This is a genomic window from Tistrella sp., assembly GCF_002684955.1.
In the GTDB taxonomy this organism is placed as follows: domain Bacteria; phylum Pseudomonadota; class Alphaproteobacteria; order Tistrellales; family Tistrellaceae; genus Tistrella; species Tistrella mobilis.
On sequence record NZ_NYWI01000030.1, the window covers coordinates 113274 to 168467 of the forward strand.

The following is a 55194-nucleotide window of genomic DNA, read 5'->3' on the forward strand; positions in this document are numbered from 1 at the left end:
AGCTCGGTCGACATCACCATGCGCTTCAATGCGGCGATCGGCGACTACTGGAACCTGCGCTGGGACATGATGAAGCGCGCCAAGCTGGCGGTCGAAGCCGCCGGCTGCAGCATCCCCTTCCCGCAGCGCGACCTGCATCTGATCGCGCCCAAGGGCGTCACCGTGGGGCTTGCCCCGGATGGCGCGCCCGAGACTGCGCGTACGGCCCCGCCGCAGGTCGGCTGATCATCTCAGACGGGCGGTCAGGCGCCGAGGCGCCGGCCGTCCCCGCCGAAGACATGCAGCCGGTCGAGCCGTGCCTGGAGGGCCATATGGGCGCCCGGTGCGGCGTCGACTGCACCGGCGAGACGGGCAGTGACCAGGCCGCGGGCCTCGCCCGCCGCATCGGCGAGCGCCGTGCCGCAGGGCGCGGTCGGCCGGCCGTGGATCAGGGTATCGGCCCCCAGCGGCTCTACCGCCATCACCTCCAGCCCCAGCTCCATGACCGGCGCGCCGGCAAGCGCGCTGGCGCCCGGGCGGTGCAGGTCTTCGGGCCTGAGCCCCAGCACCGCGCCATCCCCGGCTGCGCCATTCCCGGCCGTACCGGTCAGACCCTGAAGGCCCATGGCCGCCGGATCGACCCGGATCGGCCGGTCGCCCTGAACCAGAACCGCATCGGACGACAGGGCTGCGGGCATGAAGTTCATGGCCGGCGAGCCGATGAAGCCGGCGACGAAGCGGGTGGCGGGCCGGAGATAGAGATCGAGTGGCCGGCCGATCTGTTCGGCCCGCCCGCCGTTCATCACCACCAGCCGGTCGGCGAGGGTCATCGCCTCGACCTGATCATGGGTCACATAGAGGCTGGTGACGCCCAGGCGCTGATGCAGGCGCTTGATCTCCAGCCGCATCTGAACCCGAAGCTTGGCATCCAGATTGGACAGCGGCTCGTCGAACAGGAAGAGCTTCGGCTCGCGCACGATGGCGCGGCCCATGGCGACGCGCTGGCGCTGGCCGCCCGACAGGGCCGCCGGCCGGCGGTCGAGCAGGGCCCCCAGGCCCAGCATGGCGGCGGCCTCGTCCACCCGCCGGCGGATCTCGGCCTTGGTCATGCCGCGGATCTTGAGCCCGTAGGCCATGTTCTGAAACACGGTCATATGCGGGTAGAGCGCGTAGTTCTGGAACACCATCGCGATGTCGCGATCCCGGGGTTCCAGCTCGTTCACCACCCGGCCGTCGATCAGGATCCGGCCGGCGCTGACCGTCTCCAGCCCCGCCACCATGCGCAGCAAAGTGGACTTGCCGCAGCCGGACGGCCCGACCAGCACCACGAACTCGCCATCGGCGACATCGAGATCGACACCATGGATGACCGGGGTGTCGGCATAGGATTTGCGCAGATCGGCCAGGGTCAGCGTGCTCATGGGACAGCTCTGCCTTCGGATTAAGACGGGATTCCGCATACGGACGATGGTGGTCAACAGGCCGCCATTGAGGCGGCGGCCAAGGGTGCGGCAGCACCCGCCCGGCGAGGGGCTAAAAGACTCCCGCCATTGAGGCGGCGGCCAAGAGTGCGGCAGCACCCGCTTGGGCCGAGGGTCGTCAAACAGCCGCCATTGAGGCGGCGGCCAAGGGTGCGGCAGCACCCGCCCGGCGAGGGGCTAAAAGACTCCCGCCATTGAGGCGGCGGCCAAGGGTGCGGCAGCACCCGCTTGGGCCGAGGGGCTAAAAGACTCCCCCGCCAGCAATTACTTCTCTGCGTCGACCAGGCCCTTGACGAACCAGCGCTGCATGCCGAGCACGACCGCGAGCGGCGGCAGCAGGGCGAGCAGGCTCATCGCCATCACCAGGTTCCAGGGGGTCAGCTCGTCGCTGCCGGACAGGGCGCGCTGGATGCCGATCAGCATTGTGGTCATCTGCGGATCGGTGGTCACGATCAGCGGCCAGAGATACTGGTTCCAGCCATAGGCGAACATGATCACGAACAGCGCTGCGATGTTGGTGCGCGACAAGGGCAGGATCACGTCGACCAGAAAGCGGATCGGCCCGGCCCCGTCGACGCGCGCGGCTTCGATCAGCTCGTCCGGGATGGTCAGGAAGAACTGCCGGAACAGGAAGGTTGCGGTGGCGGAGGCGAGCAGCGGCACGATCAGCCCGCCGAAACTGTTCAGCAGCCCCAGATCCGATACCACCTGGAAGGTCGGCACGATCCTGACCTCCACCGGCAGCATCAGGGTTGCGAAGATCATCCAGAACCACAGCATCCTGAGCGGGAAGCGGAAGAAGACGATCGCATAGGCCGAGAGCAGCGAGATCACGATCTTGCCGATGGCGATGCCGAGCGCCATGACCAGCGAGTTCAGCATCATGGTCGCCACCGGCAGGTCGCCGAAGGTCGGGATGCCGGTGGCGAGCACGCGGGCATAGGTCGGGATCAGATCGGGGCCGGGCAGGAGCGGGATCACGCCCTGCAGCATGGTCGAGGCCTCGTGGGTCGAGGTCACGAAGGCGATGTAGACCGGAAAGACGATCGCGGCGAGCAGGCCGCAGATCAGGGCATGACGGACGAGACGCGAGCGGGTGCCGCCTTCGACCATGGCCATGGGAGGACTCCTCGCTCAGTAGTGGACCTTGCGCTCGACCCAGCGGAACTGGACCACGGTCATGGCGGCGACCACCACCATCAGGATCACCGACTGTGCCGCCGACCGGCCGAGATCGAGGCCGATGAAGCCGTCGCGAAACACCTTGTAGACCAGGGTTTCGGTGGCATTGCCGGGGCCGCCCTGGGTGACCGCGTGGATCACCGGGAAGGTGTCGAAAAAGGCATAGGTCAGGTTCACCACCATCAGGAAGAAGGCGGTGGGCGAAAGCAGGGGCAGCACGATGCTGACGAAACGCCGCCCGGGCCCGGCCCCGTCGATCGCCGCCGCTTCGATCAGCGAGCGGGGGATGGATTGCAGTCCGGCCAGGAAGAACACGAAATTATAGGCGATCTGCTTCCAGGCGGCGGCGAGGACCACCAGCAGCAGGGCCTGATCGCCGTTGCGGACATGGTTCCAGTCGATGCCGACCAGGCCGAGCCAATGGGTGACGATGCCGACCGTGGGATTGAAGATGAAGAACCAGAGCGCGCCGGCTACCGCCGGGGCAATGGCGTAGGGCGCGACCGAAATCGCCCGGTAGATGGCGCCGACCCGCCGTGAGGTGACCCCGTCGACCAGGGCCGCCAGCAGCAGCCCCAGGCTCAGCGAGACCAGCATCACGCCGATGCTGAACAGCGCCGTGACCGCGATCGCGTTGTGATAGCCGGGATCGGTCAGCACGCTTTCGAAATTCTCGAACCAGACGAATTCCGAGCCGAAGCCGAAGGCGTCCTCGATCAGCATCGACTGTTTCAGCGCCTGGGCCGCAGGCCAGACGAAGAAGACCAGGGTGATGGCGATCTGGGGCGCGACCAGGGCAAGCGGCAGGGCTCTGCCGCGAAAGAGCGAGCGTGTGGCCATGGGGCGGACGGGTTCCGGGCGGATGGGAGGCGAAGCGATGCGGCCCGTGCGGGGGACATGCCCCCGCACGGGCCGGCAGCACGGATCTTCGGGCGATCAGTTGCCGGCGGTGCGCTCGAACCGGCGCAGCAGCTCGTCGCCGCGCGTCTTGGCATCGTCGAGTGCCGCCTTCGCGGTCTTCTTGCCGGCGAAGACCTGCTCCATCTCTTCCTCGATCACGTCGCGGATCTGGACGAAGTTGCCGAGGCGCAGGCCCTTGGAGTTGGCGGTGGGCGGGTTCAGGTTGATCTGATGGATCGCGACCTCGGCCTCAGGGGTCTTGTCGTAGGCACCCTGCTTCTTGGCGTAGTCATAGGCGGCCGTGGTGATCGGCAGATAGCCGGTGAACAGGTGCCAGTCGGCCTGGACCTCAGCCGAGGACAGGTAGCTGAAGAACTTCGCGACACCCTTGTACTCTTCGGCCGACTTGCCGTTCAGCACCCAGAGGCTGGCACCGCCGATGATCGAGTTCTGGGGCTTTTCGACCGCGCTCTTCCAGTAGGGCAGCATGGTCACGCCGAAGGTGAAGTCCTTCACGCCGTTGCGGATGCCGGCGAGCGAGGCGGAGCTGTCGATATAGAGCACGCATTCGCCCGAGATGAACTTCGGGCGGGCATCGCTGCGGCGTCCGCCGTAGTCGAAGGCCTTGGTCTTCTGCCATTCGCCCAGCGTCTCCAGGTGCTTCACCTGCACCGGGCCGTTGAAGGTCAGTTCGGCGTCGAAACCGCCGAAGCCGTTTTCCTTGCTGGCGAAGGGCTGGTTGTGCCAGGCCGAGACGTTTTCGAGCTGGGTCCAGGACGGCCAGCCGGTGGTCAGACCGCAGGTATAGCCGGCGGCCTGCGCCTTCTTGATATAGTCGCCGACCTGTTCCCAGGTCGCGAGATCGGTCTTGTAGTCGATGCCGACCTTCTTCGCCGCCTCGAGGTTCACATACATGACCGGGGTCGAGCTGTTGAACGGCATCGACAGCATGCGGCCGTCGGTGGTGCTGTAATAGCCGGTCACCGCCTGGAGATAGGCCTTGGGATCGAAGGGCTCACCCGCCTCTTCCATCACCTGATAGACCGGCTTCACGGCGCCCTTGGCCGCCATCATGGTGGCGGTGCCGACCTCGAACACCTGCACGATCGCGGGCTGCTGGCCGGCGCGGAAGGCGGCGATCGCACCGGTCATGGTCTCGGCGTAATTGCCCTTGTAGACCGGGACGATTTCGTAGTCGGACTGGCCGGCGTTGAAGTCCTTGGCGATCTGCTCGACCTTCTGGCCAAGCTCGCCGCCCATGGCATGCCACCATTCCACCTTGGTGGCGGCATCGGCGGCACCGGCGAAACCGCCGACGGTAAAGCCGGCGGCCACGGCCGCGGCGACGATCCAGGTCTTGTTCATGACGACGCTCCCTGAGGGTCCGGAGGTGCTGTCTTCCGGTGTCGGTCTTGGGGACAGGTGCGGGTCGACCGGATCGTCTGCGGCAGCGGGCGGGGGTCAGCCTGCCCCGGACAGCATCCGGTCGGGGAAATCGGTGAACACGGCGGTCACGCCAAGGGCGTGCAGACATGCGGCACGGGCGGGGTCGTTGACCGTCCAGGCCCTGACATCCAGGCCGCGCAGGCGCGCCCAGGCGACCAGGTCTTCGTCGATCACCCGTTCCCACAGATGCAGGGCGACGGGGCGCAGCTCGCCGATCAGCGCATCCAGGGTATGGGGGGCGGGCAGGCCTTCGAACAGCAGGGCCCGCGGCAGGTCGGGGGCGACGCTCAGCGCGGTGCGGAGCGAGCCCATCTCGAAGGAGGACAGCAGCGGCGGCCGCTTGCCTGCCGGCCAGAGACGGTGCAGCTCTTCCGCCACGACCGCCGCGGTTTCGGCCTCGCGATGGGGGCAGGGCTTGATCTCGACATTGGCATCGAGACCGGTTTCAGAGAGCAGCGCCACGGTCTCGGCCAGGGTGGGGATGCGGGTCCGGGCGAAAGCGGGGGCGAACCAGGCGCCGGCATCCAGCGCCTTCAGCGCCGCCAGTTCGAAGCCCGCCGCCGGGCCGCGGCCGTCGGTGGTGCGGTCGACCCGGTCGTCATGCAGCAGCACCGGCACGCCGGAGCGGGTGAGCTTCACGTCGAACTCCACCATCGGCGCACCCAGCTCCGCCGCGCGGCGGATCGCCGGCAGCGTGTTCTCGGGCGCATGACCGCTGGCACCGCGATGGCCGATGACGAAGCCGGCGGGCAGGCTGGCGCGTGAAGCAGGACGGGACACGGCGTCGGATGTGCTCATGATGGATCACCGGATCGACGGTTGAGACGAAGGTGCAGAACCGTCGGCTGGTCGCGGTTCTACCGTGGCCTTTTGACGGTTTCGTGGCGGCGATGTTACCGCAGCGTGATATCGCCCGCCGATGGCGTTGCACCACTGCGCAAGGCGGGGACTTTCGCCGCCTGGGGGGCGATGCTATCTAGAAGGCTGGAGAGATGGGGGAAGTCCAGAGCCAGACCGCGCCTTCGGGCGTCGTGGGTGCCCGAGGAGACGACAGTGAACGCGCTCGAAAAGGTGATCGACGGCTTTCGCCGCTTTCGTGACGATGCCCTTCAGACCCGGCCGGAATTCTTTGAAAAACTGGCCCGTCAGCAGACGCCCAAGGTGATGGTGATCGGCTGCTGCGACAGCCGCGTCGATCCGGCGATCATCACCTCCGCCGACCCGGGCGATCTGTTCATCCTGCGCAATGTGGCCAATCTGGTCCCGCCTTTCGAGCCCGACGGCGCCCGCCACGGCACCTCGGCGGCGCTGGAATTCGCGGTCGACGGGCTGAAGGTCGAACATATCGTGGTGATGGGCCATGCCGGCTGCGGCGGCATCCGGGCCCTGCTGCAGCGCGATCCGACCCAGCCCAGCACCGATTTCATCGATGTCTGGATGTCGCAGATCGACGGCGTGCGCGAGCAGGTGCTGCATGATCACGCCCATGTCGATGCCCACGAGCACCAGCATCTCTGCGAACTGGAATCGATCAAGGTGTCGCTGAAGAATCTGGCGACCTTCCCCTGGATCGCCGAGCGGCTGGAGCAGGGAACGCTGCAGCTCCATGGCTGGTACTACGATATCGGCCGCGCCCAGCTGATGGCCTATGACGCTGCGAGCGACGACTTCAAGCCGATGTAAGCCTGTGCCCCGCGGGGCGGCGGATCAGTGGTCGGCGCCGTCATCCTGATGGCGGCCGACCACCAGCGGCAGCAGCTGGGCGTAGCCGTCGGCCCTGAGCTGGCCCAGGCAGGCTTCGGTCTCTTCGGCCGACTGGCCGACGGCGTCGAGGGTTGCGGCGGCGAGCATCAGGCTCGCCTCGATGGTCTCGGGCAGCACGCGATCGGCGCCGGCGACCCGCAGCCGGTCGGCATGGCGGGTATCATGGGCGCGGGCGATGATCTGCACCCCCGGTGCGGCATGGCGGATGGTCCTGACCGCACGCTCGGCCGCACCGGCATTGTCGATGGTCACCACGACCGCCGTGGCGCGTTCGATGCCGGCCGCGCGCAGCACGTCGCGGCGGGCGCCGTTGCCGAAGAAGACGTTGTGGCCCTGGGTGCGGCCCTGGGTCACCCGCTCGCTGTCCAGATCGAGTGCCAGATAGGGGCGGCGGCTGTTTTCCAGCACATGGGCCAAGGTCCGGCCGACCCGGCCGAAGCCCAGCACCAGCACATGTTCTTCAAGATCGGCCGCCTCGTCGCCCAGCGCCGTCTGGGGCGTGGCGACCGGCGGGGTGAGCCGCTGTTCCAGCCGCCGGCCGGCGGCATCCAGAAGCGGCGTCAGCGCCATCGAGAAGGCGACGGCCGCCACGATCGGCGCCGCCTCGGCCGGGGCGATCAGGCCGAAGCTGCCGGCGGTCGCCATCACCACGAAGGCGAACTCGCCGCCCTGGGCGAGCAGCAGGCCCGATCGCACCGACAGAGAGACCGGCAGGGCGAAGCCGCGGGCAAGGCCGCCCAGCACCACCGCCTTGACCAGGATCAGCCCGGCGGTCAGCCCCAGCACCAGCGGCAGTTCGCGCAGGACCAGCGCCAGATCGATGCCCATGCCCACCGACAGGAAGAACACGCCCAGGAACAGGCCGCGCACCGGCTCGATATCGCCTTCGATCTGATGGCGGAAGGCGGTACCGGCCAGCAGGGCGCCGGCCAGGAAGGCCCCCAGCGCCAGCGACATGCCGGCAAGCGCGGTCAGCAGGGCGGTGCCCAGCACCACCAGCAGGGTGGCCCCCATGAAGACATCCGGGTTGCGCAGCGCCGCGATCCGCCGGAAGGCCGGCTGCGACAGATAGCGGCCGGCGAGAGAGATGCCCACCAGCGCCACCGCCGCCTTGGCCACCGCCAGTCCCAGCGCCACCAGCGCATCCTCTCCGGGGGTGCCGAGCAGGGGCAGGGCGGCCAGCATCGGCACCACCGCCAGATCCTGGAACAGCAGCACGGCGATGGCGACCCGGCCGATGCGGGTGACCTGTTCGCCGCGTTCCACCATCAATTGCAGCACCACGGCGGTGGACGAGAGCGCAAGGGCGCAGCCCAGAATGCCCGCGGTCATCGGTGCGAGACCCAGCGCCGTGCCGATCGCCGCAATGACGGCCGCGGTCACCACCACCTGCGCGGCCCCCAGCCCCAGCGCCAGGCGCCGCATGGTCCGGATGCGTTCGAAAGAAAGTTCGAGGCCGATCGAGAACAGCAGGAAGACCACGCCGAATTCGGCAAAGAGATGCAGTGCCGGGCCCTCTTCGACCAGGCCGAAGCCATGGGGGCCGACCGCAAGCCCCGTGGCCAGATAGCCCAGCACCGGAGAGGCGCCGATGCGGATCGACACCGGCACGATGACCACGGCGGCGGCAAGTGCCGTGACGATGTCGACGAGCGGGCCGAGCTGGCTCATGGGCAGGGGCTTCCGGTGGCGGTGGGGTCTTCTGTTCCAGAACAGCAGCCCCGGGTCGACGTCAACCGCAAAATGACGGGGCGGGGCTCTTGTCATGCATCTGACGCCGGCATCGCCTAGACTCGTCCTGTCCGGGCCGATCTCTCCCGGCGGTCGAGGAGCCGGTGCCCTTGTCGATACCCCCTTTCCGTCATGACGCCGCGATCGTCTCGGCCCGGATCGGCCGTCGCGGCCTGATCAGGGCCGGTGCCGCCGGGCTGGTACTGGCCGGCCTGCCGGCGATAGGGCTGCCGGCGGCGCCCGATCCCACGGCGGTGCCGGTCTCACGCGTGGCGCTGATGTCCTGCATCCATCAGGCCCGGCCGGCACCGGCGCTCGACCATGTTCTGGCCTATGACCCCCAGGTCGCGATCTTCGCCGGCGACAATGTCTATGGCGATGTCAGCGGACCCGCGATGTCGGAACTCGCGGCTGCCTATGACCTTGCCGCCGGCCGGCCGGCGCTTGCCGCCCTGCGCCGCAACCGGGCGGTGATGCCGATCTGGGACGATCACGACTACGGCCTGAACGATGGCGGCGCAGATTTTCCGCACAAGGCGGCGGCGAAGGCCCTGTTCCTGAAGTTCTGGGAGGTCGAGGCCGGAGATCCGCGGTCGGCGCGGCCGGGACTCCATCATGCCATGGTCTTTGGCCCGGAGGGTCGCCGGCTGCAGGTGATCCTGATGGATCTGCGCAGTTTCCGCACCGCCCTGCGCCCCGCGCCGCAGGGCACCACCATCCCCGGCGGCGGCCGCTATCTGCCCGCCGGACCCGGCGCCCGGATGCTGGGCGAGGATCAATGGGCCTGGCTGGCCGGATGTCTCCGCCAGCCGGCGGATCTGAGGCTGGTGGTCAGTTCGGTGCAGCTGGTGGCCGACGGCCATGGCTGGGAAGGCTGGTCCCGCATGCCGGACGAGCGGGCCCGGTTCTGGCGCCTGATGCGCGATACCGGTGCCCGCGGCGTGGTGCTGCTGTCGGGCGACCGGCATCTGGGGGCGATCTATCGCCGCGCGGCCGGGCCGGACGGGCCGCCCTATCCGGTGACGGAACTGACGTCGAGCAGCGTCAACCTGCCCAATCTCGCGATCGTCGACGAACCGGGGCCGAACCGGCTGACGCCGATCTGGCCGCTGGAGAACTGGGGCCGGATCGACATCGACTGGTGGGCGGGGCGTGTCGATCTGGCCGTGGTCGATGCCGGCGGCATCCCGCGGCGGCGGGTGAGTGTGGCCATGGGGGACATCGCCTGACCGATCTTTCCGCCCCGCCGGCCCCAGCCCCGCCGGTCTCAACCCCGCCGGGTCTCAGCCCTGCCGGTCTCAACCCAGGGCGATCGGCGGCGCGATGGGCACCGGCGGCACGATGGTCGGCGCGCCCAGCGCGTCCAGCAGGTGGCGGACCATCAGCCGCACCGGCTCTGACGGACGCTCGGCGGTCTTGAGGGCGATATCCACCGTGGGCAAGGCGGGGAAGCCGTCCTGGGGCCCCAGAATCCGCCAGTCCGGCGGCACCGTGCTGCGGGCGAGGGCGGTGAGGGCAAGGCCGCTCGCCACCGCGGACTGGATGCCCGACAGGCTGCCGCTGGTCAGCGCCACCCGCCAGGGCTTCTGCGCCCGGTCGAGCGCCGAGAGCGCATGGGGCCGGAAGGCACAGCCCTCGGGGAAGAGGGCAAGCGGCACGGTTTCTGCCGTCTCGGGCCGGTGATCGGCGGCGGCCGCCCAGACCAGCGGCTCGCGCCGGACCAGGGATCCGCCGCCATGGCCGTCGCGGCGGGTGACCAGGATCAGGTCGTGGCCGCCCTGGGCAAGCTCGGCTTCCAACTCGCGGGAGAGGGCGCAGCGCACCTCGATCTCGACCCTGGGATTGGCGGCCGCGAACCGGGCGATGATCGGCGGCAGAAAGACGCTGGCATAGTCGTCGGGCGCACCGATCCGCACCCGGCCGCGGGCACCGGCATCCAGCAGGCGCAGCACCGCCTCGTCGTTCAGTGCCAGCATGCGCCGGGCATAGCCGATCAGCACCTCGCCATCGGCCGTGGGGCGCACACCCCGCCGGTCGCGCTCCACAAGCCGGCGATCCAACCGGTCTTCCAGCCGCTTCAGCTGCATCGACACGGCAGACTGGGTCAGGTTCAGCCGCTCGGCCGCGGCGGTGAAGCCGCCCTGGTCGATCACCGCCACCAGGGCGCGCAGCAGATCGATATCCAGCGCCGGCAGCACGGGGTCCGGACGGCCGGGCAGGCCGGCACGGGCAAGGGCGAGTTCGGCGGTGCCCATCGGCGTCATCTCCGTTTCAGCATCACGATCCGTGATGCTGTCATCAGAAACATTCACTTTCATCATAGCGGAAGCGACGGCAGAGTGGCCACTGCCGGATTGCGCCGCCCTCCCCCCTCTCCCCCGCAGATCCGCATCCGCCGCCCCGCCCCCGTTCCGGTGGCGGATGCCGGCGCGATCCGGCGCTTCGCACTCCCCCCGCTCCCCCGCACGCGAAGTTCCCCCGCCGATGATCTCCTCCTCCCCCGCCGTTCCCGGCGGCGGGCGCCTTGTCGTCGCCACGGCTGCCGGTACCGGCATGGCCTGGCTGATGATGATCGCGGCCGTCGTCTGCCTCGCCTTCGTTCCCTTCCTGGTCCGCGCTGCCGATGTCGGGCCCGGTGCCGCCGGTTTCTGGCGCATGGTCCTGGCCCTGCCGCTGCTGGCCACCTGGTCGGCCACGATCGATCGGCGGCAGCCGGTTGCGACACCGGCATCCGGCGCCCGCCGGCGTGGTTTTCTTGCCGCGATCGCGGCCGGGCTCGCCTTCACCGGCCGACCTGTTCTTCTTCCATCGCGCCATCGGGACCACCACCGTCGCCAATGCGGCCCTGCTCTGCCAGCTGGCGCCGGTGATGGTGGTGGCAGCCCTGTGGATCTTCGGCGGCGAGCGCCCGGGCCGCGGGCTGATCGCCGGCCTGGGGCTGGCCCTTGCCGGCGCCTGGCTGCTGGTTCGCGACACCGGCGACCGTGCCGGCGCCGACATCATGGGCGACCTGTCGGCCGTGGCGGCTGCGGCCTGCTATGCCGCATATCTGATCGCGATCAAGGCGGCCCGGCGCAGCATCGCCACAGGAACCACCATGCTGGTCACCACGGCGGTCTCGGCGCTGGGGTTGGGCCTGCTGGCGGTGGCATCGGGCGAGGTTCTGATGCCCTCCAGCCTTGCCGGCTGGGCCGCCGTCGCGGCACTGGGCATCCTGGCCCATGCCGGGGGCCAAGGCCTGGCCACAGCGGCACTCGGCCGCCTGCCGGTCGGGGCAGCCTCGCTGCTGCTGCTGATTCAGCCGGTGATCACCGCGGCATTCGGCTGGCCGATCGAAGGCGAGATGCCGAGCCTGGTGCAGGTCGCAGGCGCCATGCTGCTGCTGGAGGCCCTGGCGACGGCAAATCCCGCAGTGCGGCCGGCATGGCGTCGCACTGGACCCGCCCCCCTGGCCGCGCGATAACCGGAAGGTGCAGATAAAGCGCAGGCGGCGACCAGACCGCGCGCCGTACCGGAGGAGACGCACCCCATGACCACACTTGCCGAGACCAGCAACCAGGGCGCGCCTGCCGAGGTCGCCGTCGTGACCGGATCGGGCAGCGGGGTGGGCCGCGCAGTGGCGCTGGCTTTCGCCGCCCGCGGTGCGGCGGTGGTGGTGAATGCCGCGCGCAGCCGCGATGCGGCGGAAGAGACGGCCGGGATGGTGCGGGCCGCCGGCGGCCGGGCGGTGGTGGTGATGGGCGATATCGCCTCCGACGAGGACTGCCGGCGGATCGCCGCCGGAGCCGAAGAGGCCTTCGGACGAATCGACCGGCTGATCAACAATGCCGGCACCACCCGCTTCTGCGACCATGCCGATCTGGACGGGCTCGAGGCGCAGGATTTCCTGGATCTCTATGCCGTCAACGTGGTCGGCGCCTTCCAGATGACCCGGGCCTGTGCGCCGGCGCTGAAGCAGTCGGGCAGCGGCGCCGTGGTCAATGTCTCGTCGATCGCGGGCATTGCGGGTGTCGGCTCGTCGGTCGCCTATGCGGCATCGAAGGGCGCGCTCAACACCATGACCCTGTCGCTGGCCCGGGTGCTGGGCCCCGAGATCCGGGTGAATGCGGTCTGCCCCGGATTCATCGAGGGCCGGTGGCTGCGCGAGGGCATGGGAGCCGACCGCTACGACGCCCAGAAGGCGAAGCTTGAGAAGACCACGCCGCTGCGCCGGGTGGCAGCGCCCGAAGACGTCGCCCGCGCGATCCTGGCGCTGGTCGACACGCCCCATGTCACCGGCGAGACGCTGATGGTCGATGGCGGGGCACATCTGTTCTTCACGCCGCTGGTCGCACGCTGACGTAAGGGGGCCGCGGATGCGGATGTTCCAGGTCGACGCCTTCACCGACCGGCCCTTTGCCGGCAACCCGGCCGCGGTGCTGGTGCTGGACGGGCCGGCGCCGGTTGCGGCGATGCAGGCGCTGGCGGCCGAGAACAACCTGGCCGAGACCGCCTTCACCTGGCCCGAACCGGGCCGGCCGGGGGGGCGGCGGCTGCGCTGGTTCACCCCCGTCGACGAGGCCCCCTTCTGCGGCCATGCCACCCTGGCCACCGCCCATGTCCTGATCGCGGAACTGGGCGAAGCGGGGCCGCTCGCCTTCGAGACCGCGGTCGGGCCGATCCGGGTGGCGGCGACCCCGGCCGGCTATGAACTCGATCTGCCGCGCTTCGACATGACGGCGGCGGCCCTGCCCGAGGCGCTGGCCGGCATCTTCCCCGAGCCGCCGGTCTTCGTGGGTCGCAATTTCGAAAACCTGTTCGTGGTATTGGCCGAGGCCGGCCTGGTGCGGGATTTCGTGCCCGACCAGACGGTGATCGGCCGCATCCATCCCGAGGGGCTGGTGATCACCGCGCCGGCGGAGCCGGGCAGCGGCATCGATTTCGTCTCGCGCTTCTTCTGCCCCGGCTGGGGGATCCCTGAGGATCCGGTGACCGGATCGATCCATGCGACGCTGGCCCCCTGGTGGGCGGAACGTCTGGGCCTGACGGTGCTGCAGGCCGTTCAGGCTTCGCCGCGCGGCGGCCGGCTGGCCTGCACCGTCGCGCCCATGCGGGTGCGGGTGGCGGGCCCGGCGGTCACTGTCTTCGATGCCAGGCTTCACGCCGGGATCGCCGCCCGCTTCAGATCGTCCGCGCCAGCCGGGTGATTTCTGTCCGCAGCCAGCGATGGGCGGGCAGCCCCTCGTCGCGGCGATGGAACATCAGCGCCAGCCGTGCCGGCTGCGGGTTCAGCTCGGCCGGGGGGCGCATGACGGTGAAGCCGCCGCGGCGTGCGATGGTGAAGGCGGTGGGGCCGACCGCGGTCAGCAGGGCCTTTGCGCAGGCCGCGATCTCGGCAGCACCCGGCAGGGTGGAGGCCACGGCGAGCAGCCGGCGTTCCCGCCCCAGATCGGCCAGTGCCCGGTCCATCACCCCCTGCGCGCTGCCGGTGGCGGAAACCAGGACATGCGGGGCTTCGGCGAAGGCGTCGAGGGTGATGAGTGGCAGCACCTCCGGCCCGTCTTCGGGTCCGGTCGGCACGGTGTCGATGTCGAGCCCGTCGGGCACCAGGGTCAGCAGCGGGTCTCGGCGCAGGAAGATCCGGGTGATGCGCGGCGGCGGGTCGGGCAGCATGCCCAGCGCCAGCCAGATCTCGCCGTCATCCAGCGCCCGGGCGGCATCGCGGCGATCGATGTGGTGGAAGCGGGGCGCAAGCCCCGGCGCCTCTGCCTGAAGATGGCGGACGATCGCCGGCCCCATCACCAGTTCCGCAATCTCGGTGACGCCGATGCCGACCTCGCCGGTCACCGTGCAGGGGTCGAAAGGAGTGGCCGGGGTCAGGGCGGCGCGCATCTGGCCGAGGGCGGCGGAAATGCCCGGCCAGATCTCGGCAGCGCGGGTGGTGGGCTCCACCCCCCGGGGCGTGCGCAGGAACAGCTCGTCATCGAAGATCCGCCTCAGCCGACGCAACGCATTCGAGGCCCCGGCCTGGGTCATGCCCAGCCGTTGTGCCGCCCGGCCGACATTGCGTTCGGTCATCACCGCCGCGAAGACCTTGAGCAGGTTGAGATCGATGCGATCCGGATCACGCGCATCCAAGGGCTTGTCTCCCCATCCGTGGGCTTCACCACGATATTCCCATCAGCAATATCGAACCTTCAAGCAGGTGATTTGAGTTATGAGGCGCCCGATGGCAGCTTCATGTCACACCCGGGGCGACGGGAAGACGGAAGCCTGAAGCCATCGTCTCCGCCGCCGCTCGTCTCATGCGTCCTGGAGGTTTCGCCATGTCCCTGCTCAGCGGTTCCAACCCGTCCCAGGCAGCCCTGCTGCTGCGCCTTACCCTCGGCATCGCCGCCATTGCTCACGGCCTGATGAAGGTCTTTATCTTCACCGTGCCGGGTACCGTCGCCTTCTTCGGTTCTTTGGGCTATCCGCCGATCGTCGCCTATCTCACCATGGCGGCTGAAATCGGTGGCGGCCTGCTGCTGATCCTGGGCATCGCGACCCGGCTGGTGGCACTTGGCCAGATCCCGGTTCTGATCGGTGCGGCCCTGGTCCATGCCGGCAATGGCTGGGTGTTCTCGGCGCCCAATGGCGGCTGGGAGTTCCCGGTGTTCTGGATCGCCGCCCTGGGCGTGCAGGTCCTGCTGGGCGACGGCGCCGCGGCGCTGGGCCCGAAGCTCTATGGTCGCGCGACCGGCGGCAGCCGCAGCCCCGTCCGGGCCTGATCACAGCGTCTCTGACCATCCCCTCTCGTCCGTCCGGAGCGCCCCGCCCATGACCGATCGTCGTGCCCCCCGTCAGCGGGTTCTGTTCGTGTCGCATGGTGCTCCGGACATGGTGCTGGGCCGCAGCCCGACCCGGGCCTTCCTCACGGGTCTCGGCGGGCTGCTGCCGGCGGTCCCCCGGGCCATTCTGGTGGTCTCGGCCCATTGGCGGGCCGGGGTGCCGACGGTCGGGACCGCGGCAAGACCCGCGACCATCCACGACTTCTACGGCTTCCCCGAGCCGCTTTACCGCCTGCGCTATCCGGCGCAGGGCGATGCCGCTCTGGCGGCGCGGGTCCGCGACCTTCTGCTGGCCGCGGGCCTGCCCGTCGCCGAAGACGCAGAGCGGGGGCTGGACCACGGGGCCTGGACGCCGCTGATGCTGGCCTGGCCCGCAGCCGATGTGCCGGTGGTCGGCCTGTCGCTGGCCGAGACCGACGCCGCCGGCCATCTTGCGATCGGTGAGGCATTGGCGCCGCTTGCCGACGAGAATGTGCTGGTGCTGGCAAGCGGCAGCCTGACCCACGATCTCCGCGGCTTCTTCCGCAACCGCGCGGCCGGCGGCGGCGAGGCGGATTATGCCGCCGCCTTCGCGGACTGGGTGGCGGAGGTGGTGACGACCGGCGACCTCGACGCCCTCGCAGACTGGCGGCAGCGCGCCCCTCACGGCTCCGACAACCACCCGACCGACGAGCATCTGATGCCGCTGATGGTGGCCGCCGGCGCCGGCGCCGGCCGAAGCCCCCGCCTGCTTCACCGGGCGGTGGAGGGCCGGGTGCTGCGTCTGGACGCCTGGGGCTGGGCGTGAGGCCGGCTCAGTTTCCGATCGTGGCGCGGTAGTCGAAGATTGAGAGATCGCGTCCGTCCAGGCGCCGGATCTGGGTGGGGGCGGCCGGTAGGTCATAGCGGGCGCGGAGCGCGAGGTCGCGGCCGGTGAAGGTGAGCCGGCCGGTGGCGGCGATCCGGCGCTTGCGGTCGCCGAAGGTGGAGCTGCCGATCACGACATCGTCCGTCCCGATCGACAGGCCGCGGGTGAGCAGATTGTCGATCTGGACGATGATGCCCTGGCGGTCGATCAGAAAACCGCCCATCGAGCCGTTGGCGATCAGCCGCCCGTCTTCCAGCACCACCAGATCGTGGCACATCAGCCCCGGGAGCGTGAAGCGCTCCACCTGATTGAACTGCGCATCGAGCCGAAGGACTTCGGATGGCCGCGCCGGCTGAACGCCGGCATGGCTGAGCATGACATAGAGTTCACGGCCGTCGCCGCCGATCCCGTTCATATGGACATAGCCGGTATCGCCCGTGTCGGCATCGGCCTGGCCCGCGGGATAGTGGACGGTGCAGGTCGAGAAATCCTCGCTGAAGACCAACAGTTTCTGGCGGTAGGTATCGACCACCACCAGCTGGCCGCGGACGAAATCGATCTGATGGCAGCCATTGTCGAGCCCGTCGGCGACCACCTCGGCCGGGCCGAAGCCGGCGGTGGCCGGGTCGATTGGCAGGCGCAGGATGCGGCCCCGGCTGGTACGGGCATGGAGATCAGCGTCCAGCGATTCGAACACCCAGGCCGCGCCGTCGCGGATGGTGGCGCCGAAATAGAGCCCGTCCCGGCGGCGCTCGCAGCCGGCGATCCCTGCGACATAGAGCCCCTCGCGAGAGGCGACGAGATGGGTGAAGGCAGCTTCGGGCATGGCATCTCCTCTCTGCGGGGATTGCCGATAGTCTAGCACGCCCGGCGCGCACATCGTGACACGCCATCGGCGCCGCCGCGTCGACAGCGGCCCCTCTTGCGTGTTAAGCCTCTGTCCGGACAAGAACCACGAGCGGGATCCGATGTACCGGTATCGTCACGGCGCCTTCGGGCTGGTCTCGGATCTGGCCCTGCCGGATCTGGTGAGCGATGCCGTCACCCCTGCCGATCCCGCCGGTTTCGACGCGACCGCCGTGAGACTGCGGCTGGAAGCGGTGCCCGAGGCTCTGCCCGACCCCCACAACACCGGCCTGTTGTGGCAGGCATCCGGCGACGAGGTGCTGTTTTCCCTGGGGGAGGCGGGCCGCTATCTGGTCCGCGGCGGGCGGTCGATCGGGGTGGCGCCGGGGCCCGACCACGACAGCCACCCGGATCGACTGCTTAACTGGCTTTACGGCAGCGTCTTCGCCGCCGTCCTGCTGCAGCGCGGGCTGATGCCGCTGCATGTGGCGAGCCTGCGCACGACCTCGGGCCTGCTGGCGATCACCGGTCCGTCGGGGGCCGGCAAGTCGACCATGGCCGGGGCGCTGCTCGCGCGTGGCCACGCCCTGCTCGCCGACGATCTGCTGCAGATCGACGATGTGGCCGGGCTGATACGGACGGGGCCTGCGACCACCGTCGCCGGCTGGCCGGGGGTGCCACGGCTCCGGCTGTCGGACGAGGCGATCGCGGCTTTCGGTCTTGGGCATGGCGACTGGGTGCCGGTGGAAGGACGGAGCAAGAGCGGCGCCCTGCTGCCGCTGGGCGGCAGGGGCAGGCCCGACCGTGCGCCCGGGCCGCTGACTGCGCTGGTGGAGCTGGCTGCGGCCCCCGGTCCCGAGATGCCGGCGCGTCTGGATCGGCTGACCGGGCTGGATGCGATCCGCGCCATCCATGGCGCGCTTTACCGTCCGGGCCTGTCCCAGGCGCTGCTGGGGGTGACGGGGCTCAGGGCCTTCAGCTTCAATCTGGCGGCCCGGCTGCCGGTCTGGCGGCTGACCCGCCCGCTCGGCTTCGACCGGATCGATGCCGGGATCGCGGCCCTGGCGCCACTGCTCGGGCGACAGGCCTGAATATTGGCCTAGGTCAATATTATATTTGGCATGAGGCGAATTCGGGTCGATGATGGCGGCCGGACATGTCCGGCATGTCCGGGCCGGCGCGCCGCTGCGCCGATCAGACGAGGCCTTAGCGATGACCGACACCTCCGTTCTCGACACAGAGACCCGCCACGATCTTCACGACCGCTGGCCGCGCGCTGAATCGGTCGAGGATTTCCGGGAGAATCTGGCGGCGGTGCATGCCCGCATCGCCGCTGCGGCGGCGCGGGTGGGGCGGGATCCGGCGACGGTGCGCCTGCTGCCGGTCAGCAAGACCATGGACGAGGCGCATATCCGTCTGGCCTATGCCGCCGGCTGCCGGCTGCTGGGCGAGAACAAGGTTCAGGAAGCCGCGCGCAAATGGGAGGCGATGGCGGATCTGGCCGATCTTCAATGGTCGGTGATCGGTCATCTGCAGACCAACAAGGCCAAGCTGGTGGCGCGCTTTGCCGCCGAATTCCAGGCGCTGGACAATCTGCGGGCAGCCGAGGCGCTGGATCGCCGCCTGCAGATCGAAGGCCGCAGTCTCGACGTCTTCGTTCAGGTGAACACCTCCGACGAGGTGAGCAAATACGGCCTGCCGCCGGAAGAGGTGGCGGGTTTCCTGAAGGAGCTGCCGGCTTTCAGCGCGCTCAAGGTGCGCGGGTTGATGACGCTCGCCCTGTTCTCGGCCGAGGCCGCCCGGGTGAGGCGCTGCTTCGTGCTGCTCCGCGATCTGCGCGACCGGCTGCGTCAGGACGCCCCGGCCGGGCTGTCCCTCGACGAGCTGTCGATGGGCATGTCGGGCGATTTCGAGATTGCGATCGAAGAGGGTGCGACCGTGGTGCGCGTCGGCCAGGCGATCTTCGGCGCCCGGAAGCTGCCCGACAGCCATTTCTGGCCGGGCTTGGAGGCGTAAAACCGGTCAGGTCAGACCGCCCACTCCGTCACGTCCTCTTCCTGGCCGATCAAGGCGAGGCCGTGGGCGATGGAGGTGAGCTCGTTGCCCGTGGCGATGCGGTCGCGGCCGAAGCGGTCTTCGAACAGCCGGCGGATGGCGGGGATCAGCGACGAGCCGCCGGTGAGAAACACCCGGTCGATGGCGGCGGCCTCCACCGCCGCCTTGGCGAGGGCGGTGTCGACGGTGGCGGCGATGCGGGCGACGTCTTCGGCGATCCAGTCCTCGAACTCGGCGCGGGTGACCCGGGCATTGATGTCGAGCCCGGGGGCGTTGAAGGCGAAATCGGCCTCGGTTTCGGTGGAGAGCGCCCGCTTCACACGGCCGACCGCATCATAGAGCGGGTACCCGAGTTCGTTTTCGATCACCGTGATCATCCGGCCGACCGCCTCGGGGTCCAGCGCCGCCCGGCGCAGGCGCTCCAGCGCATCCATGGTCTTCGGGTTGCGCATCAGGGCGAGCTTCGACCAGTCGCCGAAATCCGAGAAGAAGCTCAAGGGGATGTCGAGCACCTTGTCGAAGGAGCGGTAGCGGCCGCCCTTGCCGAGGAAGGGCAGCACCAGCCGATCGAGGATGCGATAGTCGAACCGGTCGCCGGCGATGCCGATACCGGCCGAGCCGAGCGGCAGGCAGCGCCGCGCGGCACCCGGTTCGGCCACCCGCACGACCGAGAAGTCGCTGGTGCCGCCACCGAAATCGGCCACCAGCAGCGTGGCGGCGTGGTCGAGACCCGCGGCATAGCTGAAGGCGGCGCCCAGCGGCTCGTAGACATAGTGGATGCGGGTGCCGAAGGTCTCGAACATGCGGTCGTACCGCTCGCGGGCGAGGGCGGGGTCGGCGCGGAAGCCGGCGAATTCCACCGGCACGCCGACCACGATCCGCTCCGGCCGCCGGTCGAGCCGGCCGCCGGCATGGGCCGTCAGGCGGCCCAGGAACATCCGGCCCAGCTCTTCGAAGCGGTAGCGCTTGTCGAAAATGGTGGCGTGTTCGAAGAGCGGGGTGGCGGCCACGCTCTTGAACGACTGGATGAAGCGGCTGTCCTGCGGAAAGGCCAGATACTCGGCGATGGCCCAGGGTCCGGCCTCGTGGGCAATGCCGCCCTTCCCCTCGTCGTCCTGCCAATAGCACAGCGCCGAACGAAACACGGCCCCGGTCGCCTTCGCCCCCTGAAACTCGACCAGCTCCGACACCCCGGGCGCGGTGGCCAGTGCCGCCACGCTGTTGGTGGTGCCGAAATCGAGGCCGAGCACCCCGTCCGTGATCTGCCGCATGGTCCTGTCTCCGAGGTCGAAGGGCCCGTTCCGGCATGTCGCCAGAGTGATTTCAGGGAAATCAATGGCTTATGCGGTTTTGGGGGAGGCAAGACTAGGCGCGGGCGGCGGATTGTGCAAGGTGGGAGTTGTTACGGGCGGTGGGGGATTGCCTCTCGTTTTCGCGCGCCGCAGAGACTCAAATCCGTTTGCCTCTCAGATACGAGACACAAACGAGTTTGCCTATCACGGTTGGGAAAATTCGATAGACAACACGTTTTGCTTCTCTCAGAGTCGACGCTAACGCAGTTGTGTCTCGAATAAGCCGAAAAGCGAGAGCCAACATGAATGACGCCCGCTCTCCCGCCGGTTTCGATCCGAGCGATGCCGTTCAGTATCACTATGATCGGTTTCCGCCGCGGATGCTCGATCACGCACGGCTGATCAAGCCCATGTCGGAGGCTGCGGCAGCACTGGCCCGTTACGATCAGATGCTCAAGGGCATGCACAGCAGCGATATTCTGCTGGCGCCCCTCCGCAGCCGCGAGGCTGTGATTTCATCCCGCATGGAAGGGACTGTCAGCACTCTTGATGAAGTTCTGCGCCTGGAAGCGGAGCAGGAGGATGATGGTGACGTCGAGCATACGAACGCCCGCAGCGAAACGATCGAGGTTTTTCTATACGGCCGGGCCATGAAGATGGCGCAGGCTTCCATGAAGGATGGGGCACCCCTGTCAAAGTGGTTGATTCGTTCTGCACATAAGGTTCTGCTCGGTTTTGGCCGAGGGTCGCATCTTTCCCCCGGTGAATTTAAGACAGAGCAGAATTATCTGGCGGATCGGGGGAGCCGGAAGATTCTGTTTGTTCCCATCAGCCCGCAGCGACTGGATGAAGGCCTGGATCGCTTTTTCGATTTTTTGAAGGATGACGACTGCGAAATTCACATCCGCACTGCCATCGCACACCTGGAGTTCGAAGCACTGCATCCTTTCAAGGACGGGAACGGCCGTATCGGCCGCATGCTGATCCCATTGATGCTTTGGAAATCCGGCAAGATTTCCGAGCCGTATTTTTATATCAGTGAATTCTTCGAACAAAATAAAGATGAATATATTGATCGCATGAGATACGTCTCTGCTTCCGGAAAATGGGAAGAGTGGGTCGTATTCTTTTTGACTGCAATCGAGTCCCAGGCGCGGCAGAATCTGGAAAAAGCCGAGCAGATCCGAACGCTCTATGAGGAAATGAAAGGCCACTTTAGGGAAACATTGTCATCAAAGTGGGCCATTACGGCTCTTGATTTTATTTTTACGCGCCCGGTGTTTCGGAACAATACGTTCACCAGTCGGTCCGGCATTCCTGCGCCGACAGCACATAAGTTTACCAAGAATCTGCTTGATGCGGGCCTGTTAAACACGCTGGAACCAGCGGCTGGGCGACGACCGGCGCTTTATGCCTTCGAGCCGTTGATTTCGCTGGTGCGCGGCTGAGGCGCCTGCGACCGGAAAAGCGGGCTATGCCGCCTTGTCCGGTCGTGCGGACCGGCCCCATCCTGGGGCAGTGGGGCCATGGGGGGCCCTGTCAGGAGAAGGGAGGCTGCCTGATGCTCGACATGCGACCCGGCTGCGAGTGCTGCGATGTGGACCTGCCGGCGGATGCGCCGGGGGCTTTCATCTGTTCATTCGAATGCACCTTCTGCGAGAGCTGTGCCGGGGGCCGGCTTGGCGGGGTCTGCCCGAATTGCGGGGGCGGGCTGGTGGCGCGGCCGGTGCGGCCGACGGCGCTGCTCGGCCGCCATCCGGCTTCCACCCGGCGGGTGGTGAAGGAGGCCGGCTGAACCCGCGCATCAGCCCGGACGGATGTCCGGCAGGGCGGGTGAGGGCGGAACATCGGCGGGCGTGGCAGGATTGGCCGGACAAGCCCCGACCACTTCTCTTCCGCGCGCGCCCACGGGATTTCCGTCATGCACAGCCCTGCCTTCTTCGCCTTCGTTCTTCTGGCCGGCGCCACCATCTGGCTGCTGGGCCTGACGGGCAAGCGGATGAAGCGTGTGATTGCCCCGCCATTGCTGGCGCTGGCGGCGGGCGCCCTGCATCGCCTGATCTTCGGGCAGGTGATGCCCCGCGACGAGCTGCTCGGCATGATGGAGACCCTGTGCTGGTTCGCCGTCGGCTTCGGCGTCGCCTCGATCGCCCTCAGGCTGAGGGGGCGGGATATCCGCAGCCTGCTCGGCACCGGCGGCGTTCTGGTGCTGGTGGCCATGGCCGGCATGTGGGTCGTGACCACGATGATCGTCGCCTTGATCTTCGGCCTGCCGCTGCTGGTCGCGGCGGTGATCGGCGCGATCCTGACCCCGACCGACCCGGTGATCGCCTCGTCGATCGTTACCGGCCCCTTCGCCGAACGGCATATCCCGGCGCGGATCCGGCAGATGCTGTCCTTCGAATCGGGCGGCAATGACGGGCTGGCCTTTCTGTTCATGTTTCTGCCGATCCTGCTGCTTCATGATGCGACCGACGGCTGGGGCGACTGGCTGCTGCGGGTCGGGCTCTGGCAGGTGGTGGCCGCCGGGGTGATCGGGCTCGGGCTCGGCCATGGGGCCGGCCGGGCGCTGAAGGCCGCGCGAGCGGCGGGGCAGATCGGCCGCCGGTCGCTGATGCTGGCCAGCCTGACCTTCATGGTCGGGCTGTTGGGCCTGATGAAACTGATCGACACCGACAGCATCTGGGCCGCCTTCCTGGCCGGGCTGGCCCTGGCGACGGCCTTGGGCGACGAGGTGCGCGAGGCGGCGGACCAGTACGAGGAGGGCGGCAACAATCTGGCCATGGTGCCTGCGCTGATGCTGTTCGCGATGGCGGTGCCCTGGGGGGCGTGGGGCGGCATCTGGGGGGCCGGCCTGCTGGCGCTCGGCCTGGTACTGGCCTTCCGGCGGCTGCCGGTGATCTGGCTGCTCTATCTGCTGCTGAAGCCCGGCGCGGGACGGCCGGCACCTTCGGCGGCGGACCAGGCACGCGACGGGGTCGACCCGCGCCCCTTCCGGGCGCCGCACGATGTCTGGTTCTATGGCTGGTTCGGCCCGATCGGCCTGTCGGCGATGTTCTATGCCGGTGCGGCCCATCGCGAACTGGCGGATCCGCGGCTCTGGCCGATCACCAGCTTCCTGATCGCCGGCTCCATTCTTGCCCATGGGCTGACCGCGGCGCCGTTCACCCGGCTCTATGCCAGGGCAGCCCGGGACGATCGGTCCTGAAGACGAAACGGCCCGGCACTTTGCAGCGCCGGGCCGTTCGAAACCGGTCGTCCGTTCACCGCCGGAACCGGCGGGAGCGAATGGCGGAGAGGGTGGGATTCGAACCCACGGTACGCTCGCGCGCACAACGGTTTTCGAGACCGCCCCGATCGACCACTCTGGCACCTCTCCGCTCGGGACGGCGCGGACCTTATCCGAAGAGGGGCAGGGGCGCAAGCCCTGTCTGTGACGGAATGAAAACGGCCGGCCCCGTCGCCAGGGCCGGCCGATTTTTATTGGTCCGAAGGGTGCCTTGCCTTAGCGGCGGGCAATCATCGTCCCGCCTTAGCGGCGGGCAACCATCATCTTCTTGATCTCCGCGATCGCCTTGGCCGGGTTCAGGCCCTTGGGGCAGGTCTTCGCGCAGTTCATGATGGTGTGGCAGCGATACAGGCGGAACGGATCCTCGAGCGTGTCGAGGCGGTCGCCGGTGTCCTCGTCGCGGCTGTCGGCCAGCCAGCGATAGGCCTGAAGCAGGATCGCCGGGCCCAGATAGCGGTCGCTGTTCCACCAGTAGCTGGGGCAGCTGGTCGAGCAGCAGGCGCAGAGAATGCACTCGTAGAGACCGTCGAGCTGCTCGCGCTCTTCGGGGCTCTGCAGGCGTTCACGCGCCGGCGCCGGGCTCTGGCTGCGCAGCCAGGGCTTGATCGACGCATACTGGGCGTAGAAGTTGGTCATGTCGGGAACGAGGTCCTTCACCACCTGCATGTGGGGAAGGGGGTAGATCTTCACCTCGCCCGCCACGTCCTCGATCGGCTTCAGACACGCAAGCGTGTTGCCGCCGTCGATGTTCATGGCGCAGGAGCCGCAGATGCCTTCACGGCACGAACGGCGGAAGGTGAGGGTCGGATCGACCTCGTTCTTGATCTTGATCAGCGCGTCCAGAACCATCGGACCGCAATGATCGAGATCGACCTCGTAGGTGTCCACCGACGGCGTTTCGCCGCTGTCGGGGTTCCAACGGTAGATCTTGAAAACCTTGACGTTCTTCGCGCCGTCCGCCTTGTAGGTCTTGCCCTGGCGGATCTGCGAATTCTTGGGAAGCCGGAACTGGGCCATCGCTCGTCTCGTCCTCGGTCGACGTGGGGTCGTTAAGGCGGCGTCAGTAGACGCGCGCCTTCGGCGGGAACACCTCGACCTCGTTGGTCAGCGTCGTCATATGCACCGGGCGATAGTCGAAGGCGACCTCGCCCTCGTCCGAGCAGTAGGCGACGGTGTGCTTCATCCAGTCCTTGTCGTCGCGGTCCGGATAATCCTCGCGGGCATGGGCGCCCCGGCTTTCCGGCCGGTTTGCGGCACCGGCGATGGTGACCAGCGCCTGACCCAGAAGGTTGTCCAGCTCCAGCGTCTCGACCAGATCCGAGTTCCAGACCAGCGAGCGGTCGGTGACGCGGAGATTGTCGCGCTGGGCGTAGATCTTGTGCATCTCGGCCAGACCCTCTTCCAGCACCTCGCCGGTGCGGAAGACGGCGCAGTTGTTCTGCATGGTGCGCTGCATCTCGTCGCGGAGTTCCGCGGTCGAAACGGTGCCGTTGGCATGGCGCAGCTTGTCGAAGCGGGCGATCGCCCGTTCCGAAGCATCCGCGCTGATTGCCTTGTGCGGCTCACCCGGCTTCACGATCTCGGCGGCGCGGATCGCGGCCGCGCGGCCGAACACCACCAGGTCGAGCAGCGAGTTGGAGCCCAGACGGTTGGCGCCGTGCACCGACACGCAGGCCGCCTCGCCGATCGCCATCAGCCCGGGCACGACCTCGTCCGGATTGCCGGCCGTGGGACGGACGACCTCGGTGCGATGATTGGTCGGGATGCCGCCCATGTTGTAGTGGACGGTCGGCAGCACCGGGATCGGCTCCTTGGTCACGTCGACACCCGCGAACACCTTCGCGGTTTCGGCGATGCCCGGCAGGCGCTGATGGATGATCTCGGGATCGAGATGCTCCAGGTGCAGATGGATGTGGTCGTTGCGCTTGCCGACGCCGCGGCCCTCGCGGATCTCGATGGTCATCGCGCGGCTGACGACGTCGCGCGAGGCAAGATCCTTGGCCGAGGGTGCATAGCGCTCCATGAAGCGCTCACCATTGGAGTTGGTGAGATAGCCGCCCTCGCCGCGCACGCCCTCGGTGATCAGGCAGCCGGCGCCGTAGATGCCGGTCGGGTGGAACTGCACGAACTCCATGTCCTGCAGCGGCAGGCCGGCGCGCAGCACCATCGCATTGCCGTCACCCGTGCAGGTATGGGCCGAGGTGCAGGAGAAATAGGCCCGGCCGTAGCCGCCGGTGGCGATCACGACCAGATGCGAGCGGAAGCGGTGCAGGATGCCGGTCGCCAGATCCCAGCTCATCACGCCGCGGCAGGCACCCTCGTCGTCCATGATCAGGTCGAGCGCGAAATGCTCGATGAAGAACTCGGCGTCGTTCTTCAGGGCCTGCTGGTAGAGGGTGTGCAGGATGGCGTGGCCGGTGCGGTCGGCGGCGGCGCAGGGGCGCTGGGCGCGGCCCTGGCCGAAGCGGGTGGTCATGCCGCCGAAGGGGCGCTGATAGATCTTGCCCTCTTCGGTGCGCGAGAATGGCACGCCGAAATGTTCGAGCTCGATGATCGCCGGGATCGCCTCGCGGCACATGTATTCGATGGCGTCCTGGTCGCCCAGCCAGTCCGACCCTTTGACGGTGTCGTACATGTGCCAGCGCCAGTCGTCCTCGCCCATGTTGCCGAGCGCGGCCGAGATGCCGCCCTGCGCCGCCACGGTGTGGCTGCGGGTGGGGAACACCTTGGTGATGCAGGCGGTCTTCAGACCCTTCGCGGCCATGCCCATGGTCGCACGCAGACCGGCGCCGCCGGCGCCGACGACCACGATGTCGTATTCATGGTCGATGATCTTGTAAGCCGTGGTCATTTCGCGTTCAGCCTCCGAAGGCGAGCTTCAGCACCGAGACGACGCAGGCGATGCCGACGATGACCACGGCGAAGGTCATGGCGGTCAGCGACGCGATCTTGCATGCCTCGTTGTGCACGTAATCCTCGATGACGACCTGCAGGCCCAGTTTCGCATGCCAGAACAGGCTGACCAGGAAAGCGATCATCAGTGCGGCGGAGACCGGCGAGGACATCCAGTCCACCATCTCCAGCCGGCCGGCGCCCAGATGCGCGATCACCGAAATCACGAACCACAGGGTCAACGGCACCATGGCCATGGCGGTCACCCGCTGAAGCCACCAGTGCTGGACACCTTCTTTAGCCGAGCCCAGCCCGCGAACGCGGGCGAGGGGATTGCGCAAGCTCATCTTGATCGTCCTCGAACCAGCCGCAGTTTCTGCAGTCTTTTCTCGCCCATCAGACCGACAGGCCGATGATCCAGGCCAGCAGGGTCAGGCCGCCTGCGGCGACCAGCACGATGCGGCCCATCTTCTCGGCCTGTTTGACGTCGAAGCCGTAGCCTGCATCCCAGACCAGGTGCCGGATGCCGTTCGCCATGTGGTAGAACAGCGCCAGCGTCCAGCCGAACATCAGCAGCATGCCGAACCACGAGCCGAGAAAGCCCTGCACGGTTTCGAAAGACTCAGCGCCCGTCGCAGCGGCGATCAGCCACCAGGCGAGCAGCAGGGTGCCGACGCTCAACGCCACGCCGGTGGCGCGGTGCGAGATCGACATGAGCGCCGTCAGCGGCAGGCGGTAGACCTGCAGATGCGGCGAAAGCGGTCGGTTGTCGGTCTTGGCCATGGGCTTCTAGAACCTGCACTCCAGGGGCTCGTCCCGGCATGGCGAGGGTACCCCGCCGGGCGGCTCAACGTTTACGGCTTGAAAACGCACGCCTTTCGTCACGCCGTACTGAATAGGCCCAGCCGCCGCCCAAGTCAACGAAAGCCCGGCGAAAGTCGCACCCCCCACGCCATGCGCAGGCACAGGGGGCCGGAACCGGGCGCCCGAAGGTTGTGGGCGGCGGCGCTGTTCAGCCGCGGCGCGGCACCAGCACGGTGTAATCTAGGTCGAGAACGACGTCGGCAAGATATTTGCCGTCGGCATCTTTGAGCGGGAAGTCGGCGGCGGCCCGATTCTTGGCGGCAATGAGACGCAGTCGCAATGCACCCAGATCGGTGCGCCCGGGCAGGGCGTCGGCCGAGATCACTTCGGACCAGGCGTGGATGGTGTCGCCGGCGAAGGTGGGGTTGGCATGGGCACCGGCATTGATCGCCGCCACCCGGACGATGTTGGCCAGGCCGTTGAACGACAGCGACCGGGCCAGGCTGATGATGTGACCGCCATAGATCAGCCGCCGGCCGAAGCGGTTGCCATTGGCTTCCAGCTGGTTGAAATGAACCTTGGCGGTGTTCTGATAGAGGCGCGTCGCGATCTGATGCTCGGCCTCTTCGATGGTCATGCCGTCGACATGATCGATGCGCTCGCCGGGGCTGTAGTCCTCGAAGGCGTGCGGCTCCCCTGAGAGGGCGAAATCGAAGCCGCGGGCATCCAGCCCGGTCGGCACCACCAGATCGGCGGCATCGACCGCCCTGGGCAGATCGGCGGGCGGGCAGTCATGGGTGGCGGAGACATCAGTGCCGGGGGCGCGGCGCTTCACCATCACCCAGCGGACGTAGTCCAGCACCATCTCGCCCCGCTGGTTGCGCCCGGTGGAGCGCACCCAGACCACACCGGTCTGGCCGTTGCCGTTGGGCTTGAGGCCGATGACGGTGGAGCGGGTGGAAAGCGTGTCGCCGGCAAAGACCGGCACGCCGAACCGGCCGCCGGCATAGCCCAGATTGGCGACCGCGTTCAGCGAGACGTCGGGGACGGTCTTGCCGAAGACGACGTGGAAGACGAGCAGATCGTCGATCGGCGCGCCGCCGAGACCCAGGCTGCGGGCGAATTCGGCCGAGGAATTCACCGCGAAGCGGGTGCCGTAGAGCGCGGTATACAGCGACTGGTCGCCCTCGGTCACCGTGCGCGGGGTGGCGTGGACGATTTCCTCACCCAGGGTGAAGTCTTCGAAGAAGCGGCCGGGATTGGTCTTCTGTGCCATCGGTGCCGCCTCAGCCCAGGGTCTTGATCTGCTCTGCCATGTCGAGCAGGCGGCGGGCGCCGACCACATGCAGGTTCTCGACCAGCTTGCCGTCGACCACGACCACGCCTTTGCCCTCGGCAACCGCGGCCTGATGGGCGGCAATGATCTTTTCGGCCTTGGCGATATCGGCCTCCGACGGGCCGAAGGCCTCGTTGGCGGCGGCGAGCTGCTTGGGATGGATCAGGGTCTTGCCGTCCATGCCGAGTTCCGCACCCTGGCGGCAGACGCGAGCGAAGCCCTCTTCGTCGTCCAGATCCAGGTGCACGCCGTCCATGACCGCGAGGTCGAAGGCGCGGGCGGCCAGGATGCACAGCGACAGGCTGGCGAGGAAGGGCAGGCGCTCCGGGGTATGGGCGCAGTGGAGATCCTTGGCGAGATCCGAGGTGCCGAGCACCAGACCCGCCAGGCGCGGGGTGGCGCCGGCGACTTCCTCGGCCCTGAGGATGGCGAGCGGGGTTTCCATCATCACCCACAGCTTCAGATCGTCGGGCGCCCCCGCATCGCGCAGCACCGCTTCCGCCTGACGCACGCCTTCGGCACCGTCGACCTTGGGGATCAGCACGCCATCGGCGCCGCTCTTCGCCGCCGCGACCAGATCCGCATGGCCCCAGGGGGTGGTGAGCGCATTCACGCGCATGATCAGCTCGCGATTGCCGTAGCCGCCTTCAGCCAGCGCCGCCACCACATTGGCGCGGGCGGCGTCCTTCGCATCCGGCGCGCAGCTGTCTTCCAGGTCCAGGATCAGCGCGTCGGCCGCGAGGCTCCGGGCCTTGTCGAGGGCGCGGGTATTGGCACCCGGCATATAAAGCATGCTGCGGCGGGGACGATTGGTCTTGGCCATGTCGCGGGCTTCCGTGGCTGGGGTGAATGGCGGAAAGGCGATCCCCGGCCGGACCCCGAGAAGGCCGCACCCGCGGCGCCGGATCCGCGGGCAGGGATCCGTGCGGCGGGACGGGAAGAAGGCCCGGCCGGCTCGCGCGCGACTATAAACCACCTTGTGCCGCTGCGAAAGCGTTGCGCAGATCCGTTCCGCAACGCAACAAAGTTGCCGACCCGGGCCTGCTGCGGCTGCAGGGCCGGGCTGCAGCCGCCGGCGGTGCGCAGGGGTTGAAGCCTCCGGCCCGGCCGTGCAAGCATCCAGGTCCGCGGCGCCTGCGAACACGGGCTGCCGCCGGAAGCCGGTCGCCACCCCCGACTTCCGTCTCCCGCCCCTGATCCCCTCTATGTCCGGTGCAGCCCAGGCGCTGCCGGACCCTGCGTTTTGGGAGTACCGCCGATGACTGTCCTCAGCATCCAGTCACGGGTGAGCTTCGGCCATGTCGGCAACTGCGCCGCCACTCTGCCGCTGGAGCGGCTGGGCCAGGAGGTCTGCCCGATCGACACGGTGCGGTTCAGCAGCAACCCCCGCTATCCCGGCTGGCGAGGCACCGTGGTCGACGAGACCGAGATGCGCGGCATCGTCGAGGGGCTGGACGCCCTGCCCGAAGAGGCGGGCGGCGGGCTCGGTTTCGTGCGGGCGGTGCTGACCGGCTATTTCGGCAGCGCCGGCCAGGTGACCGTGGCGGCGGATGCGGTGGACCGGGTCCGCCGGCGGGTGCCCGGGGCCTTCTATCTGTTCGATCCGGTGATCGGCGACTATCCGGGCGGGCGCTATGTCCAGCCGGGCGTGGCCGAGGCGATGGTCGAACATCTGCTGCCGCGCGCCAATCTGGTGGTGCCCAATCATTTCGAACTCGACCATCTGACGGGCCGCCACACCCGCACCCGCGCCGAGGTGATCGAGGCGCTGGACCGGCTGGCGGCCATGGGGCCCGAGATGGCGGTGGCGACCTCGGTCAAGGTTGCCGAGACGGCGGCGGGGTCGGTGGAGGTGATCGCGGTCGGCCGCGCCGGCCGCTTCCGGATCGAGACCCCGCTGGTGCCGGTCCATTTCTCGGGCACCGGCGACATGTTCTCGGCCGTGCTGCTCGCCGACTGGCTGACCCATCGCGACCTGTCCCGCGCCATCCGCCGGGCCGTCGCCGCCACCTGGGCGGTGGTGGAGGAAAGCCGCAAGCTGGGCGGGCCGGAACTGGCCCTGGTGGCGGCGCAGGAGGCGATGCTGGCCGCCGATTACCGTGCGGTCGGGGTTCATCCGCTCTGACGTCGGCCCGTCCGTATCTCAGCCGGCCCTTGCCTCAGCCGTCGCGCTGCCATCCGTCCAGGATCACCGCGGTCGATACCGACTTGACCGCGGTGTGCCGGGCCAGGTGGTCGCGCAGGCCGTCGAGGGCTGCGACCGAGAGGCAGTGGACGATGATGATCAGGTCGGGCGTGCCGGTCACCGCCCAGGCGGCGCGGCATTCCGGGCGCTGACGGATGGTGGCGAGCAGGCCGCGATGGCTGCCGGTGCGGGCGACGATCGAGAACAGGGCGTCGATGCCGCGATCTGCGGTGGTGGCTGCCGGCAGGGCGGTTTCGACCGTGAAGCGGCGGATAACCCCCTGTGCCTGCAGGCGATCGATCCGGCGGCGGATGGCGGGACGCGAGGTGCCGATCAGGGCGGCCAACGTGCTGATGCTGCGGCGGGCATCCTCGCGCAGCAGGTCGATCAGCTGCAGATCGGTCTCGCTCAGGGACGGCTCCGGCGCGTCGCGGCGCCGGCCGGGTGAGGCCTGGTCCTGAGACATGATCATGGGGTCCGGTGCGGATGCGTGCCCCTGGTTATTGCCCAGGGGTTTCATTATGGTATGAAGTGTTCAATTTGAACTCTGGTCTGGCGAGCAATGCAACGGTTAAGTGTGCGGTGACTGCGGTCGCAACTTGTAGCTTCCAAATCGATGTGGGGACGTCGATTTGCGGGGTCTGCGGCCGCACCCCCGCCATCGCCAGTCATGGGAAGACATCATGTTCGATACGGGACCGATGTCCGCTGCACCCGCGCCCTATCTGTCGCGCGACGATCTTGCCGGCCGGCTGCCTGCGGGCAGCTGGCAGCGGGTGGTGTATGACGAATTCGCCGCCACCATTTCCAGCCCGGTCCGGCCTTTCCCCTGCGTGTTCGGGGTGAAGGGCTTCGAGACCGACCAGCTGCGCTATCTGTTCATCGACGACGAGGCCGCCGATCCCGACGGGCCGGCGGCCGACCGGCTGGCCGCGGCGCTGGGCCGGTTCGTGGCCGAGGCCCGCAGCTTCGGGCCCCATGCCTCTCTGGTCGCCTTCTTCCGCCCTGGTCGGGTGGCTGCGATCGAGGAATACCGGGCGCGGATGTGGGGGCTGCTGGCGGCGCTGGCCCGACGCGATGCGGCGCCCTGGCCGGCGGAGATCCCCGCCGGCACCGATGAAGCGCTCTGGGAGTTCTGCTTCGCGGGAGAGCCGATCTTCGTGGTCTGCAATACCCCCGCCCATATCGCCCGCCAGAGCCGGCGGTCCAGCACCTTCATGCTGACCTTCCAGCCGCGCTGGGTGTTCGACAAAATCCTGGGGACGGAACAGGCCGCCGCGACGTCGTTCGCCAAGGTGCGGCGGCGGCTGGTCGCTTTCGACATGCTGCCGGCCTCGCCCGATCTCGGCCGCTATGGCGCGCCCGAGACCCGCGAGCATCGCCAGTATTTCCTGGACGACGCCAACCGGCCGGCCCCCGCCTGCCCGTTCGCGCGGCTCAGGGATACCGATGCGGAGGTGGTCTGAGCCATGGTCGAGATCCTGACCCGCCACCTGACCCCGCCGGCCCTGCCTCACCTGATCCGGACGCTGATGCCGGAACAGGGTGCGGTCGAGGTGCAGCGCGACCAGCCGGGCAAGGAACATGCCTGGCATGCCCATCCGGTGGACGAGACCCTGGTGATCCTGGAGGGGAGCCTGCGGTTCTATTGGGCGGACGCATCCGGCAACACCGAGACCGTCTGCCGCCGGGGCGATGTGATCCGGCTGCCGGCGGGTATCCGCCACGGTTCGGTGGCGCTGGAGGGGGGCGTGGTCTATCTGATCGCGCCCCGCATCGTGGAGCTGGGAGGAGGAGGGACGGCATGAGCGAGGGCGGCCGCGAACTCGCACGCAATCTGGGCCCGCTCAAAGGGGCGGCGGTGATGCTGAACATCGTGCTGGGGGCGGGGCTGCTGATCCTGCCGGGCCTGGCGGTGCGGCAGGCGGGCGATCATGCCCTGCTGGCCTGGGGCATCTGTGCGCTCGCCGCCCTGCCGCTGCTTGCGGTGTTCGTGATCCTGGGGCGGCGGTTTCCGGATGCAGGCGGCATCGGCCATTTCGCCGCCCGCGCCTTCGGCCCTGCCTGGGCGCCGGCCTCGTCCTTCATCCTGCTGGGGGCGGTGGCGATCGGCCTGCCCTCGATCGCGCTGACCGGCGGGTATTATGCCGCGGGTGCGGTGGGCGGCAGCCCGCATGCCTGGGCGGCGGGGCTGGTGACGGCGGGGTTTGCGGTGAACCTGCTGTCGGCCGCGGGGGCGGCCAGGGTGAACCAGGCGATGGCGGCCGTGCTGCTGGTGCTGCTGGGGGCAATCGCGGTGACCGGCGTGGTGCTGGTGCCGGAAGCCGCCCGCCCCCTGCCGCTGCTGCCCGACCGGATCGACTGGGCCCTGGCGCTGGCACCGTTCATGATGATCTTCTTCGCCTTCACGGGCTGGGAGATCGCGTCCAACCTGTCGGAGGAGTTCCGCGACCCGGCCCGGGATTTCCCGCGGGCGATGGCGCTGTCTTTCGTGGTGGCGGTGGTGCTCTACCTGGTCATGGCCTGGATCGCCCAGACCCGCGATCTGAATGGCCGGTTCGAGACCCCGTTCGCGGCGATCATGGACGGCCGGTTCGGGACTGTCGGCGGCCGGGCGGTGGCGGCGGTCGTGACCGTGATGATCCTGGCCAATCTGGCCGCCGCCATCTGGGGCGTGTCGCGGATGATTTTCGCCCTCGCCCGCGCCGGCACCCTGCCGTCGGCGCTGGCCGGCCTGCGGGGCGACCAGCCGGTCAGGGCGGCCGGTGTGCTGGTCGTGGTGCTGCTGGCGGTGATCGCCGCCGACGCGGCCGGCTTCAGCCGGGTCGATGTCCTGCTCGGCATCGCCGGGCAGAATTTCCTGATTCTGTATGGGGTTGCGGCGGCGGCGCTGTTCCGGCTGTCGGAAGGCCCGGGCACCCGGCTGCTCGCCGCCGCCTGCGTGGTTCTGGTGGCCGGCCTCGCCCTGGCCCAGGGCGGATCGGTGATCTATCCGCTGGTGCTGGCGGCGCTGGGGCTGGCCGTCCATCGCCGCCGGTCGCCGCGCATCGCCTGATCGGCGAGGGCGTCAGACGAAGCCGGGCCCGTGCACCCAGGCCACGAAGCTGTAGCGGCAGCCGCGGGTGACGGGCGTGACCTCGTGGACGACATAGGAGGGAAAGGCGATGGCGGTGCCCCGGCGGCGCGGGCCGGTGATCGGCACGGCCTGGGGTTCCAGGATCAGATCGCCGCCGTCATAGGTCTCGGGCGCCGAGAGCTGGATCGAGATGCCGAGCTTGCGGCGTCGGGCGCGCGGGCCCTCGCCACGGTCGACATGGCGGATATAGCCGCCGGCGATCTCGGCATCGTATCGGGCGATCTGGAAGGCTTCGTCGAAGCCGTCGAGGGCGAAGCCGAAGCGGGTGCGGTTGAGAAGGGCGGTGACCTCGGCCATCCGCCGGTCGACTGCGGCGGTGAGGTCGGGGTCGGGGCTGCTGTCGGCATCGAACCACAGCACGCGCGACCGCCGGATCCCGGCCGACTGCACCCCCTTGACCAGAGAGGCGGTATGGCCGCCCACGGCATCGAAGGCGGCGATCAGCGCATCGCAGAGCGCATCGTCGAAGACGCTGTCGAGGGCCGCGAATCCGGCAGGGCGCAGGCCGCTTGCCGGATAGACCGCCTCGTCGCGGAGCGGGGCCGGGCGGAAGGCCGGCACAGGAAGATCAAGACGGTCGGCCGGCCCCATATGGATCTCCGGATCAGGCCTCGGGTGTGGTCCCGAGGCGGGGGGTGAGGTGGTCGCGGAGCAGGGTCTCCGCAATCTCGACCGCGGTCAGCGCCTGGCCGCGATGCAGGTTGTCGGCGACGATCCAGAGATCGAGCGTGCGCGCGTCGCTCCGGTCCGACAGCAGGCGCGAGACATAGACCGGCGCCTCGCCGACGATCTCGACCGGGGTGGTGGCGGCATCCTGGTCGGCCTCGCCGCCCGGCACCGGGGCGGTGACCGCCAGATCGCGATCGTCATGCAGCGCCGCCCAGGCCGCGGCCGGGTCGATCTCGCGCTCGAAGGTGACGGAGAGCGCGATGCTGTCGCCGATGAACACCGGCACCTGTGCGGTGATGATCCGGGCGGCGATGGCGGGGCCGAGCAGGGCGCCGATGGCACCGGCGATCTCGTGCTCTTCCCGCGTGCGGCCGGTGGCGGCATCGTCGGCCTCGGCGCCGATCACGTTGAAGGCGATCTGCTTCGGAAACTGCTCGGGATCGCGGCGGTTGCCGATGAAGATGTCCTTGGTCTGGTCGAACAGCTCGTCCATCGCCGCCTTGCCGGCGCCCGAAACGGATTGCAGCACGGTGGCGGAGAGGGCGGTCACGGGGACCAGGGCATGCAGCGGCTTCAGCGCCATCGCGATCGCGACGGCGGCCGCCGGCGGGCAGGCGACGGCACGGTGGCGGCTCCAGGCCCTGAGCGCGCGCGGGTTCACCGGCACCAGGGCCTGGGGCACGCCGTCGATGCTGCGATAGGCGCCGGTCATGTCGACCACCACCGCACCCGCGGCGGCGGCGCGGGGGCCGTGCACCCTGGCGATGGCCGGCAGGCCGGCGAAGATCGCGATCGCAACGCCCGCGAAATCGAAATCGGCAAGCTTCACGAGCGGCACTTCGTGGTCGTCGCCATAGGTGAGGGCGTCGCCGCGCTGAACCTCGGTCTCCAGCGCGCGGACCCGTTCGACACCGGTTCCGCGGGCCGCCAGAACCTGCAGCACCTCGCGTCCGGCGGCACCGGCGGCACCGATCACCGCGATCACATCGGCCATGACGTCTTCCTTCGATGTCGTCTGGAAAGGGCGGGTGCGCCGTCCGTTGCCCGGGTCATCCCGACATTGGTGGGAGGGGCCGGAACGGCGTTGCGCCCGCCGGGCACCGGCGAAACTCACCGATGCCTTGCGGGCGCAACATAGGGACGAAGCCCTGTCGATGGAAGGGGCGGGGTGCGCTCAGCCCAGCTTCGCCAGTTCCTCGACGATCGCCTCGCCCATGGCCTGGGTCGAGACCCGGGTCATGCCGGGCTGCATGATGTCGCCGGTGCGCAGGCCGCGCGCCAGGACGTTGCGGACCGACTGCTCGACCTGGTTCGCCGCCTCGTCGAGGTCGAAGGAATAGCGCAGCATCATGGCGAAGCTGAGCACGGTGGCGAGCGGGTTGGCGATGCCCTGGCCGGCGATGTCGGGGGCCGAGCCGTGCACCGGCTCGTAAAGGGCGCGGCGGCGGCCGGTCTCGTCGGGATCGCCCAGCGAGGCCGAGGGCAGCATGCCGAGCGAGCCGGTCAGCATCGCGGCCTCGTCCGACAGGATGTCGCCGAAGATGTTGCCGGTGACGATCACATCGAACTGCTTCGGATTGCGGACCAGCTGCATGGCGGCATTGTCGACATACATGTGGCTGAGCTGGATGTCCTCATAGCCCTCGCCGTGGAGCTTGATGACCTCTTCGCGCCACATCTCGGTGGTCTCGACCACATTGGCCTTGTCGACCGAGCAGACCTTCGAGCCGCGCTTGCGGGCCAGATCGAAGGCGATCTTCGCCACGCGGCGGACTTCCGGCGAGGTGTAGACCATGGTGTTGATGCCGCGGCGGGTGCCGTCGGGCAGGGTCTCCACACCGCGCGGCGTGCCGAAATAGAGGTCGCCGGTCAGCTCGCGGATGATCAGGATGTCGAGGCCGGCCACCACTTCGCGCTTCAGCGTCGAGGCATCGGCCAGTTCGTCGAACACGATCGCCGGGCGCAGATTGGCGTAGAGCTGCATTTCCTTGCGCAGCTTCAGCAGGCCGCGCTCGGGCCGGATCTCGAAGGGCAGCGGCTCCCATTTCGGGCCGCCGACCGCGCCCAGCAGCACCGCATCGGCGCCCATGGCGAGGTCCAGGGTCTTGTCCGCCAGCGGCGTGCCGTAGGCGTCGATGGCGGCACCGCCGACGAGATCTTCCGCGATATCGAAGGAGAGCCCGCGGGCCTTTTCGAACCAGCCGATGATGCGGCGAACCTCGCCCATCACCTCGGGGCCGATGCCGTCACCCGGCAGGATCAGCAGCTTCTTGTTGGCGGCCATGTGTCGCGTCCGTCTTTCTGTCTCGAATGGGGGGCGATCGTCTGGGGGGGCGGTCGTCGCATCGAAGACGGCCGCGGCCGGGTCTTGCCTCCCCGCCGCGGCCCTCCTCAAGGGTCGGATCGGTCGTTCAGCCGGCGGCGTAGAGCCAGGGCTGGGCGGCCTTCTGCTTCGCCTCGAAGGCAGTGATCCGGTCTTCCGAGGTCAGCGTGATGCCGATGTCGTCGAGGCCTTCGAGCAGGCAGTGACGGCGGAAACCGTCGATCTCGAAACGGATCGGCTCGCGGCCCTGGGCGCGGATTTCCTGCGCCGCCAGATCCACGGTCATCACCGCGGTCTCGGGGTTCTCGGCCAGCGGCATCAGGCTCTGCACCAGGGCCTCGTCCAGCTCGACCGGCAGGATGCCGTTCTTGAAGCAGTTGTTGTAGAAGATGTCGGCAAAGCTCGGCGCGATCACGCAGCGGATGCCGAAATCGAGCAGCGCCCAGGGCGCATGCTCGCGGCTGGAGCCGCAGCCGAAATTGTCGCCGGCGAGCAGGATCTTCGCCTCGCGCCACGGCGCCTTGTTCAGCACGAAATCGCCGGTCTCGTTGCCGTCGCGATCATAGCGGACGTCCGAGAACAGGCCGACCCCCAGGCCGGTGCGCTTGATGGTGGTCAGATACTGCTTCGGGATGATCAGGTCGGTATCGATATTGACCCGCGGGAAGGACGCGGCGATGCCGGTCAGGGTCGTGAACTTGTCCATGGGATCAGGCTTTCGGCCGGAAGTTCAGAGAGCGGGGCTCAGAGGGCGCGCACATCGGCGAGCGTGCCGGAGATGGCGGCGGCAGCGGCCATCGACGGGCTCATCAGATGGGTGCGGCCACCGCGGCCCTGCCGGCCCTCGAAATTGCGGTTCGAGGTGGAGGCGCACCGCTCGCCTTCGCCCAGCCGGTCGGCATTCATGGCAAGGCACATCGAGCAGCCCGCTTCGCGCCATTCGAAACCGGCCTCGACGAAGATCCTGTCCAGACCCTCGGCCTCGGCCTGCTTCTTCACCAGGCCCGAGCCGGGCACGACCAGCGCCTGCACGCCCTCTGCGACCTTGCGGCCCCGGGCGATGGCTGCCGCCTCGCGCAGATCCTCGATCCGGCCGTTGGTGCACGAGCCGATGAAGACCTTCTGCACCGGCACGGCGGCAAGCGGCGTGCCGGGCTCGAGGCCCATATAGGTCAGCGCCCGTTCCATGGCCGCGCGGCGCATGGGGTCGGCGACCTCCGCCGGGTTCGGCACGGTGCCGGTGATCGGCGCCACATCCTGCGGGCTGGTGCCCCAGGTCACCTGCGGCACGATGCTGGCGGCATCGATGGTGATCTCGTCGTCGAACACCGCACCTTCGTCGGAGACCAGCGTCCGCCAATAGGCGGCGGCCTGCTCGAACATCTCGCCCTTGGGCGACATCGGGCGGTCGCGCAGATAGTCGATGGTCTTCTCGTCGACGGCGACCAGGCCGGCACGGGCGCCGGCCTCGATCGACATGTTGCAGACCGTCATCCGGCCTTCCATCGAAAGGCTGCGCATCGCCGAGCCGGCATATTCGACCACGCGGCCGGTGGCGCCGCCGGTGCCGATGCGGCCGATGATCGCGAGCACGATGTCCTTGGGGCCCACACCCTGGGGCAGATCACCCTCGACATTGATCCGCATGGTCTTCGACGGCGACTGAACCAGGGTCTGGGTCGCCATCACATGCTCGACCTCGGAGGTGCCGATGCCGAAGGCCAGGGCGCCGAAGGCACCATGGGTCGAGGTGTGGCTGTCGCCGCAGACGATGACCGTGCCGGGCAGGGTGAAGCCCTGCTCGGGCCCGATCACGTGCACGATGCCCTGACGGTCGTCCATGATCGGGAAATAGGGCACGTCGAAATGGGCGCAGTTCTCTTCCAGCGTCTCGACCTGGGTGCGCGAGACCGGATCCGCGATGCCCTGGGCCCGCTGCAAGGTCGGCACGTTGTGGTCGGCCACCGCCAGCAGCGTGTCGAGACGCCGCGGCTTGCGGCCGGCGACACGCAGACCCTCGAAGGCCTGCGGGCTCGTGACCTCGTGGATGAGCATGCGGTCGACATAGATCAGGGCCGAACCGTCCTCACGGCTCTCGACCAGGTGGCTCTCCCAGATCTTGTCGTACAGGGTACGTGGGGCGGACATCGGTTCCTCGTTCACGCTTGGGCGGTCAGCGGGCCGTCTTGACGGCGGCGATTTCCGCTGCGCGACAGATTGCGTCGCATCGGCTGCTTCGAGGGCAAGAATAATATGTCGCCGCGCCCTTGGGAAGCGGAAAGAAATGTTCAAATTCAAAGAGTTAACAGGTGGGGCCCCATTTTGGTATACCAATTGGGCATTCCGGCTGCCCGTCCTGCCCCCGCCGGCGGGCGGGCGATGCCCTGCGGGAGGGCGACGCGGGGGCGACCCCCAAACGAAAACCGCCGGCCATCCCGAAGGACGGCCGGCGGTTCGAAGCCCTGCGACTGCTGGCCCCTTGCGGGATCAGCCGGCGGCCTGGCCGCGGGTGTCGCGACGCTCGGCGATGCGGGCGGCCTTGCCTGTCCGGCCACGCAGATAGTAGAGCTTCGCGCGACGCACGCGGCCGCGGCGGACCACGTCGATGCTTTCGATCAGCGGGCTGTAGAGCGGGAACACGCGCTCGACGCCCTCGCCATACGAGATCTTGCGGACGGTGAACGAGGCGTTCAGCGAGCCGCCCTTGCGGGCGATGCACACGCCCTCATAGGCCTGCACGCGCTCGCGGTTGCCCTCGACGACGCGCAGGTTCACGCGCACCGTGTCGCCCGGCTCGAAATCCGGCACGGCGCGGGCGGCGGTCAGCTGCGCGATCTGCTCCTGTTCGAGCTGCTGGATGATGTTCATCGCACCCTACCTCTTTCGACATCCGGCGGGCGGACCGGGCCGCCTGCCTTCGCCATGTTGGGGGCCGCGCCCCGGGCGCAGGCCAGTTTCAAGTCAATGCTTTCCCGGATGATCCGGGGGTCTTCCAGGTCTTTGGTCTTCAGCTTCTTCGGTCTTCAGCTTCTTCCGGCGACCCTGACGATGCCCGGACGAAAAACCGGGGCCGGCAAGGTTGCGCGGCGTCAGGTCCCGCCGCCGCTGCCGCGGCGGCGCGCCTCACGCCGCGCCCACAGATCGGGCCGTCGCTCCCGCGTCACCGCCTCTGCCCGGTCCTGTCTCCAGGCCCGGATCCGCTCGTGGTGGCCCGAGGTCAGAACCTCCGGCACCGCGCGCCCTTCCCAGACATCGGGACGGGTGTAGTGCGGGTATTCGAGCAGGTCGTCCTCGAAGCTTTCCTCTGCCTGGGAGGCATGGGCCCCCATGACACCCGGCAACAGGCGCACGCAAGCGTCGATCATGACCAACGCTGCGAGTTCCCCACCGGAGAGGATGAAATCACCGAGGCAGATCTCCTCGAACGGCCGGGCGTCGAGAAGGCGTTGATCCACGCCTTCGAACCGGCCGCACAGGACGATGACGCCGGGCCCGGCGGCCAGACGTCTGATCCGCGATTGGGTAAGCGGTTGCCCGCGCGGAGTCAAGTAAATCAAGGCGTGGCCGGGGCATTTTTCGATCACGGCATCGATCGCGGGGGCCAGGACATCGGCCCTCATGACCATGCCGGGACCGCCCCCGGACGGCGTATCGTCGACCGCGCGATGCCGGCCGAGACCATAATCGCGCAGCTGCGTGACGCCGAGCTTCCAAAGCCCGCGGTCGAGCGCCCGCCCCGCCAGGGAATGCCCCAGCGGCCCGGGAAACATCTCGGGATAAAGGGTCAGGATTTCGGCAGACCAGGGACTCTCGCCCCTGCCGTCCTCGATCCCGTCCCCGGCCGCGGGGCCGCTCATTCCAGCCCCTCCGGCGGATCGATCACCATCCGTCCGGCTGCGACCGACACTTCGGGAACATAGGCGCGGGTGAAGGGCAGCATCATCGATGCCCGGTCGCCCGGCCGGTCGATCTCCAGAATGTCGCCCGCGCCGAAATCATGGACGGCCCGCACGCGCCCCACCACGGCGCCTGCCTGATCCACCACCTCGAGGCCGATCAGATCGGCCTGGTACCAGGTCTCTTCGTCATCCTCGATCGCCGGCAGGGCGGAGCGGGGGACGTGGAGCCGGGTGCCGGTGAGGGCGGCGGCGGCATCGCGGTCGTCCACGCCATCCACCTTCACCACCAGCCCCACCTTGTGGGGGCCGGTGATGCGGATACGGAAGGCGCGGGTGCCGGTGCGGTCATAGAGGGGGCCGTAATCCGCCACCGCCTCGGGATCCTCGGTGAACGGGCGCAGACGCACCAGCCCGCGCACCCCCTGGGGGGCGGCAAACTCGGCGATGCAGACCAGTTCTGCCGGATCGACCGGGGCGGGCTGCGGCGGGGCAGCCCGGCCCCCGGCGGGGCCGGCGGGACGTCCGGGGCGGGACATGGACGAACGGTGTTCCCTCTATGGATCGGGCCGGAAGCCTTGGCCCGGATCAGGCCTCGGCGGCAGCGGCTTCGGCGGCGGCAGCGGCGGCGGCCGCTTCCTTCATGCGCTCCTGCGCCTTCGCCTTCGGCTTGCCCTTGCTCGGGTTGCTGCGGTCGACCTTGGCGATGATGCCGGCGGCGGCCAGGAAGCGGGCAACGCGATCGGTCGGCTGGGCGCCGACGCCGACCCAGTACTGGGCGCGCTCGGTGTTCAGCACGATCCGGTTCGGATCGTCCTTGGCCGCCAGCGGGTTGTAGGTGCCGATCTTCTCGATATAGGCGCCGTCGCGGGCGTTGCGCGAATTGGCGACGACGATGCGGTAGACGGGGCTCTTCTTCGCACCGAGGCGGGTCAGGCGGATCTTCACGGACATCGGATGGAGGGTCCTGTATCGGAGGTGGTGTCTTCTTTGGAAAGACGGGGATCTTGGGAAGCGTGCGCGCGGGATGAGGCGGGGTGGAATGGCCCGGATCACATGCGCGGCAACAGGTTCTGCAGGCCGCCGCGCATCATGCCCTTCTTGCCGAGCTTGCCGACCTGTTTCATCATCTTGGCCATGTCCTGGTGCTGCTTGAGCAGCTTGTTCACGTCCTGGACGCTGCTGCCCGAGCCGGCGGCGATGCGCTTCTTGCGCGAGGCCTTGATGATCTCGGGATTGCGGCGTTCCTTCGGCGTCATCGACATGATGATCGCCTCCTGACGAACCAGGATCTTCTCGTCCAGCTTGGCGTCGTTCAGCTGCGCCTTCATCTTGGCGACACCCGGCAGCATGCCGAGCATGCCCTTCATGCCGCCCATCTTGCGCAGCTGGCGCAGCTGCTTGGCCATGTCGTCGAGATCGAAGCCCGTGCCCTTCTGGATCTTGGCGGCGAGCTTTTCGGCCTCTTCGCGGTCGATGGTCTCGGCCGCCTTCTCCACCAGCGAGACCACGTCACCCATGCCGAGAATGCGCGAGGCGATGCGCTCGGGGTGGAAGGTCTCGAGCTGGTCGAGCTTTTCGCCCTGACCCAGCAGCTTGATCGGCTTGCCGGTGACCGAACGCATGGCCAGCGCCGCACCACCGCGGGCGTCGCCGTCGACACGGGTCAGCGCGATGCCGGTCAGGCCGACACGGTCCTGGAACGTCTTGGCGATGGTCACCGCGTCCTGGCCGGTCATGGCGTCGGCGACCAGGATGGTTTCGTGCGGGCGGGCCTTCGACTTGACCGCCGCGACCTCGTCCATCAGCACGTCGTCGATATGCAGCCGGCCGGCGGTGTCGAGGATGACGACGTCATAGCCTTCGCGGGCCGCGATCTTCATCGCGCGCTCGGCGATCGCCACCGGCTTTTCGCCGAAGACGATCGGCAGGCTGCCGACCTCGGCCTGCTTCGCCAGAACTTCCAGCTGCTGCTGCGCTGCCGGACGATAGACGTCGAGCGAGGCGAGCAGGACGCGCTTCTTGTCGCGCAGGCGGAAACGACGGGCGAGCTTGGCGGAGGTGGTGGTCTTGCCCGAGCCCTGCAGGCCGACCATCATGATCGCGACCGGGGCCGGCGCGTTCAGGTCGACCTCGACCGCGTCGCCGCCCAGCATGTCCGTCAGGTGATCGTGGACGATCTTGATGACCATCTGCGCGGGGTTGATGCCACGCAGCACCTCCTGGCCGACGGCGCGTTCGCGCACGGCGGAGATGAAGTCCTTGACGACGGGGAGGGCGACATCGGCTTCCAGCAGCGCGATGCGCACTTCGCGCAGCGCCGCGGTCACGTCGGCTTCGGTCAGCGCACCACGGCGCTTCAGGCGGTCGAAGACCTCGCCGAGCCGGCCGGTCAGATTCTCGAACATCGTATCGGTTTCCGTCTCGCTCGGAGCGGGCCTGCGACGATCGCCGGCCTCTGATGCTCCCATCGGCGGGGACACATGCCTTCGTCGCCGAAGGTCTGTATCGCCCGACCGGGCGGGCGCCGGCCGGCCTCCGGCATCGGCCCCCGTTCCAGGGTGGTGATGCTGAAGATCGATCGGCGTGACGTTCCGCACAAGGGTGATGGCGGCGGATGTCGCCCGCCCTCGCGCGAAGACAGGCTTGTGACTCAGTCGGACCATCTTTGTCAAGAGCCCGGTGGCCCTTGTCGGGCCGTTGCCGCAAGGCGGCCATTGCCGCGGCCGCGCCGACAGGCTAGAACCCGCGGATGTGCATGACGATCCGCCATGGCGCCGGCCCGGGATCCCGTCTCTGTCGGGCCCCCGAAACCGGCGGAACCGGTGCCCCGGCGCCGGTGGTCCGCCTCGCGAGCGAGGCGGAGACGGAGGCCTTTGCACAGCGCCTGGCGCCGGTAATGGCCGCCGGCGGCATGGTCCTGCTCGACGGCGATCTGGGGGCCGGCAAGACGGCGTTCTCGCGTGCGCTGATCCGGGCGCTTGCCGGTGCCGCGATCGAGGTGCCGAGCCCGACCTTCACCCTGGTCCAGCTGTATGATCTGCCGGACCTTCCGGTCGTTCATGCCGATCTTTATCGGATCGAGGATCCGGACGAGATCGACGAGCTGGGGCTGTGGGAGGCCGCGGAAGACGGGTTGGCGCTGATCGAATGGCCGGATCGTGCCGGCGGCCGGCTCGATCCGGGGGCGCTGCGCCTGTCGATCACCATCGCGCCCGACGGCGCACGGCTGGTCACGCTCCACCCGTCCGGCGACTGGACGGCGCGGCTTGGCCATCTTACCTCTGGGAACCCGGCAGCGCCCGGTTCACCGCCACGGACATGCTCATGACCGATACCCCTTCCGCAGCCCCGGTCCCGACCGATGCCCGCGATCTCGATCGCGCCCGCTTCGTCGCCCGTGCCGGCTGGCGCGGTGCCGAACGCACGGTGCTGGCGGGCGATGCCTCGTTCCGGCGCTATGACCGGCTGAAGCTCGATCGCCAGACCGCCGTGCTGATGGACGCGCCGCCGCCGCATGAAGATGTGCGCCCCTTCCTGAAGGTGGCGGCCCATCTGAAGGCGATGGGCTATGCCGCCCCCACCATTCTGGCGGCCGACCCCGAGACCGGCTTCGTGCTGCAGGAGGATCTGGGCGACGATCTGGTGCGGGTGGTGCTGGACCGCGACCCGACGCTCGAGACCGCGATCTATGCGGCGGCCGTCGACCTGCTGGCCGATCTGCACGACCGGCCGGGGGCGGCGGCGCTGGATGTGCCGGTCTATGACGCGGCGACGCTTGAACGCGAGGCCCTGCTGCTGATCGACTGGTACTGGCCGCTTGCGCTCGGCCGCGCGGCGACCGCGGCCGAGCGCGCAGGCTTCCTCGACCGGCTGAGACCGCTGATCGACCAGGTGGCGCGGCCCGAGGTGCTGGTGCTGCGCGACTATCATGCCGAAAAGCTGCTGTGGATGCCGGCCCGGCGCGGGTTGTCGCGGGTGGGGCTGATCGACTTCCAGGACGCGCTGATCGGCCATCCCGGTTATGATCTGGTCTCGCTGCTGGAGGATGCCCGCCGCGACGTGGCGCCGGATCTGGCCGAGGCGATGGTGGAGCGCTATCTGCGGCGCAGGCGCGATGCCCTGGACGGCGAGAGCTTCCGCACGGCGCTGGCGATCCTGGGGGCCCAGCGCAACATGAAGATCGCCGGCATCTTCGCCCGGCTGCATCTGCGCGACGGCAAGCCGCGCTACCTGAACTACCAGCCGCGGGTCTGGGGGCTGATCGAACGCGACCTGGTGCATCCCGCCCTGCATGCGCTGGCCGACTGGCTGGACGAGACCCTGCCCTGGGATGCCCGCGGCTGCACCCGGCCGCGCGATCCGGACGCGGCCGGCACGACGACGACTGAAGGAGATCCCGCATGACCAGGACCGACCCCATCCGCTTTGCCGGTGCGCCCCGGACGGCCATGGTGCTGGCGGCAGGGCTCGGCACCCGCATGCGGCCCCTGACCGAGACCCGCCCCAAGCCGCTGGTCGAGGTGGCCGACCGGCCGCTGATCGACTGGACGCTGGACCGGCTGACCGAAACGGGTGTCCGCCGGATCGTGGTCAATACCCACCATCATGCCGAACAGATGCGCGCCCATCTGGATGCGGTGCGCCCGCGGCTGCCGGCCGGGGTGGAGCTGCTGGAAAGCCATGAAGAGGATCTGCTGGAGACCGGCGGCGGCGTGGCGAAGGCGCTGCCGTGGCTCGGCGATGCGCCTTTCTTCGTCAGCAATGCCGACCAGCTGCTTCTGAACGGTCCGACGCCGGCGGCCGAGGTGCTGGCCCGCGCCTTCGATGCGGGGCGGATGGATGCGCTGCTGCTGCTGGTGCCGATGCCCTATGCGCTGAGCGTCGGCGGCACCGGCGATTTCGTCATGGACCAGACCGGCCGCCTGCGCCGCCGGCGGGAACGCGAGGTCGCCCCCTTCCTCTATTCCGGCCTGCAGATCCTGAGCCCGGCGCTGTTCGAGGACGCGCCCGCCGGCAAATTCTCGCTGAACCTGCTGTTCGATCGGGCGATTGAGCGCGAGCGGCTTTACGGCGTGGTCCATGACGGTGCCTTCGTCGCCGTGGGCACGCCCGACGCGGTCAGACTGGCCGACCGGGTGGTCCGCGGCCGGTACGACCGGATCGGCTGAGGCCATGGCCCGCTGGCCGCAAGGGGTCTGGCGCATCCCGGCCGGGACCGGCTTTCTGGATGCGCTGGCCCGGGGGCTGATCGCCGCGGCCGATGGTGATCCGGACCGGCTGGGGCGGATGACCGTGCTGTTGCCGACACGGCGCGCGATCGACGAACTGGCCCGGGCCTTTCTGATCGCCGCCGACGGCGAGGCGGCCTTGCTGCCGCGGCTGAAGCCGCTCGGCGATGTCGAGGCCGAAGAGCTGATGCTGGCCGAGGCGGGCGATCCCGGCAGTGCCGCCGACATCCTGGACCTGCCGCCGGCCATGTCGCCGCTGGCCCGCCGGCTGCGGCTGGCGCGGCTGATCGAGCGCTGGAGCGCCCGCGACCACGGCCAGGCCCTGACGCTGGATGAAGCCGCGCGGCTGGCCGATGCACTGGCGCGCCTGCTCGACGAGGCGCTGGTCGAGGATGTGGATCTGGCCTGCCTGGACCGGCTGGTGCCCGAAGCCTATGCGAAGCACTGGCAGGAGGTGCTGGCCTTCGTCGACATCGTCCGCCGCTTCTGGCCCGAGATCCTGGCCGAATCGGGCGCGATCGACGCCATCGACCGCCGCAACCGGCTGATCCGGGCCGAGGCGGCGCGGCTGGAAGCCATGCCGCCCGCCGACCCCGTCATCGTCGCCGGATCGACCGGCAGCCAGGCGGCGACGCGGGCGCTGATCCGGGTGATCGCCCGCCTGCCCAACGGCGCGGTGGTGCTGCCGGCGCTGGACGAAACCCCGGACGAGGATACCCGTGCCGCGATCCGCCAGGATCCGACCCATCCCCAGCATGGCCTGACCCGCCTGCTCGACGAGCTGGGCCTGAGGCCCGCGGCAATACCGGTCTGGCCCGGTGTGCCGGCGGCGGCAATGCGGGCCGGCCGCGACCGGCGGGTGCTGCTGGCCGAGGCCTTCCGCCCGGCGGAGACCACGGACCGCTGGGCCGACCTCTCCCATGTCCGGGCGGCGGCGCTTGAGGGGTTGACCCGGCTGGAGGCGCCGGATCCCCGCACCGAGGCGACGGCCATCGCACTCGCCCTGCGCGAGACGCTGGAGGTGCCGGGGCGGACGGCGATGCTGGTCCCCCCCGACCGCCGCCTCGCCCGCCGGGTGACCGGGGAACTCCGCCGCTGGGGGCTGGATATCGACGACAGTGCCGGCCGGCCGCTGATGTCGTCGGGACCGGCGGTGTTTCTGGACCTGATCGCGCGGGCGGCCGCCGAGCGCATGGCGCCGGTGCCGCTGCTGGCCCTGGTCAAGCATCCGCTGGCCGGCGGCGGCCTGGCGCCGGGCCGGTTCCGGGCGGGCGGGCGGCTGCTGGAACGCAGCCTGCTGCGCGGGCCGCGGCCTGCGGCCGACATCGCCGGGCTGCGCGCGGCGCTCGACGGCGCGCTGGCGGACGGGGAGGCGCGCGAGGCCGGACGCATCCGCCGTGCGGCCCCGGAACTCGGGCCCTGGATCGACCGGTTGGAGGCCTGTCTCGGCGATTTCGCCGCGGCGATGACGGCCGGTGAGGCGCCGTTCGATGCCCTGCTCGACGCCCATGTCGCCGCGGCCGAGGCGCTGGCCGAGGTGGCGGCCGCCGATCTTGCCGAGGCGATGGCCGCGGGCGGCACCGCCGCCCTGCCCGAAACCGGTGCCGAACGGCTGTGGCGCGGCGAGGCCGGCGAGGCGCTGATGCAGGCGCTGGCGGAGCTGCGCGACGAGGCGGGGGTTCTGGGCGATGTGCCGACCGCGCGCTATCCCGCCCTGCTGTCGGCCCTGCTGGCCGAACGCACGCTCAGGCCGCGCTGGCGCAGCCATCCCCGGCTGCAGGTGCTGGGCCCGCTGGAAGCGCGCCTGCTGGCGGCCGATCTGGTCATTCTGGGGGCGATGAACGAGGGCGACTGGCCGCGTGATCCGGGCCCCGACCCCTGGCTCAGCCCGGCCATGCGCCGGCAGGCGGGCTTCCCGCCGGCCGAACGGCGGATCGGCCTGTCGGCGCATGACGCCTGGGCCCTGCTATCGAGCCCCAATGTGATGGTGACCCGTTCGGCCAAGGTCGACGGCACGCCGACCGTACCCTCGCGCTGGCTGCTCAGGCTGGATGCGGTGATTGCCGGTGCCGGTCTGGCCCGGGCCGAGGCGGCGGCGCGGGCGGCCATACCGCTGATCGGCTGGGCGCGGGCGCTGGACATGGTGGCGCCGGGCCCCCGCCCCGGCCCCCCGGCGCCGGTGCCGCCGGTCGACCGGCGGCCGCGCCGGCTGTCGGTCACCCAGATCGAGACCCTGATGCGCGACCCTTACGCCGTCTATGCCCGCCATGTTCTGGGGCTGGAGGCGCTGGATCCGGTGGATGCCGACCCGGGTGCGGCCGAGCGCGGCCGGTTCATCCATGCGGTGCTGGACCGGTTCCTGCGCGAACAGGCGCCGGCCCCGGCCCCCCTGCCCGAGGATGCGGTTGAGCGTCTGCTGGCGCTGGGGCGGCGGGTTACGGACGAGCTGCGCCTGCCGCCTGCGGTGCTGGCCTTCTGGTGGCCGCGCTTCGAGCGCATCGCCGCCTGGTTCGCCGGCATTGAACGCGCCCGTCGCGCCCATATTTCCGCCACCCTGACCGAGATCCGTGGCGAGCTGGCCTTCCAGGCGCCGGGCGGGCGGTTCGTGCTGTCGGCGATCGCCGATCGGATCGACCGGCTGCCCGACGGATCCTTTGCGATCATCGATTACAAGACCGGCGCACCGCCGTCGACCAGGGAGGTGCAGCGCGGGTTGGCCCCGCAGCTGCCGCTGGAGGCGGCCATTCTGGATCGTGGCGGGTTTGCCGGCGTGCCCGGTGCGACCGTGTCGGAACTGGCCTTCTGGCGGCTGTCGGGCCGGCGGCCGGCCGGGGAGCAGCGCTTCGTGCTCAAGCCCGGCGGGGATGCCCGGGCGCTGATCGATGATGCGGCGGCGGGGCTGATGCGGCTGATCACCGCCTTCGACCGGCCCGACCAGCCCTACCATGCCCGACCGCGTGCCTGGGCGGCCCCGCGCTACTCGGATTACGTCCATCTCGCCCGCGTCCAGGAATGGCAGGCCGGGGAGGACGAGGCATGAGCCGGGAACAGGCGATCGCGGCCGATCCCGCCCTGTCCGTCTGGGTGGGTGCCTCGGCCGGCACCGGCAAGACCAAGGTGCTGACCGACCGGGTGCTGCGGCTGATGCTGGCCGGGGCGGCACCCGAACGCATCCTGTGCATCACCTTCACCAAGGCGGCGGCGGCGGAGATGGCGCTCCGCCTGTCGGGCCGCCTGGCGCGCTGGGCGACGGCGGATGCCGGGCTGCTGACCGACGAGCTGCTCGCGCTGCTGGGGCGGAGACCTGTCGTGGCCGAACTCGCCACGGCACGGCGGCTGTTCGCGCGGCTGCTCGACACGCCGGGCGGCATGAACATCCAGACCATTCATTCGCTTTGCCAGTCGCTGCTGCGGCGCTTCCCGCTGGAAGCCGGGCTGCCGCCGCATTTCGAACTGATGGACGAGCGCGATGCCGCCGAGCTGATCGCCGGCGCCCGCGAGCGGCTCTTCGCCGAGGCGGCGGGCGATGCCGAACTGGGGGCGGCGGTCGACCGGCTGGCGACCCTGTTCGATGCCGAGGCCTTCGCCGGGCTGATGACCACGGTGATCGGCGAACGCCACCGGCTGGGCCGGATCGTGGCCGCGACGGGATCGCTGGAGGCTGCCTGCCGGCGGGTGGCGGCGGCCCATGACCTCGATCCGCGGGCGACGCCCGAAAGCGAGCTGGCGGCCGCCTGCGCCCCGGGCGGCTTCGACGAGGCGGGGCTGAAGGCTGCAGCCGAGGCCCTGGTCGCGTCGTCCGGCAAGGACGATGTGGTGCGCGGTCGGGCGCTGGCCGGCTGGCTGGCGGCCGGCGAGGCGGAGCGCGTCACCCGCTTCGAGGACCGGCTGGGCGCCACCATGACCGCCGAGCGCAAGCCGCGTGCCCGGCTGATGGTGAAGGCGACCCAGGAAGCGGCGCCGGCGGCCTTTGCGGCGCTCCGCCGCGAACAGGACCGGATGGTGGAGCTGGAGGATCAGCGCCGTGCGGCTGCGACGGTCGCGGCCTCGGTGGCGCTGCTCCGGGTGGGGCACCGGCTGGCGGAACTGTATGACGGGCAGAAGCGCATCCGGGCGCGGCTGGACTATGACGATCTGATCCTGGGGGCGGGGCGGTTGCTGGACACGCCCGGCATCGCGCCCTGGGTGCTCTACAAGCTCGACGGCGGCATCATGCATCTGCTGCTCGACGAGGCCCAGGACACCAGCCCCGAACAGTGGAAGGTCGTCGAGCGGCTGACCGAAGAGTTCTTCGCCGGCGACGGTGCGGTCCACGAGCAGGCGGGCAGCGATGCGGACGGCCTGCCGCTGGCCCGCACCGTGTTCGCCGTCGGTGATCCGAAACAGTCGATCTACCGCTTTCAGCGCGCGGATCCGGCCGGCTTCAAGCGCATGCAGGCCTTTTTCGAGGCCCGGGTGACCGGGGCCGCGCGCGGGTGGCGGCCGGTCGAACTCCGCCAGTCCTTCCGGTCGGTCCGCGCGGTGCTGGATGCGGTGGATGCGGTCTTCGCCCGCCAGCCGGCGGCCGACGGCGTGGTCGAACCCGGCCGGCCCCTCAGGCACGAGGCGGCCCGCATCGGTCAGGCCGGGGTGGTGGAAGTCTGGCCGCTGGCGGTGGCCGAAAAGCTGGACCCGGACGATGCCTGGGTGGCGCCGGTGGTGCGCGAACCCCAGGACGACCCGATGGGCCGGGTGGCCGATGCCATCGCCGGCACGCTCCGCCGCTGGCTGGACGAGGGCGAGATGCTGGAGGCGCAGGGCCGGCCGATCCGGGCGGGCGATGTGCTGATTCTGGTCCAGCGCCGCAACGCCTTCGTCGGCCGGATGGCCCGGGCGCTGAAGATGGCGGGCGTGCCGGTGGCGGGTGTCGACCGCATGGCGCTGATCGACCAGATCGCCGTGGCCGATCTGGTGGCGCTGGGGCGCGCCCTGCTGCTGCCCGAGGATGACCTGACCCTGGCCGCGGTGCTCAAGGGGCCGATCATCGGCCTGGACGAGGCGGCGCTCTACCGGGCGGCGGTGGATCGCCGCACGCCCGAGGGACGGACGCCGCTGATCCGGGCCCTGCGGGAGCGGGCCCGCGGGGATGACGAGCTTCGCGCCGCGGCCGAGACCCTGTCGACGCTGGCCCGCGCGGCCGACCGGATGGGGCCTTATGATTTCTACGCCGATCTGCTGGCGGCCCGGGGTGGGCGGCAGCGGCTGGTGGCGCGGCTCGGTCCCGAGGCCGAGGATGCGATCGACGAGTTCCTGAACCTGGCGCTTGCCTTCGAGCAGACCGAGCCGCCGAGCCTGGAAGGCTTCCTCGCCTGGGTCGGGCGCAGTGCCGTCGAGGTCAAGCGCGACCTCGAGCAGGGCCGCGACGAGGTCCGGATCATGACGGTGCACGGCGCCAAGGGGCTGCAGGCGCCGGTGGTGTTCCTGCCCGACACGATCCGCCTGCCCCGCCCGCCGGCAGGACCGGTCTGGCTGGAGGACCCGGCGCCGATGCTGCTGATCTCGCCCGGATCGGCGGATGTCTCCGACACGGTGCGCGACGCCCAGGCGGCGACGGCGATGGAAGACCGGCAGGAATACCGCCGGTTGCTTTATGTCGCCATGACCCGGGCGGCCGACCGGCTGTATGTCTGCGGCTGGCACGGCAAGCCCGAGGCGCCGGAGGACAGCTGGTATGCCCTGGTTCAGGGGGCGCTGGCGGGGATGGCGGCACCGGCGGAGATGGCGCTGCCGGGCGGTATTGCCGGCCCCGGCTGGCGGCTCACCTGCCCGCAGGACGGCGCTGTTGCACGCAAAACCGCCGAGATGGCGGAACCCGACGTCGTGCCGGTCGGCCTGCCGGCGGCCCTGCATCCCGATCGGGGGCTGCCGCCCGAACCGGTGCCGTCGCGGCCGCTGGCGCCGTCGCGACCCGATGACGACCCGCCGCCCGCCCGATCGCCGCTGGGCGATGCCGGCGTGCGCCATTTCCGGCGCGGCCGGCTGGTGCATCGCCTGCTGCAGGTTCTGCCGGATCTGGACCCGGAAGCCCGCGCCGAGGCCGCCCGCCGCTTCCTGGCCGCCCCCGCCCATGGCCTGGCACCCGACGAGGTCGCGCCGCTGGCGGCGGAGGTGGAGGCGGTGCTGATGCACCCGGATTTCGCGCCGATCTTCGGGCCGGGCTCGCGCGCCGAGGTGCCGCTGGGTGCCGTGATCGGATCCCGCGTGGTTTCCGGCGCGGTCGACCGGCTGCTGATTTCGGCCGACCGCGTTCTGGTGGTGGACTACAAGACCGACCGGCCGCCGCCATCCGATCCGGACCGGGTGGCCCGGCACTACCTGCGCCAGATGGCCGCCTATCGTGCGGTGCTGCGCCGGATCTATCCCGGCCGGCGGGTGGAGACGGCGCTGGTCTGGACCGACGGGCCGTCGCTGATGCACCTGCCGGACCGCCTGCTGGACCGCTGGGCCCCGGATCCGGATCCCGGCGATCCGCTGGAACGCCCGGGTTGAATTGCACCCGATCCACGGATTGCCGCCGTGCATCCGACGCAAAGGTCGGTGTGCTTGACCGTCTTCGCGCGGCTTTCTACATTGAGCCAAGCGTGCCCGCCGGCCTCGTCGTGCCGGCTCCCGCCGGCCTCCGCGGCCGCTCACGATTTGAGGGGACAACTCCCATGGCCATCGCCACCGTCACCGACAGCTCGTTCGAGCAGGATGTGCTGAAGTCCGAAACGCCCGTCCTGGTCGACTATTGGGCCGAGTGGTGCGGCCCCTGCCGGATGATCGCTCCGGCGCTGGAAGACCTGTCGAAGGAATTCGACGGCAAGGTCACCATCGCCAAGCTGAACATCGACCACAACCCGCAGACCCCGTCGAAATACGGTGTGCGCGGCATCCCGACCCTGATGGTCTTCAAGGGCGGCCAGATCGCGGCGACCAAGGTCGGCGCGATGCAGAAGAGCGATCTGGCGAAGTGGATCAAGTCGGTCGTCGGCTGACCCCCGCTTCCGGCCCTGCCGGAACCGCTGTCGAGGCCCGCATGGTCCCCGGGGACGGTGCGGGCCTCGCTTTGTCCGACGGTCCTGCGGCACCCGACGCCGATGCCGCGATGGGATGCGCGCTGGATGCGATCTATGCCGGCGCCATGGCGGCACGTCCGGCCAGACCGGGCTTCGACCGGGATCTGCGCCGGCCGGACCGGCTGCTCGGGCTGATCGCCGCCGCCGGGCTGATGCCCGATCCGGGCCGGGTGATCCTGGTTACGGGATCGAAGGGCAAGGGCAGCACCGCCCGGTTGATCGCGGCGGGGGAGACGGCCGCCGGCCGCCGGACCCTGCTGTTCACCTCGCCCGAAGAGACCACCGCGCTCGACCGCATCCGCCTGGATGGTGCGGTGATCGGGGCCGAGGATTTCCTGCGCCACCATGCGGCGCTCGCCCCGCAATTCGAGGCCCTGGCCGCCGGTCTGCCGGCGGGCGAGGCCTTGTCGCCCTTCGGCCAGTTTCTGGCCATCGCCCTGTCCCATGCGCGGGAGGTCGGGGCCGAGCGGCTGGTGATCGAAACCGGGCGGGGCGCCGCCCATGACGAGGCCGGCCGGCTTCGGGCGCGGATCGGCGTGGTGACCGCGATCCTGCCCGAACATCTGGACCGGCTGGGGCCGACACTCGCCGATGTCGCGGCCGAGAAGCTCGACATCCATGGGCGGTGCGGCCGGACCATTCTGACCGCCGCCGCCGCCAGGACCGGCCGCGAGGCGGGGATCCGTCCTGCCGATGCTCTGGTCGTCGGGGCGCCGCCCGTCGATGCGGCCGATGACCGGCCGGGCTGGCTGCGTCAGGATCTGGCGCTGGCCCGTGCGGCGCTTGTGGCCGACGGGATCGACCCCATGGCAGCCCGGGTCGCCGAGGCGCTGGACCGGATGGCGGCTTCGGTGCCGTCCTGGGGGCGGGCCGCAACCGCAGACGGGCGCGATATCGGCTGGGAGGCGGCCGTGCAGGCGGCGAGCCTGGATGCCGGACGCCTTGCCCGGCTGGGACGGGCGGGCTGGCGGGTGCTGCTGTCGGTTACCGACGACAAGGATGTCGACGGGCTGATCGACGCGCTGGCCGCGGCGGGGCTCCCTGCCCATGGCCTGGTGCTTCAGGGGCGGCGCGGGCCGCTGGTTCATGGCCCGGGCGTGCATCGCCGGCTGGCGGCCCGGCTGGGACAGGGGCTGCACGCGCCGCTTTACGGGCCCATCGATCATGACGACGTGCCGGCCATGGTCCGGCTGCTGTACGATACCGGCGGTGCCGATGCGGCCCCCGTGCTTGCGGTCGGCACCCAGACCTTCCTGCGCCTTGTGCGCGCCGCCATCAGGACCGGAGCCGATGCCCGACCGCAGTCGCCGTGACGTCGCCCCCCGCAGCCGCGACGACGTGCTGGGCCGCCTGCAGCTGCCGCCGCCCGCGGCCATGCCGCTGGATGCCGAGGCGGCGGCGGTGGTCGCAACGGTCGCGGGACGGATGGCGGGCGAGCTGATCCAGGCCGGCAGTTTCGAACGGGTTTTCGACGGTATGAACCGCAGCCTGGTCGAGGCCGGGGTTCCGGTGGGGCGGGTCTATCTGGCCTTCCGCACCCTGCACCCGCTGATCGCGGCGGTGTCGTTTCTCTGGCAGGCGGGCCAGCCGGTGGAGCGGATGGTGATGGCCCACGGCCTTGTCGGCGTGTCCGAGGCCTGGCAGCGGTCGCCGCTCAACTACATGCTGACCCACGACATGCACTGGATGCGCCGCCGGCTGACCGGGCCCGAGGCGAGCCGGGAATTCGCGCTGTTCGAGGATCTGGTCGCCGAGGGCATGACCGACTATGTCGCCACCGCCACCGCCTTCGGCAGCGGGCTTGGCGGCAACGGCGTGCTCGCCTCGTGGACCGCAGACGCCCCCGACGGGTTCAGTGATCGCGATCTGGCCATCCTCTCGGCCTTGCAGGTGCATCTGGCGGCGGCCTGCCGGCTGGCCTTCACGGCCCAGGTTTCGGATACGGTGGCGATGACCTATCTGGGCCAGCATGCCGGCCGGCGGGTGTTGTCGGGCCAGATCCGC

The 55194-nt window shown here is 69.5% G+C and carries 52 protein-coding genes and 1 tRNA gene (2 of these 53 running past the window's edge); 25 read left to right on the forward strand and 28 right to left on the reverse strand.

Annotated elements, in window-relative coordinates:
• Nucleotides 1-225 carry the 3' portion of a mechanosensitive ion channel family protein gene (locus tag CMO28_RS09420; protein WP_296712880.1) on the forward strand. The gene continues 678 nt to the left of window position 1, outside the view, so only the last 225 of its 903 coding nucleotides appear in the window; its start codon lies off the left edge, out of view; its stop codon occupies nt 223-225.
• Nucleotides 226-242: 17 nt separating this feature from the next.
• Here the strand turns inward: CMO28_RS09420 and ugpC are convergent, their stop codons facing one another.
• The 5 genes from ugpC to CMO28_RS09445 form a co-directional block, all read right to left on the reverse strand.
• A complete protein-coding gene (gene ugpC, locus CMO28_RS09425; protein ID WP_296712882.1) occupies nt 243-1400 on the reverse strand; it encodes a sn-glycerol-3-phosphate ABC transporter ATP-binding protein UgpC in 1158 nt (385 codons plus the stop codon).
• Nucleotides 1401-1724: 324 nt separating this feature from the next.
• Entirely contained in the window at nt 1725-2573 is an 849-nt protein-coding gene (gene ugpE, locus CMO28_RS09430) for a sn-glycerol-3-phosphate ABC transporter permease UgpE (protein ID WP_416370965.1), read from the reverse strand.
• A gap of 21 nt (nt 2574-2594) precedes the next feature.
• Complete coding sequence (gene ugpA, locus CMO28_RS09435) at nt 2595-3482, reverse strand: sn-glycerol-3-phosphate ABC transporter permease UgpA (protein WP_296712884.1); 888 nt, start codon at nt 3480-3482, stop codon at nt 2595-2597.
• Between the two features lie 96 nt (nt 3483-3578).
• Nucleotides 3579-4907, reverse strand: coding sequence for a sn-glycerol-3-phosphate ABC transporter substrate-binding protein UgpB (gene ugpB, locus CMO28_RS09440; protein WP_296712886.1), 1329 nt, complete (start codon nt 4905-4907; stop codon nt 3579-3581).
• A 96-nt stretch (nt 4908-5003) separates the two neighbouring features.
• Nucleotides 5004-5786 (reverse strand): glycerophosphodiester phosphodiesterase family protein, encoded by a 783-nt coding sequence (locus CMO28_RS09445; RefSeq protein WP_296712888.1) that lies wholly within the window; start codon nt 5784-5786, stop codon nt 5004-5006.
• 255 nt (nt 5787-6041) lie between these two features.
• On the opposite strand from CMO28_RS09445, the gene CMO28_RS09450 reads away from it, so the two are divergent.
• A complete protein-coding gene (locus CMO28_RS09450) occupies nt 6042-6671 on the forward strand; it encodes a carbonic anhydrase (RefSeq protein ID WP_062770414.1) in 630 nt (209 codons plus the stop codon).
• Nucleotides 6672-6695: 24 nt separating this feature from the next.
• Here CMO28_RS09450 and CMO28_RS09455 read toward each other — a convergent pair whose 3' ends face one another.
• Nucleotides 6696-8423 carry a monovalent cation:proton antiporter-2 (CPA2) family protein gene (locus CMO28_RS09455; protein WP_062770417.1) on the reverse strand — a complete coding sequence of 576 codons (1728 nt, stop codon included), beginning with the start codon at nt 8421-8423 and terminating at the stop codon, nt 6696-6698.
• A 170-nt stretch (nt 8424-8593) separates the two neighbouring features.
• Here CMO28_RS09455 and CMO28_RS09460 point away from each other — a divergent pair, with 170 nt between their 5' ends.
• Nucleotides 8594-9712, forward strand: a complete 1119-nt coding sequence (locus tag CMO28_RS09460; protein WP_296712890.1) for an alkaline phosphatase D family protein — start codon at nt 8594-8596, stop codon at nt 9710-9712.
• A gap of 69 nt (nt 9713-9781) precedes the next feature.
• On the opposite strand, the gene CMO28_RS09465 is transcribed toward CMO28_RS09460, so the two are convergent.
• Entirely contained in the window at nt 9782-10738 is a 957-nt protein-coding gene (locus tag CMO28_RS09465) for a LysR substrate-binding domain-containing protein (RefSeq protein ID WP_296712892.1), read from the reverse strand.
• Nucleotides 10739-11229: 491 nt separating this feature from the next.
• On the opposite strand from CMO28_RS09465, the gene CMO28_RS09470 reads away from it, so the two are divergent.
• The 3 genes from CMO28_RS09470 (at nt 11230) to CMO28_RS09480 (ending at nt 13669) form a co-directional block, all read left to right on the forward strand.
• On the forward strand, nt 11230-11946 hold the full coding sequence (locus CMO28_RS09470) for a DMT family transporter (RefSeq protein WP_296712894.1): 717 nt from the start codon (nt 11230-11232) through the stop codon (nt 11944-11946).
• Nucleotides 11947-12012: 66 nt separating this feature from the next.
• Entirely contained in the window at nt 12013-12822 is an 810-nt protein-coding gene (locus CMO28_RS09475; RefSeq protein WP_296712895.1) for an SDR family NAD(P)-dependent oxidoreductase, read from the forward strand.
• A gap of 16 nt (nt 12823-12838) precedes the next feature.
• On the forward strand, nt 12839-13669 hold the full coding sequence (locus CMO28_RS09480; protein ID WP_296712897.1) for a PhzF family phenazine biosynthesis protein: 831 nt from the start codon (nt 12839-12841) through the stop codon (nt 13667-13669).
• Here CMO28_RS09480 and CMO28_RS09485 read toward each other — a convergent pair.
• Complete coding sequence (locus tag CMO28_RS09485) at nt 13644-14600, reverse strand: LysR family transcriptional regulator (RefSeq protein ID WP_296712898.1); 957 nt, start codon at nt 14598-14600, stop codon at nt 13644-13646. The two genes, CMO28_RS09480 and CMO28_RS09485, sit on opposite strands and share 26 nt — an antisense overlap.
• Before the next feature lie 188 nt (nt 14601-14788).
• Here CMO28_RS09485 and CMO28_RS09490 point away from each other — a divergent pair, with 188 nt between their 5' ends.
• On the forward strand, nt 14789-15232 hold the full coding sequence (locus CMO28_RS09490) for a DoxX family protein (protein WP_296712900.1): 444 nt from the start codon (nt 14789-14791) through the stop codon (nt 15230-15232).
• Between the two features lie 49 nt (nt 15233-15281).
• A complete protein-coding gene (locus CMO28_RS09495; RefSeq protein WP_296712902.1) occupies nt 15282-16079 on the forward strand; it encodes a DODA-type extradiol aromatic ring-opening family dioxygenase in 798 nt (265 codons plus the stop codon).
• 7 nt (nt 16080-16086) lie between these two features.
• Here CMO28_RS09495 and CMO28_RS09500 read toward each other — a convergent pair whose 3' ends face one another.
• A complete protein-coding gene (locus CMO28_RS09500) occupies nt 16087-16965 on the reverse strand; it encodes a hypothetical protein (RefSeq protein ID WP_296712904.1) in 879 nt (292 codons plus the stop codon).
• 142 nt (nt 16966-17107) lie between these two features.
• Here CMO28_RS09500 and CMO28_RS09505 point away from each other — a divergent pair, with 142 nt between their 5' ends.
• Nucleotides 17108-18076 carry a hypothetical protein gene (locus tag CMO28_RS09505; protein WP_296712906.1) on the forward strand — a complete coding sequence of 323 codons (969 nt, stop codon included), beginning with the start codon at nt 17108-17110 and terminating at the stop codon, nt 18074-18076.
• 121 nt (nt 18077-18197) lie between these two features.
• The gene (locus CMO28_RS09510) at nt 18198-19001 is read left to right on the forward strand and encodes a YggS family pyridoxal phosphate-dependent enzyme (protein ID WP_296712908.1); all 804 of its coding nucleotides are present in this window, start codon (nt 18198-18200) and stop codon (nt 18999-19001) included.
• 11 nt (nt 19002-19012) lie between these two features.
• Here the strand turns inward: CMO28_RS09510 and CMO28_RS09515 are convergent, their stop codons facing one another.
• The gene (locus CMO28_RS09515; protein ID WP_296712910.1) at nt 19013-20311 is read right to left on the reverse strand and encodes an Hsp70 family protein; all 1299 of its coding nucleotides are present in this window, start codon (nt 20309-20311) and stop codon (nt 19013-19015) included.
• A gap of 323 nt (nt 20312-20634) precedes the next feature.
• On the opposite strand from CMO28_RS09515, the gene CMO28_RS09520 reads away from it, so the two are divergent.
• The 3 genes from CMO28_RS09520 (at nt 20635) to CMO28_RS09530 (ending at nt 23540) form a co-directional block, all read left to right on the forward strand.
• Nucleotides 20635-21780, forward strand: a complete 1146-nt coding sequence (locus CMO28_RS09520; RefSeq protein WP_296712912.1) for a Fic family protein — start codon at nt 20635-20637, stop codon at nt 21778-21780.
• A 113-nt stretch (nt 21781-21893) separates the two neighbouring features.
• On the forward strand, nt 21894-22127 hold the full coding sequence (locus CMO28_RS09525; RefSeq protein ID WP_296712914.1) for a DUF1272 domain-containing protein: 234 nt from the start codon (nt 21894-21896) through the stop codon (nt 22125-22127).
• A 126-nt stretch (nt 22128-22253) separates the two neighbouring features.
• The gene (locus tag CMO28_RS09530; protein ID WP_296712916.1) at nt 22254-23540 is read left to right on the forward strand and encodes a cation:proton antiporter; all 1287 of its coding nucleotides are present in this window, start codon (nt 22254-22256) and stop codon (nt 23538-23540) included.
• 81 nt (nt 23541-23621) lie between these two features.
• Here CMO28_RS09530 and CMO28_RS09535 read toward each other — a convergent pair.
• The 7 genes from CMO28_RS09535 to CMO28_RS09565 all read right to left on the reverse strand — a co-directional run bounded on the left by CMO28_RS09535 (nt 23622) and on the right by CMO28_RS09565 (nt 29476).
• Nucleotides 23622-23711 (reverse strand) — tRNA-Ser (locus CMO28_RS09535).
• A 153-nt stretch (nt 23712-23864) separates the two neighbouring features.
• A complete protein-coding gene (locus CMO28_RS09540; RefSeq protein ID WP_062770477.1) occupies nt 23865-24638 on the reverse strand; it encodes a succinate dehydrogenase iron-sulfur subunit in 774 nt (257 codons plus the stop codon).
• 43 nt (nt 24639-24681) lie between these two features.
• Nucleotides 24682-26472, reverse strand: coding sequence for a succinate dehydrogenase flavoprotein subunit (sdhA, locus tag CMO28_RS09545; RefSeq protein ID WP_296712919.1), 1791 nt, complete (start codon nt 26470-26472; stop codon nt 24682-24684).
• A gap of 7 nt (nt 26473-26479) precedes the next feature.
• The gene (gene sdhD, locus CMO28_RS09550; protein ID WP_014746789.1) at nt 26480-26860 is read right to left on the reverse strand and encodes a succinate dehydrogenase, hydrophobic membrane anchor protein; all 381 of its coding nucleotides are present in this window, start codon (nt 26858-26860) and stop codon (nt 26480-26482) included.
• A gap of 49 nt (nt 26861-26909) precedes the next feature.
• Nucleotides 26910-27296 (reverse strand): succinate dehydrogenase, cytochrome b556 subunit, encoded by a 387-nt coding sequence (gene sdhC, locus CMO28_RS09555; RefSeq protein ID WP_296712922.1) that lies wholly within the window; start codon nt 27294-27296, stop codon nt 26910-26912.
• A gap of 229 nt (nt 27297-27525) precedes the next feature.
• Nucleotides 27526-28593, reverse strand: a complete 1068-nt coding sequence (locus CMO28_RS09560) for a MaoC family dehydratase (RefSeq protein ID WP_296712924.1) — start codon at nt 28591-28593, stop codon at nt 27526-27528.
• Between the two features lie 10 nt (nt 28594-28603).
• A complete protein-coding gene (locus CMO28_RS09565; RefSeq protein WP_296712925.1) occupies nt 28604-29476 on the reverse strand; it encodes an HpcH/HpaI aldolase/citrate lyase family protein in 873 nt (290 codons plus the stop codon).
• 435 nt (nt 29477-29911) lie between these two features.
• Here CMO28_RS09565 and pdxY point away from each other — a divergent pair, with 435 nt between their 5' ends.
• Nucleotides 29912-30778 carry a pyridoxal kinase gene (gene pdxY / locus CMO28_RS09570; protein WP_062770489.1) on the forward strand — a complete coding sequence of 289 codons (867 nt, stop codon included), beginning with the start codon at nt 29912-29914 and terminating at the stop codon, nt 30776-30778.
• Nucleotides 30779-30812: 34 nt separating this feature from the next.
• Here pdxY and CMO28_RS09575 read toward each other — a convergent pair whose 3' ends face one another.
• The gene (locus CMO28_RS09575) at nt 30813-31304 is read right to left on the reverse strand and encodes an Lrp/AsnC family transcriptional regulator (protein WP_197465320.1); all 492 of its coding nucleotides are present in this window, start codon (nt 31302-31304) and stop codon (nt 30813-30815) included.
• 235 nt (nt 31305-31539) lie between these two features.
• Here CMO28_RS09575 and CMO28_RS09580 point away from each other — a divergent pair, with 235 nt between their 5' ends.
• Genes CMO28_RS09580 through CMO28_RS09590 form a run of 3 tightly spaced genes read left to right on the forward strand, consistent with a single transcriptional unit; the run spans nt 31540 to nt 33893 of the window.
• Nucleotides 31540-32304 (forward strand): YqcI/YcgG family protein, encoded by a 765-nt coding sequence (locus tag CMO28_RS09580; RefSeq protein ID WP_296712928.1) that lies wholly within the window; start codon nt 31540-31542, stop codon nt 32302-32304.
• 3 nt (nt 32305-32307) lie between these two features.
• Nucleotides 32308-32646, forward strand: a complete 339-nt coding sequence (locus CMO28_RS09585) for a cupin domain-containing protein (RefSeq protein WP_296712931.1) — start codon at nt 32308-32310, stop codon at nt 32644-32646.
• Entirely contained in the window at nt 32643-33893 is a 1251-nt protein-coding gene (locus CMO28_RS09590; RefSeq protein WP_296712932.1) for an APC family permease, read from the forward strand. The genes CMO28_RS09585 and CMO28_RS09590 overlap by 4 nt, the downstream gene beginning before the upstream one ends.
• Before the next feature lie 12 nt (nt 33894-33905).
• Here the strand turns inward: CMO28_RS09590 and CMO28_RS09595 are convergent, their stop codons facing one another.
• From CMO28_RS09595 to ffh, 10 genes are all read right to left on the reverse strand, one after another.
• Nucleotides 33906-34565: a 2OG-Fe(II) oxygenase gene (locus tag CMO28_RS09595; RefSeq protein ID WP_296712934.1), complete on the reverse strand. Its 660-nt coding sequence runs from the start codon at nt 34563-34565 to the stop codon at nt 33906-33908.
• Between the two features lie 13 nt (nt 34566-34578).
• Nucleotides 34579-35637: an aspartate-semialdehyde dehydrogenase gene (locus CMO28_RS09600; RefSeq protein WP_296712935.1), complete on the reverse strand. Its 1059-nt coding sequence runs from the start codon at nt 35635-35637 to the stop codon at nt 34579-34581.
• A 180-nt stretch (nt 35638-35817) separates the two neighbouring features.
• The gene (gene leuB / locus CMO28_RS09605; protein ID WP_062770502.1) at nt 35818-36927 is read right to left on the reverse strand and encodes a 3-isopropylmalate dehydrogenase; all 1110 of its coding nucleotides are present in this window, start codon (nt 36925-36927) and stop codon (nt 35818-35820) included.
• A gap of 127 nt (nt 36928-37054) precedes the next feature.
• Nucleotides 37055-37672 carry a 3-isopropylmalate dehydratase small subunit gene (leuD, locus tag CMO28_RS09610; RefSeq protein WP_296712940.1) on the reverse strand — a complete coding sequence of 206 codons (618 nt, stop codon included), beginning with the start codon at nt 37670-37672 and terminating at the stop codon, nt 37055-37057.
• A 38-nt stretch (nt 37673-37710) separates the two neighbouring features.
• Nucleotides 37711-39114 carry a 3-isopropylmalate dehydratase large subunit gene (gene leuC / locus CMO28_RS09615; protein ID WP_296712942.1) on the reverse strand — a complete coding sequence of 468 codons (1404 nt, stop codon included), beginning with the start codon at nt 39112-39114 and terminating at the stop codon, nt 37711-37713.
• 339 nt (nt 39115-39453) lie between these two features.
• Complete coding sequence (gene rplS / locus CMO28_RS09620; protein ID WP_014746766.1) at nt 39454-39834, reverse strand: 50S ribosomal protein L19; 381 nt, start codon at nt 39832-39834, stop codon at nt 39454-39456.
• Nucleotides 39835-40055: 221 nt separating this feature from the next.
• Nucleotides 40056-40823 (reverse strand): tRNA (guanosine(37)-N1)-methyltransferase TrmD, encoded by a 768-nt coding sequence (gene trmD, locus CMO28_RS09625; RefSeq protein WP_296712944.1) that lies wholly within the window; start codon nt 40821-40823, stop codon nt 40056-40058.
• Nucleotides 40820-41401, reverse strand: coding sequence for a ribosome maturation factor RimM (gene rimM / locus CMO28_RS09630; protein ID WP_082828914.1), 582 nt, complete (start codon nt 41399-41401; stop codon nt 40820-40822). The genes trmD and rimM overlap by 4 nt, the downstream gene beginning before the upstream one ends.
• Before the next feature lie 49 nt (nt 41402-41450).
• Nucleotides 41451-41816 (reverse strand): 30S ribosomal protein S16, encoded by a 366-nt coding sequence (gene rpsP, locus CMO28_RS09635; RefSeq protein ID WP_014746763.1) that lies wholly within the window; start codon nt 41814-41816, stop codon nt 41451-41453.
• A gap of 98 nt (nt 41817-41914) precedes the next feature.
• On the reverse strand, nt 41915-43270 hold the full coding sequence (gene ffh / locus CMO28_RS09640; protein ID WP_014746762.1) for a signal recognition particle protein: 1356 nt from the start codon (nt 43268-43270) through the stop codon (nt 41915-41917).
• A 350-nt stretch (nt 43271-43620) separates the two neighbouring features.
• On the opposite strand from ffh, the gene tsaE reads away from it, so the two are divergent.
• From tsaE to CMO28_RS09680, 8 genes are all read left to right on the forward strand, one after another.
• Nucleotides 43621-44193 carry a tRNA (adenosine(37)-N6)-threonylcarbamoyltransferase complex ATPase subunit type 1 TsaE gene (gene tsaE, locus CMO28_RS09645; RefSeq protein ID WP_296712947.1) on the forward strand — a complete coding sequence of 191 codons (573 nt, stop codon included), beginning with the start codon at nt 43621-43623 and terminating at the stop codon, nt 44191-44193.
• Complete coding sequence (locus CMO28_RS09650) at nt 44190-45269, forward strand: aminoglycoside phosphotransferase family protein (RefSeq protein WP_296712948.1); 1080 nt, start codon at nt 44190-44192, stop codon at nt 45267-45269. Before tsaE ends, CMO28_RS09650 begins: the two co-directional genes overlap by 4 nt.
• A complete protein-coding gene (locus tag CMO28_RS09655) occupies nt 45266-46033 on the forward strand; it encodes a nucleotidyltransferase family protein (RefSeq protein WP_296712950.1) in 768 nt (255 codons plus the stop codon). Before CMO28_RS09650 ends, CMO28_RS09655 begins: the two co-directional genes overlap by 4 nt.
• Before the next feature lie 4 nt (nt 46034-46037).
• Nucleotides 46038-49133, forward strand: coding sequence for a double-strand break repair protein AddB (gene addB, locus CMO28_RS09660; protein WP_296712952.1), 3096 nt, complete (start codon nt 46038-46040; stop codon nt 49131-49133).
• Nucleotides 49130-52621, forward strand: coding sequence for a double-strand break repair helicase AddA (addA, locus tag CMO28_RS09665; RefSeq protein WP_296712954.1), 3492 nt, complete (start codon nt 49130-49132; stop codon nt 52619-52621). Before addB ends, addA begins: the two co-directional genes overlap by 4 nt.
• A gap of 164 nt (nt 52622-52785) precedes the next feature.
• A complete protein-coding gene (gene trxA / locus CMO28_RS09670; RefSeq protein WP_014746756.1) occupies nt 52786-53109 on the forward strand; it encodes a thioredoxin TrxA in 324 nt (107 codons plus the stop codon).
• A 41-nt stretch (nt 53110-53150) separates the two neighbouring features.
• Nucleotides 53151-54503 carry a Mur ligase family protein gene (locus CMO28_RS09675; RefSeq protein WP_296712957.1) on the forward strand — a complete coding sequence of 451 codons (1353 nt, stop codon included), beginning with the start codon at nt 53151-53153 and terminating at the stop codon, nt 54501-54503.
• Nucleotides 54481-55194, forward strand: the beginning of a protein-coding gene (locus CMO28_RS09680) for an adenylate/guanylate cyclase domain-containing protein (protein ID WP_296712959.1). Its footprint extends 1647 nt past the window's final position; 714 of the gene's 2361 nt are visible here — the first part of the coding sequence; the start codon lies at nt 54481-54483; its stop codon lies off the right edge, out of view. The genes CMO28_RS09675 and CMO28_RS09680 overlap by 23 nt, the downstream gene beginning before the upstream one ends.

What these genes read in the sequence shown, in the direction of transcription:
- ugpC (WP_296712882.1), bottom strand. Translation starts at nt 1,400, where the DNA reads ATGAGCACGCTGACCCTGGCCGATCTGCGCAAATCCTATGCCGACACC.
- ugpE (WP_416370965.1), bottom strand. Translation starts at nt 2,573, where the DNA reads ATGGTCGAAGGCGGCACCCGCTCGCGTCTCGTCCGTCATGCCCTGATC.
- ugpA (WP_296712884.1), bottom strand. Translation starts at nt 3,482, where the DNA reads ATGGCCACACGCTCGCTCTTTCGCGGCAGAGCCCTGCCGCTTGCCCTG.
- ugpB (WP_296712886.1), bottom strand. Translation starts at nt 4,907, where the DNA reads ATGAACAAGACCTGGATCGTCGCCGCGGCCGTGGCCGCCGGCTTTACC.
- CMO28_RS09445 (WP_296712888.1), bottom strand. Translation starts at nt 5,786, where the DNA reads ATGAGCACATCCGACGCCGTGTCCCGTCCTGCTTCACGCGCCAGCCTG.
- CMO28_RS09455 (WP_062770417.1), bottom strand. Translation starts at nt 8,423, where the DNA reads ATGAGCCAGCTCGGCCCGCTCGTCGACATCGTCACGGCACTTGCCGCC.
- CMO28_RS09465 (WP_296712892.1), bottom strand. Translation starts at nt 10,738, where the DNA reads ATGGGCACCGCCGAACTCGCCCTTGCCCGTGCCGGCCTGCCCGGCCGT.
- CMO28_RS09475 (WP_296712895.1), top strand. Translation starts at nt 12,013, where the DNA reads ATGACCACACTTGCCGAGACCAGCAACCAGGGCGCGCCTGCCGAGGTC.
- CMO28_RS09480 (WP_296712897.1), top strand. Translation starts at nt 12,839, where the DNA reads ATGCGGATGTTCCAGGTCGACGCCTTCACCGACCGGCCCTTTGCCGGC.
- CMO28_RS09490 (WP_296712900.1), top strand. Translation starts at nt 14,789, where the DNA reads ATGTCCCTGCTCAGCGGTTCCAACCCGTCCCAGGCAGCCCTGCTGCTG.
- CMO28_RS09495 (WP_296712902.1), top strand. Translation starts at nt 15,282, where the DNA reads ATGACCGATCGTCGTGCCCCCCGTCAGCGGGTTCTGTTCGTGTCGCAT.
- CMO28_RS09500 (WP_296712904.1), bottom strand. Translation starts at nt 16,965, where the DNA reads ATGCCCGAAGCTGCCTTCACCCATCTCGTCGCCTCTCGCGAGGGGCTC.
- CMO28_RS09505 (WP_296712906.1), top strand. Translation starts at nt 17,108, where the DNA reads ATGTACCGGTATCGTCACGGCGCCTTCGGGCTGGTCTCGGATCTGGCC.
- CMO28_RS09510 (WP_296712908.1), top strand. Translation starts at nt 18,198, where the DNA reads ATGACCGACACCTCCGTTCTCGACACAGAGACCCGCCACGATCTTCAC.
- CMO28_RS09515 (WP_296712910.1), bottom strand. Translation starts at nt 20,311, where the DNA reads ATGCGGCAGATCACGGACGGGGTGCTCGGCCTCGATTTCGGCACCACC.
- CMO28_RS09520 (WP_296712912.1), top strand. Translation starts at nt 20,635, where the DNA reads ATGAATGACGCCCGCTCTCCCGCCGGTTTCGATCCGAGCGATGCCGTT.
- CMO28_RS09525 (WP_296712914.1), top strand. Translation starts at nt 21,894, where the DNA reads ATGCTCGACATGCGACCCGGCTGCGAGTGCTGCGATGTGGACCTGCCG.
- CMO28_RS09530 (WP_296712916.1), top strand. Translation starts at nt 22,254, where the DNA reads ATGCACAGCCCTGCCTTCTTCGCCTTCGTTCTTCTGGCCGGCGCCACC.
- CMO28_RS09540 (WP_062770477.1), bottom strand. Translation starts at nt 24,638, where the DNA reads ATGGCCCAGTTCCGGCTTCCCAAGAATTCGCAGATCCGCCAGGGCAAG.
- sdhA (WP_296712919.1), bottom strand. Translation starts at nt 26,472, where the DNA reads ATGACCACGGCTTACAAGATCATCGACCATGAATACGACATCGTGGTC.
- sdhD (WP_014746789.1), bottom strand. Translation starts at nt 26,860, where the DNA reads ATGAGCTTGCGCAATCCCCTCGCCCGCGTTCGCGGGCTGGGCTCGGCT.
- sdhC (WP_296712922.1), bottom strand. Translation starts at nt 27,296, where the DNA reads ATGGCCAAGACCGACAACCGACCGCTTTCGCCGCATCTGCAGGTCTAC.
- CMO28_RS09560 (WP_296712924.1), bottom strand. Translation starts at nt 28,593, where the DNA reads ATGGCACAGAAGACCAATCCCGGCCGCTTCTTCGAAGACTTCACCCTG.
- CMO28_RS09565 (WP_296712925.1), bottom strand. Translation starts at nt 29,476, where the DNA reads ATGGCCAAGACCAATCGTCCCCGCCGCAGCATGCTTTATATGCCGGGT.
- pdxY (WP_062770489.1), top strand. Translation starts at nt 29,912, where the DNA reads ATGACTGTCCTCAGCATCCAGTCACGGGTGAGCTTCGGCCATGTCGGC.
- CMO28_RS09575 (WP_197465320.1), bottom strand. Translation starts at nt 31,304, where the DNA reads ATGTCTCAGGACCAGGCCTCACCCGGCCGGCGCCGCGACGCGCCGGAG.
- CMO28_RS09580 (WP_296712928.1), top strand. Translation starts at nt 31,540, where the DNA reads ATGTCCGCTGCACCCGCGCCCTATCTGTCGCGCGACGATCTTGCCGGC.
- CMO28_RS09585 (WP_296712931.1), top strand. Translation starts at nt 32,308, where the DNA reads ATGGTCGAGATCCTGACCCGCCACCTGACCCCGCCGGCCCTGCCTCAC.
- CMO28_RS09590 (WP_296712932.1), top strand. Translation starts at nt 32,643, where the DNA reads ATGAGCGAGGGCGGCCGCGAACTCGCACGCAATCTGGGCCCGCTCAAA.
- CMO28_RS09595 (WP_296712934.1), bottom strand. Translation starts at nt 34,565, where the DNA reads ATGGGGCCGGCCGACCGTCTTGATCTTCCTGTGCCGGCCTTCCGCCCG.
- CMO28_RS09600 (WP_296712935.1), bottom strand. Translation starts at nt 35,637, where the DNA reads ATGGCCGATGTGATCGCGGTGATCGGTGCCGCCGGTGCCGCCGGACGC.
- leuB (WP_062770502.1), bottom strand. Translation starts at nt 36,927, where the DNA reads ATGGCCGCCAACAAGAAGCTGCTGATCCTGCCGGGTGACGGCATCGGC.
- leuD (WP_296712940.1), bottom strand. Translation starts at nt 37,672, where the DNA reads ATGGACAAGTTCACGACCCTGACCGGCATCGCCGCGTCCTTCCCGCGG.
- leuC (WP_296712942.1), bottom strand. Translation starts at nt 39,114, where the DNA reads ATGTCCGCCCCACGTACCCTGTACGACAAGATCTGGGAGAGCCACCTG.
- rplS (WP_014746766.1), bottom strand. Translation starts at nt 39,834, where the DNA reads ATGAACATCATCCAGCAGCTCGAACAGGAGCAGATCGCGCAGCTGACC.
- trmD (WP_296712944.1), bottom strand. Translation starts at nt 40,823, where the DNA reads ATGAGCGGCCCCGCGGCCGGGGACGGGATCGAGGACGGCAGGGGCGAG.
- rimM (WP_082828914.1), bottom strand. Translation starts at nt 41,401, where the DNA reads ATGTCCCGCCCCGGACGTCCCGCCGGCCCCGCCGGGGGCCGGGCTGCC.
- rpsP (WP_014746763.1), bottom strand. Translation starts at nt 41,816, where the DNA reads ATGTCCGTGAAGATCCGCCTGACCCGCCTCGGTGCGAAGAAGAGCCCC.
- ffh (WP_014746762.1), bottom strand. Translation starts at nt 43,270, where the DNA reads ATGTTCGAGAATCTGACCGGCCGGCTCGGCGAGGTCTTCGACCGCCTG.
- tsaE (WP_296712947.1), top strand. Translation starts at nt 43,621, where the DNA reads ATGACGATCCGCCATGGCGCCGGCCCGGGATCCCGTCTCTGTCGGGCC.
- CMO28_RS09650 (WP_296712948.1), top strand. Translation starts at nt 44,190, where the DNA reads ATGACCGATACCCCTTCCGCAGCCCCGGTCCCGACCGATGCCCGCGAT.
- CMO28_RS09655 (WP_296712950.1), top strand. Translation starts at nt 45,266, where the DNA reads ATGACCAGGACCGACCCCATCCGCTTTGCCGGTGCGCCCCGGACGGCC.
- addB (WP_296712952.1), top strand. Translation starts at nt 46,038, where the DNA reads ATGGCCCGCTGGCCGCAAGGGGTCTGGCGCATCCCGGCCGGGACCGGC.
- addA (WP_296712954.1), top strand. Translation starts at nt 49,130, where the DNA reads ATGAGCCGGGAACAGGCGATCGCGGCCGATCCCGCCCTGTCCGTCTGG.
- trxA (WP_014746756.1), top strand. Translation starts at nt 52,786, where the DNA reads ATGGCCATCGCCACCGTCACCGACAGCTCGTTCGAGCAGGATGTGCTG.
- CMO28_RS09675 (WP_296712957.1), top strand. Translation starts at nt 53,151, where the DNA reads ATGGTCCCCGGGGACGGTGCGGGCCTCGCTTTGTCCGACGGTCCTGCG.